Source organism: Treponema porcinum (assembly GCF_900167145.1).
Taxonomy (GTDB): Bacteria; Spirochaetota; Spirochaetia; order Treponematales; family Treponemataceae; genus Treponema_D; species Treponema_D porcinum.
The window spans coordinates 1-53218 of sequence record NZ_FUWG01000018.1 but is presented as its reverse complement, the minus strand read 5'-3'; the positions used below and the strand labels follow the sequence as shown (position 1 = coordinate 53218).

Genomic DNA, 53218 nt, shown 5'->3' with positions numbered 1-53218 from the left:
TTCATCCTTCTTTTGAAGTTTTGCTTCAAGTTCATCGATTTTCTTCTGCTGGGCTTTTTCTGTAATGTCCGGTCTGGTACGGTTGAATATCATTGCCGCATTTTCCAAGAATTCTTTCTTCCAGTTCAGGATCATGTTTGGATGAATGTTGTTTTCCTTTGCAACATCGCTGACCGCTTTTCCATCCTGAATAACAGCCATCACAACTTTCAATTTTTCTTCTGCCGTAAAAGTTCTTCGCGTTCTTCCCATAAGGTGTCCTTCCTTTGTATTATACACCTTATTAGCTTTGCTGTTTTAGTCCAAGTTGCGGTTAGGCATTACAGTTGGTCCGGTCGATCAATTAAAAAAATTGCGCGAGGAACATCTTAAAATTCAGTTGACAATATCTTTACACGCAGCAACACAATCTGCAAGAAATCGTATTATTCCTCACATGCGCATATATGCTATTGAAGATGTTGTTAAGCAAGCCTTATCCTATTCTGAAAGGCATAATCGCAAAATTGTCTTTGCGTATTTGCTTTTACCGGGTATAAATGACCGGCCCTCAGATGTAAGACAACTTGCAAAATGGTTTCGGGGCAAAAAAGTTATGATTAACGTGTTACAATACAACCCAACAAGCAATTCAAGAATTAAAGCACCACAGAAACGGGAAATAGTTGCATTCAAACATCAATTAGAGCAAGCAGGACTTGAAGTTACTATGAGAGTTTCTCATGGCAGAGAGATTAACGCGGCTTGTGGACAGTTAGCTAACACATATAATAAATTCAAAAAAAAATGATTAAAAGTGCCAGACGCATAGACGCAGAGCCGATAACGCATTAGGTCAAAAAACCTATGTGTTATCGGCTTTTTTATTTAATATTGCGCAAAAGCCGCTGTTCCCTATTATAGAATGGATTGCGGGTAGTGTATTAAAGTCGCCCTTTTTTAAGGATACGGCGGTATCGGGGAGGTATCGCCGTGTCCATTTTTATTTACTGTAACCCGCCTAATGCTTTGCGGTCAAAAAAAGCTATGCTCCGCAAGCGGGATATTCCGGCTATGAATGTGAACTGTCAATACATTTAGCTACTGCTTACATTTCCTTTGCGCCCGTCCGCGTCTTGCGGACGGGCGCATTTTGCTTTTTTCAACTTTTTTCTGAAAAGCGCACTCAAGAGCCATCTCCCGAACGGGTACGGAGCGAAAGGGGCAGAGAGGACAAGCCCTTAACTCCCGTCCTCTACTCCACGCGGGAAGGAGGTGAACTCTATGGAGCTATCTTCTTCCGACAAGGAAAGAATACAACATCAGTACGACGCATTCGTCACCCATTGCATTATCCCAAAATTGTGCGTTCTCCTCCCAGATTTTTTTACTTTCCTCTGTTCCCATGTTCTCTCCCACTCCCCAAATTTGCTTTTTTGCTTCCATTAAATCTTCCTTACTATATTCCATTGTTACCCTCCATAACTTCTGATTGTTGCCGTCTTGACGATTATGTATCTTTACATTACCTTCTGAAACATATGGCGCACCTTGTCCAGGCGGCTGTTTGGACGGCGGGGCTGGATGACCGGCTGACCGACAGCGGCCTGATATCCTTTCAGCTCTGTAAGGCATACGCTCCGCCCGTTGGTGTAAAAGGCCAGATCAGTACGGTATGCCTGTATACAGCGGGCGGGAATCTCGCCAGTAAAGACAACTTCATCCTTTTTTACCTGGGCCGTTTCGATGGTGGCACAGTATTTCGGTGCATCATGATAAGCCCTGGAAAGGTATTCCTGGGGCGCATAGAGGATGAAGGAGAGATAAGGTTCCAGCAGCTGCGTCCCCGATTCCTTCAATGCCTGTTCCAATACAATCGGGGCCAATGAGCGGAAGTCCGCCGGCGTGCTGACCGGACTGTAATAAAGCCCGTATTCAAAGCAAATCTTACAGTCCGTTACGTTCCAGCCGAACAAGCCCTGCTCCAGCCCGTAACGGATACCATCCCTGACAGCGTTTTGAAAACTCTGGTTCAAGTATCCCAGCGAAACCCGGCTCTCGTATTGTACACCGGAGCCAAGCGGGAGTGGTGTAACAGACAGTCCTATGGATGCCCAAAACGGGTTGGGCGGCACCTCGATATGGATGGTGTGGCTGGCTGCTTTGAGCGGCCGCTCCATATAAATGACGGAGGGTTCCTTTACCACTGTTTCAAGCTTGTATTTTTCCGACAGCAAAGCGGAAACAACCTCCAACTGCACCCGGCCCAAAAAAGAAAGAATGATCTCATGGGTGATGGAATCCACTTCGCAACGCAAAAGCGGGTCAGTATCCGCAAGTTGCGTAAGAGCGTCCAGCAGCCGTTCTCTTTGCGCTGCCGTTTTCGGCGCAATCGTCGTCCGCAGCATGGGGAGGGGGTCCTCGCGCCACCTTTTACGAGGGAGCCGGGTTTGGTCCCCTAATACATCGTTTAACCTCACGCTGTCGCTGGGAAGGATAACAATTTCACCCGGATAAGCGGTGTCTGTCCGAACAATTTCCCCTTTGGATGGAATACGCATCTCTGTGATTTTCAGCTTTTCTCTCCCGGCCAGGGCCACCGTATCCCGCAGGCGCAGCGTTCCGCTGTATAGCCGTAGATAGACACGCCGCTGGCCGCAATCTGTATACTCCACCTTGAAAACGCTGCCGCATAGGGCGGCGCTCCCCTGTTCCCCAATCGGTTGGAACAGCCCTGTCACCGCATCCATCAACGGTTGAATGCCAAGGCCCTTTTTGGCGCTGCCATAATAGACCGGGAACAGGGAGGCGTCTTGAACCCGCCGCTGTTCCTCCCGCACAAGTTTTTCCCGGCTGATTGGTTCTCCTGCGATATACTTTTCCAATAATTTATCGTTATTTTCGATGACCGCATCCCATGCTTCTATGTCGGTATTTTCCTCCAGGACTATTTCCGGGGACAGCGACACCGTCTGCTTGATGATAATATCGGCGGAGAGCTTATCCCGAACAGACTGAACCACGCTCTGCAAATCAACGCCAGCCTGGTCGATCTTGTTGATAAAGATAACGGTGGGAATGTTCATTTTCCGCAGGGCATGGAACAGAATACGGGTCTGGGCCTGCACGCCATCTTTAGCGGAGATCACCAAGATGGCCCCATCTAAAACAGCCAAAGAGCGGTACACCTCCGCCAAAAAATCCATGTGGCCGGGCGTATCCACAATGTTAACTTTACATCTGTGCCACTGGAAGGAAGTGACTGCCGCTTGAATGGTAATCCCACGCTGCCGCTCCAAAAACATGGTGTCCGTCCTCGTTGTCCCTTTTTCGACGCTCCCCGGTTCTGAAATGGCTCCGCTGGCATATAGCAGGCTCTCCGTCAAGGTCGTCTTTCCAGCGTCTACATGGCCAAGAATTCCAATATTGATTATTTTCATGTGATTGTCCTCCCTTTACAGCCCCAAAGGGCATAAAAATCCCCAGCAGTAAAATACTTTTACCACTGGGGATTATAAGTTGCGGACATACACATATACAGCATACACCTGTTTGTGATTGCTGTTTTTTGAATATGTCAAAATTGATAAGGCAAAAGTATTCTTAAATTGGGTACAAAAAACCAAGCCCCTACAAAAGGGACTATCATAATCCTTTGTTCCCACTATTTGATTATAGTTTTATTTAAGAATACCTTGCCGCATATTTTTTACTCCTTTTCTGGAATGAAGCTATTATATCACATCAGTTTTAGGAAAGCAAGTACCTAAAAGAAATTTTTCTTCCCCTTATATGTAACAATCATACCGGCTTCCTAGCGTTCAGAATGTTTTCTGCTGTCTGCTGTGGTGTTTGGTTGGAATTGTCCAACCAAAAGCCGATCCGTGGTGTTGTCTGCATTTTACTAAATACAAATTCAATGTATACAGAAAGAAATATATAAGGAGTGGGAGGGATTCCGCCGTAGTCGGCATTGTAGGAAAATCCAAAAGTTTAGATTTTCTCAAAATGCTTATCTTTTGGTCTTTGGTTCGGAATAGTGTAGTGCTGGCGGTCTATCTATTGTTTTCGGTTGCTTGCTTCTTTACCGTACATGAGCATTCTGAAACGGACAAAAGGAAAACACTCCTGTTTCTGACTGAGAAAGCACATGCCTTAAAGGGCGAGTACGATTCTGTATCTGATGAGATGGGCAGTATTTACTACAAAGGTTTTTCAGAGGAAGAAATTACCCGGTTTGAGGAATGTCTCGACCGCATCAGAAAGAATCTTGAGGAGTGGCAGAAGTCATGAGTATTTGTATCAAAGATCAGATTCAGAACATGAATATCGTCATTGGCTGCACAGTGGGGTGTACATATTGCTATGCCCGCAACAACGTGAAACGCTGGCATATGATTGATGACTTCACTGACCCTGAATTCTTTCCGAGTAAGCTCAAGATGATGGAAAAGAAACGTCCGCAGAACTTTCTTCTTACCGGGATGAGTGATCTCTCCGGATGGAAGCCGGAATGGAGAGACGAGGTATTTGCAAAGATCCGTGAAAATCCACAGCATCAGTTCCTGTTCCTTACCAAGCGACCTGATTTGCTGGATTTTGATACCGATCTGGAAAACGCATGGTTTGGCGTTACGGTGACGAGGAAAGCAGAACTGTGGCGTATTGACGCCCTTCGGAAAAACGTCAGAGCAAAACATTACCATGTTACCTTTGAGCCGTTATTCGACGATCCCGGCACAGTTGACCTTTCCGGAATCAATTGGATCGTTGTCGGCACCATGACCGGAGCTCAGAGCAGGAAGATTCATACGGAGCCGGAATGGGCATGGTCTCTGGCGGACCAGGCACATAAGCTCGGCATTCCGGTGTTTATGAAGGAAGACCTTGTCCCTATCATAGGGGATGAAAATATGATTCAGGAAATGCCGGAGGAATTCAATAAAGTGTTAGAGGTACAGAGATCATGGCAGAAGTAATCGATGGAATTCTCATTCGTGAGGTGGAAACAAAGAACATCATGACCAAGTCCAGTCTGCCGGTAGGCGGTTACTCGGTCAATCCCTATGTGGGCTGTACACATGCCTGCAAGTATTGCTATGCTTCTTTTATGAAGCGCTTTACCGGACACACAGAGGAATGGGGCACTTTCCTTGATGTGAAGCATTGGCCGGAAATTAAAAATCCGAAGAAATATGCCGGACAGCGGGTGGTCATCGGTTCTGTGACAGATGGCTACAATCCACAGGAGGAGCAATTTGGAAATACCAGAAAACTTCTGGAGCAGCTGATCGGCAGTGACGCAGATATTCTGATCTGCACAAAGTCGGATCTTGTGGTACGGGATATTGATCTGCTGAAGAAGCTTGGACGTGTAACCGTTTCATGGTCGATCAACACACTAGATGAAAATTTCAAGAACGATATGGACTCTGCTTCGAGCATTGAGCGCCGTATCTCTGCTATGAAGCAGGTATATGAAGCCGGTATCCGTACAGTCTGTTTCGTATCCCCGGTATTCCCCGGTATCACGGATTTTGAAGCAATCTTTGAGCGGGTAAAGGATCAGTGCGATCTGTTCTGGCTCGAAAATCTCAATCTTCGAGGCGGTTTCAAAAAGACAATTATGGATTATATCGCTGGAAAATATCCTGATCTTGTACCACTTTACGACGAGATCTATAACAGGCATAACCGCAGCTACTTTGAAGCACTTGAAGTAAAAGCTGAGAAAATGGCTAAGAAGTATGATTGTGCCTTTGTGGATAATGAAATGCCTTATGGCAGAGTCCCGCAGGGACATCCGGTGATCGTAGATTATTTCTATCATGAGGAAATCCGTGGGACAGAGAATACCGGAAAAAGAAATCGCTAACTTTCAGTTTGCAAAGCTGGCGTAAGAAATTGGAAGTTATCGTTGAATCAGCTTTGTAGAGGATAAACAGATTGACAAGATAGAGATTTTCTACTAGAACATTGTTTAAAAATAAATAAAAGTCCGTCAGACTATAATAAGACTATATGGTTTACACTGTTTCTGATATAAACAGCAAATCCGTATAGTCTTTTTTTTTATGGAGGAATCGAATGAATCAGCAATTTATGAAAGAGAAAAAAATTGTTCCGCTTGTATTACAAATGTCCGTACCTATGATTTTATCTATGGCAGTGAACGCACTTTATAATATTGTAGATAGTTACTTTGTAGCAAAAATCAGTCAAAATGCAATGACAGCTTTGTCTATTGTATTTCCGGTACAAAATATGATCAATGCTATTGCAGTTGGCTTTGGAATTGGCTTGAACGCTATGATTGCATATTCGATAGGTGCAAATAAGGAGAAAAAAGCAAACCATATCGCATCAACAGGTGTATTTTTGAGTATGATACATGGAATCATACTTACTATATGTTTTTTCATTGGAATGCCGGCATTTATGCAACATTTTACTAAAGAACAGGAAATTATAAATTTAGGATTAGAATATGCAAATTGGGTTTTGTTATTTACAGTTATTATTCAGGTTTCTGTAGCTTATGAAAAAATTTTTCAATCGGTAGGCAGGATGAAAGTATCGATGTGCAGCATGATGGTGGGATTTATTGTAAATATTGTATTAGATCCAATCATGATCTTTGGTTTTGGGAAGTTTCCTGCAATGGGCATGAAGGGTGCTGCAATTGCAACGGGAATTGGACAGGTATGCACACTAATTGCATATTTATCCTTTTATTTTATGACTCCGATTCCTGTAAAAACCAGCTGGAAATACATACGATTTGAAACAAATGAACTCAAGCGTGTTTATGGTATCGGCATCCCGGCAACTTTAAATCTGGCATTGCCTTCTGTGCTGATTTCTGCATTAAATACAATTTTAACTGCTTTTGGAGATACCTATATCTTGATTTTAGGAATCTATTATAAGCTACAGACATTTATTTATCTGTCAGCCAATGGAATCATTCAGGGAATCCGACCTTTAATCAGTTATAACTATGGTGCAGGGCAGTGGGAGAGAGTGAAAAAAATCTCGGGAACAGCAGAAGTTTTTATTTTAGGAATTATGTTGTTTGGAACTGCAGTTTGTCAGCTTTTTCCGGAACAACTGATATCTATCTACTTTGAAGATGCTGCCATTGTGCAATATGGTGTAACTGCATTATCGATCATCAGTCTTGGATTTGCCATATCTTCATTGTCAGTTGTAGCATCGGGAGTGTGTGAAGCTCTTGGAAAGGGACTTCTTTCCTTGAGCATTTCCTTAATACGATATATCGTAGTGATTATTCCGGCTTCCGTCATTTTCAGTAAGATGTGGGATGCGAATGGCGTGTATGTAGCATTTGTATTTACAGAATTTACAGCAGCTTTGATTTCAGCATTGCTAATGAAAAAAGTATTAAAGAAGGGATAGAATATGAATATCATCAAGAAAATAATCTGGGTTGTAATCGGTTCTGTGATTGCTGCATTTGGAATAGATCTGGCAATCTATGCCGGATTTGGAGGAGCTACTCTGGCTGTTTTATGGCAAGGAGTTTCTCATGTGTTACATATTACATTGGGACAGGCATCCTTTGTGGTTTCAGTAGTAATGATTGTCTTTTGTCTGTTCTATGATCGCAGCCAGATTTATCTGGGTACTATTTTATATCAAATCATCTATAGTGTATGTACAGATTTGTTTCAGCCGTTGATGCACTACACAGAAAGTAAAATCTTGAATTTCTTTATAATGCTGATGGGGATTGTTCTGTTTGCAGTAGGAACAGCTATCTATTCTTATGCTGATTGGGGAAGAGGCTCCTATGAAGCGGTAACATTTGCTTTGGCAAAAAAGCATTCCTGGCAGATTAAATATGTGCGTATAGCACTTGATACCATGGTGGTGCTAGTCGGTATGTTCTTAGGCGGAAAGTTTGGAATGTGTACTATTTGTACAATACTTCTATCCGGTGTGATGATTCAAAAAACATTGCAATTATTGCATGCTATGATAGAGAATAAAGCATTTTACTAAAGAACAGGAAATTATAAATTTAGGGTTAGAATATGCAAATTGGGTTTTGTTATTTACAGTTATTATTCAGATTTCTGTAGCTTATGAAAAAATTTTGCAATCGGTAGGCAGGATGAAAGTATCGATGTGCAGAATGATGCCCTCTATGCCAATATAGTTGTCGTCTAGTGAGGTGGCAAAATGAAATATACAACAAGTTTTAGGAACTCGGTGTTGAAGAAGATTCTTCCGCCGTCGAAAGTATTTTTAACCGTCACGTTGAACTTATAAAAGAATTACAGGCGGCTGAATATCAGGTTTCTGAATTTAAAAAAACTTCAAACCCGCTGAATTTTTTTGAAAAAAATGATACAGTTCTTCCCGGAATGAATTTTTTGAGAGGTAAAATATGAAAGCTGCTATTTTTTTTGGTTCTAAGTCTGATACGGACAAAATGAAAAAGGCGGCCGAAGTTCTTTCGGAATTCGGCGTTGAGTATAAAGCGTACGTGATTTCTGCACACAGGGCAGGGGAGCTTCTCCGCCGTACGGTAGCGCAGGTTGAAAGCGACGGCTGTGAGGTAATTATTGCCGGCGCCGGTCTTGCCGCTGCACTTCCGGGTGTAATTGCAGGTATGACAGTTCTTCCGGTTATAGGCGTTCCGCTTGAATGTCTTTCTGCCGGTTCTAACGGTCTTGGCGGAATTGATGCGCTTCTTTCTATTGTACAGATGCCGCCGCAGATTCCTGTTGCAACAGTCGGAATAGGAAACTCAAAAAATGCCGGCTATCTTGCAGTTCAGATTCTTGCGTTAAAATATCCGGAACTTAAGGAAAAACTTCTTGCGTTCAGAAAAAAACTTGCCGACGATGCGGCAGGCGCAATGAACGCAGATATATAATAAATACAGAGGCAGTATATTTTCTGTGCAATCCCGTTTTCAAAAGACAATAAACAGTATATAATGCCTGTATGCAAAGCGATTTTCCGCGGAATTTTCAGTTCTTCGGAAAATCCATAAAACAACATTTTTAAGGAAATTCAAATGGCAAGTTACAAAGAAGCTGGTGTTGATGTTGAAGAAGGGTACAGAGCAGTAAACAAGTACAAGGAACAGGCTGCACGCACCCGAATTCCGGGACTGCTTACTGATTTGGGAAGTTTTAACGGTATGTTTGCAATCCCTAAAGGCTTGAAAGAGCCTGTTATGGTCAGCGGAACAGACGGCGTAGGCACAAAGCTTGATATTGCGTTCAAGATGAAAAAATACGATACGGTCGGAATTGACTGCGTTGCTATGAGCGTAAACGACATTCTTTGTTCAGGAACAAAAAGCCTGTTCTTCCTTGATTATGTTGCGTGCGGACGGCTTGATGCCGATGTTGCCGCCGATCTTGTAAAAGGCGTTGCCGACGGCTGTGTAGATGCCGGATGTGCGCTCCTTGGCGGAGAAACGGCAGAAATGCCTGATTTTTATGATGAGGGAAAATACGACCTTGCAGGATTTGCCGTAGGCGTAGGTGAAAAAAAGGAAATGATCACCGGAAAGGATATTTCTGAGGGTGACGTTCTTATCGGACTCAGCTCAACTGGCGTTCATTCAAACGGTTTCAGCCTTGTCCGCAAGCTTGTTACTGATTTCAACGAGCCGTTCCTTATGGACGGAAAACCGACTGGAAAGACAATCGGTGAAGTTCTGCTTACACCGACGCGCATTTACGTACGCCCTGTTATGGAAGTTCTTTCAAAATACAAAAAATCCGTACACGGTATGGTTCACGTTACTGGCGGCGGATTTTATGAGAATATTCCGCGTATGTTCCCTAAGGCAAAAGAGGGAAAAAAGCAGCTGATTTCCGTAATCAGACGCTCAAGCTGGGATATTCCGCCGGTATTCGGCGAACTTATACGGCGTGGTGCAGACGTTAACAGCGTGTACAATACGTTCAATATGGGAATAGGTTTCGTTCTTGCCGTAAAGGAAAAGGACGCGGACGCTGTTATAGAAATGTTCAATAAAAACGCATCAAAATACAGCCGCCCGGACACACCAGATATGAAAGCGTATAAAATCGGACGCGTTGCATATTCTGAAGGTGCGGTTCAGAGCCAGAAAGATGCCGTCCTGTTTGAGGACTAGCCGTTTATGATGAATACAGCGGTTTTGGTCAGCGGCGGCGGTACGAATCTTCAGGCACTCATTGATTACGAAATGGCGCATAAGGCGGACGGCTGTCCGTATACAATAAAAGTCGTAATGAGCGACCACAAGGATGCGTATGCCGTAGAGCGCGCAAAAAACGCCGGCATTCCGGCAGAAATCGTAAGTCCGTATGCAGTTATGGGCGCTGATGTTGCAAAAGCCGCTTCTCGCGAAGAAAAGCGCGAGGCGGTGAGCAATGCAGTCCTTTCGCTCTGCAATGATTACAACATAGATGCGATTGTTCTTGCCGGATGGCTTACGGTTAATTCCGGAAAACTCATAAAAGCTTTTGAAAACCGTATGATAAACCTGCATCCTGCGCTTCTTCCAAAATTCGGCGGCGTCGGAATGTGGGGGCATCACGTGCACGAGGCTGTTCTTGCCGCAAAAGAAACGGAAAGCGGCTGTACCGTTCATCTTGTAGACGGCGGCTGCGATACCGGAAAAATTCTCGTACAGAAAAAAGTACCTGTTCTTCCGGATGATACTCCTGAAACTCTTTACGCGCGCATAGCTCCTCAGGAACATATTGCGATAGTGGAAGGTACGATAATGCTTTCCGGGCTTCTTGGAAAAAATCAGTAAAAACAATCTTTTTTCATTTTATCCGCAGGAAATCTGCATACAGATTGCATATAGAAAAGCTGCCTGTTTTATGGTATGCTTTTCTATATGTCTGAATTATTAGCTCCTGCGGGAAATATCGAATCTCTTGATGCTGCAATCGGTGAAGGCGCGGATGCAGTCTATCTTGGCTTGAAAAGTTTTAATGCGCGCCTTCGCACGTCTAATTTTGCCTGGAATCAGTTTGAAGCTGCCGTTCAGGCCGTTCACCGTCAGGGGAAAAAAATATACGTCACTCTGAATACAGTCTGTGAAGAGCGTGAAACCGAACGTCTTTACCGTCTGCTTTCTTATCTTGATAAAATCGGGCCGGACGGTCTTATCGTGCAGGATTTTGCTGTCATCAGAATGTGCCAGCAGTTTTTTCCGAATATGGAACTTCACGCATCAACGCAAATGAATGTTGAAAGCGCAGCTGCGGCTAACTTTCTTTCAAAGGAAGGCTTGAAGCGCGTTGTTCTTGCACGCGAGCTTGGTCTTGAGGAAATCAAGCAGATAAAGCAGGGAACTAATGCCGAGATTGAAATGTTCGTCCATGGTGCGCTGTGTGTAAGTGAGTCCGGTCTGTGCCTTTTTTCCAGTTTTCTGGGCGGAAAGTCTGCAAACCGCGGTATGTGTACTCAGGCGTGCCGCCGTTTCTACACGGCAGAATATCCTGAGGGAGTAGAGCAGGGGTACTATTTTTCTCCGTGCGATATGCAGCTGATTGACCATATACCGGACTTAATGGAAATCGGCGTTGATTCCTTTAAGATTGAAGGACGTATGAAAAGTGCCGAATACGTTGGAAGCGTTGTTGCAGCATACCGTTACGTTATGGATCACTGGAAAGAGGACAAAAAAGGCGCGATTGCTGCAGGAAAGCGTATGCTTGCTTCAGATTTTGCCCGATCAAAGACTGATTACTGGTACGGATTTAAGGAAATCGGCGAAGGCGTAAACAATGCCGGCGCAAAAATCTTAAATCCTAATCAGGCGGGCGGAACCGGCATTTATCTTGGAAAAATTGCAAAAGTCAGAAAAGCGCCGGACGGACTTATCGAAGAAATCAACAGGAACATTCCTGAAGGTGCAGATCCGCGTGACTATTATATACAGATGGCACAGCTGTCCGGCGGTTCTTACGACCCTGATCCGGGTGACTCCATCCGCGTTCATTCCAAAAATGATGACGGACGTAAAAGCCACAAAGTGCGGAGTGTAGAGGTTGAAGATGACGGCTCGCGATGGATTGACGTTCCAAAATCGTTCGGAATCGGAGACAGCGTATATCTTCTTCAGATAAAATCAATGTCTAAACGTTATGCGCGCGTTCTTCCGCCTGATTTAGGAAAATTCCGTCGTCAGCCGGGCGATGAGCTTCTTCCTGTCCTTGACTTGACACCAGTAGAAAAGAAGGAACTTTCTTATTTTCCTGACGGAATTTATGTTCAGGTTTCTTCTATTGCTGATGTATTTCTTGCACAGGCGCTTCATCCAGTGCGCATTATCATTGAATATAACAGCGACACAAAGGATGACTTTCTTCATTCAAGGACGGTGCTGCCGTTCAGCAAAAAGACAGTTTTCATTTCCCTTGACCCGTTCTGCCCGGCGGCAACAGAAAATCAGCTTAAGACAGAACTTGATTTGCTTATAGAAAACGGATGGTGCAATTTTGTCGTGAATAATATTGCGCACATACAAATGTTAAAAGGAAAGAAAGTGAACGTTATTGCAGGTCCTTATCTGTATACGTTTAACCGCTGGGCAGTTTCCTGGCTTGAAAACCAGAATATCGGCGCTTTTGTTATGCCTTATGAGAATTCACGGCGCAATCTTGAAGCAACTTTTGATCCGGAAGTCCGCCAGCGCGTACTCGTTCCTGTTTTTGCCTATCCGGCACTGTTCAGAATCCGCTTTAAGCTTCCTAAAGAATACGGATTTACGTATTTTTCAGACAAAGAAAACGAAGAATTCAAGGTCGTTTCCTCTGACGACGGCTCGTTCGTTATGCCGGAACTTCCGTTCTCCTTGCTTGATAAAACCGAAAATCTTGCTGCATCCGGCTTTAAGAAAATGCTTATAGATTTTTCAAAGACAAAGCTTTCAAAAGGGCAGATTAAGGCAATTACGTCGTCGCTGTTTAAAAAACAGATTCTTCCTGACGTTTCACGGTTCAACTGGAAGGACGGCTTTTATTCTCCGCAGCAGATAGAAGAATTCAAGGCAAGCAACGAGCGTGCCGCCGCAGCAAGGCTTGCAATGCAGAAAGACGCCTCTGCCAAAGGCAAAGACCGTTCCGTTCCGCAGAAAAATGCGGCCTCCGGGCGCGGCGGCACTGTCCGCACCTCAAAAAAAACGTACGGCAAGAAGAAAAAGCCGTTTTAAGGGGTTGTTTTAAACCCTTAATGCAGCTAATTGTCCGTAAGTCAATGACTTACGGCAATTTGACGGGCTGTGCTGAGTAATCGCTTCAAAGTGTTAATCAGCACTTCCCTAAGCCTTGTCCTCCTAGAAAACAGCTGCTTCTTCTTCAAACTGCTCCTCCGTTTCAAGGTCAGTCTGCGTTTCAAGTACTATTTCGTCCTCTACGGAAGCGCAGTTTGCTTCGGCTATTGCGTTTAAATCAGTTTCGCTGTCTTCGCTTTTTGTAACGCGTTTTTTAAACTCAATATGTTCTGCAATAATTGAAATTCTGCTGCTTGTCTTTCCGTCGGCAGATTTCCACCTGTTCTGCTTAAGCCTTCCTACAACACGCAGTCCTCTTCCCTTGTCACAGTTTTTCATGCATACTTCTGCCATTTTTCCGTAAGTTTCTACGTCAAAGTAAGAAACTTCGTTTACACCTTCGCCTTTTGCATTTTTGTAAAAGCGGTTTACTGCAAGCGGAATTGTACAGACTTTAAATCCTTCTGCAGGTTCTCGGAATACTGGTGAGCGGGTTACATTTCCTTCAATAATCAATGAATTAAGCTGGTTCATAAAAATACCTCAAAAAACAGATTTTCGTTCTTGAAATTATGTGCTAAGAACGAACTTTATCCGGCCGGAATAAAGTGTTGCAGCATTTTTTGCCGCTACCTTATAATCGAATTGAAGTTGAAAAAAAGGCAAAAAATGCACGTAAAAAATTAATTTTTTTGAGAATTTTCATTTTTTTTTAATGCTGTGTATAACTAGCCGTTACTTACAAGGCGCAGGATGTAAAGCTGCGTGTACATATAAAGCGCATCTTCTTCCTTGATTTTCTGCATGTTCGGAGTTTTTACAAGCGTTGATGCAAGACTCTGTACGCGTTCAAGGTTGAACGTACTTGTTGAGATTGTCTTTATGACTTTGCGCATATAGTCGCGGATAAGTGCATTTACGTCTTCCGTCAGCTGTGTGCGCGCTTCATTTGTAATCATTTTGTTCCATATATTGTGGTAGGAATCAAGTTCGCGGTCGATCGTAGAACCGGAAGGAATGAGCTGTTCGCTAATTTCCTTTGCCGTTGCCGCAAGAATTTCTTTTTTAGACCCGGTTTTTCCCGTACGCTTCTGCGGCGTATCGTCCGGAATGTCATCGCTTGTAAGTTCCGGGGCGGCAGACTGTTTCCGCGCTACAGGCTGTTTTTTCTTAAGGAAAAGCCCTGCAATCCAGGAGATGATAGGAATTGTATACCAGAACGGCAGCATCATCCGCGCACGAGCAAGAATGGAAGTGTTCTTGAGCATAAGAAGTTCGCTGTACGGAAGAAGTTTGTTTCCGGTGAAGATGTTGAAGTTGTTTCCTTCCGGGCTGTTGTTCAGTTCAAAATTCAGGACAGGTAGAAAATTCGCCGTCAAAAGCGTATGTAGTACCGGCGAAAATTCCTGCACGCATTTATGAAGTTCAAGTTCAAATGCCTTGTCTTCTTTCATTTCAGGGAGTTTTCCGTAATTTGAAAGGACTGCATACCATTTGTCCGTAAGATGTTTTTCTATAGTATTGTGCGCTTCATTTGCAAGCCGTACGATAAGCGGAAGGACTTTTGACTTGTAGATGAAATACCGTTTTCCCGACTCGATTTTGAATACGAGAAGTTTAGGAAGGTCATTGTTTTCTGTTTCAGAAGTAAGCTGCTGAAGGCTTGCCTTTAAGTCTTCTTCGCTGAACTGCCCGTACAGAAGAGCACCTTTTGAATCCCTGAATTTAAGGATTGAGTCCATTTCAAAAAAATACGGTGGTTTTGCAAGGCACGCTTCAAGTTCATTAAGTGCTTCCTGTTTTTTTTGGGCTGCATTTTCTTTGTCCTTAAGGAACATAAGCCATATTTCTGCGATTGAAATTGCCTGAAGGATGTTCGTGTCTTCAATCGTCCTGTCCTTTACTTTTTCAAAGTCCTGCCGGATAAAGTAGCACAGCTGGTTCCAGAAATAGAAAGAATCCGTGTCGCCGTCAAAAGTCTGGTCTGTGTTGTCCGGATGCTGAAGAAATCTTGAAAAAAAGTTCCTTGCTCCAATTTCCTTGTTCGGATTGGAATTCCTGAGTTTTTTCAGGAAGTAGTCGTGATATTCGTCTTTTTTTAGAATGTGACGCATTTTTGCCATTGCGCACCGCACAAGAAAAATTACAGGCACGCACGCCGGATACAGGATTGCCGGAACGTCTTTTGGCAGCATAAGGCAGTAAAGAAGCGGTGACTTTACGTCCTGCTCAGAAAGAAGATACGGAATGAACTCCGCACCGTCCCTTTTTTCAAATGCGCTCATAGGAAGCTGTTTTGGCAAGTCAGTGACAGAAGGAAACGGAACCATAGGACTGTTCAGAATTTCCTTGTATCTGTTTGCAAAATAGACGGAATAATATGTAAGGACAACGACTGTTACTTTTCCGGTATTCTGATTAAGAATATATGCTTCGTGTTTTGAAACGAGTTCCTCAATCTCCTTGTACAATGTGGAGTCCGGCACTTCAAGATACTGGACAAGTTCCGGCTGTTCTTCAATATGCTTTGCAGAATAGCGGCGGAGATAATCACAAAAATCTTTGAAATTAACGAAGGCAGACTCCTGCTTCGTTGCGTAATGTCGAAGCAATGATTCAAGTTTTACAGACTTAGCCATAGCCATAATTGTAACAGTTTTACGCTGTTTTCACAAGTTTTTAAAACATCTTTCTATTATAGAATTATAAAAGTCTGTGAAAGAAGTCTGACCGGACTGTCTGACTGGACTTTGAAACTGATGATTCATCTGATATACTTATGCAATGAAACTAATATGTGCTCCTATGGCTACGCTTTGTCATCCGGCCTTCAGGATTATGATTGAAAAATTCGGCGGGTGTGATGAATATTATACAGAGATGATAAATGCTCCGTCTCTTTTAAATAACGGTCAGTTTGAAAAATATTACACCGACCCTGCGCCTGTTCCTGAAAAAATCGTATGGCAGCTTACAGGAAAAGCTGCTTCGCCGCTGATTGATGCCGCAGCACTTTTGTGCCGTCTTCCTGGAATCGGCATTGACCTTAATATGGGCTGCTGTGCGCCTGAAATTTTCAGAAGCGGTGCCGGAATTGCATGGATGATGAAACCTGTTTCGGAAATTCAAGAACTTGTGTGCGGCGTAAAAAACGTTCTTGTCCGTTACGAAGCTGAATCAGGAATACACAGGCGGCTAAGCGTAAAATGCCGGCTTGGAGACGATTCTTTTACGGACGAAAGTTTTTTTTCCTTTATAGAACTTCTTGTTTCCTGCGGCGTTGAACAGATTGCAGTTCATCCCCGTACGCGAAAGGAAAAATACCGGGAAAAGCCGCGCTATGAGTATGCGGAAAAAGCCGCATTGAAATGCATCGGAAAAGCCGGCGTTGTCGTAAACGGCGATGTATCTGACCGCCAGTCTTTTGAAAGGGTGACGGCGCTGTGTCCTGACTGTACGGGCGTTATGATAGGACGCGCCGCAGTTCAGAAACCGTGGATTTTTGCGGAACTGCGCGGACGACTTACCGGCGGAAAAACCGTTGATTTGGAAGAAGCAGCGCTTTCGTTCATTGAGGACGTTCAGCGCTATCAGCCGCCGGAATTCTGGCGTACGCGCCTTCAGCGTTTTTTTGCATATTATTCGCAGAATTTTTCGTTTGCGCATTATGCCGGAACAAAACTTATGAACGCGAAAAGTCCTTCGGAAACGGCAGAGGCACTCCGTTTATATTTTTCTGAAGTTCCTGCGGACAGGACGATTTTGTTTCCTTGAAAAGGCTTTCCGGAAAAACTCCTTGAAAAAAAAACTGTTGACTTATAAAAATTATGGTTTAGCATATTTATAATATCACTGTTTATAAAAAATGAGGATAAAATGAACTTTAGAAAATTATTGTGTTCTGCAGCCGCTCTTTTTGCGGCATTTGCTTTGTCTGCATCTGATTCCGGCGTTCCCGGTTCTTTTGACAATGCATCACCGGCAGGAATGAAAGACGTTCTTGCCCTTGATGCAAAGCTTAATCCGTCTGATGACGAATTTGTTGTCTATTATGTCCGCCCGGATAAGAATTACGAAAAATGGGCGCTCTGGATGTGGGCTGTACCTGGCGGCGACGGCGGTGCAAACTGGAACTATACCCAGAACTGGTCGGTTCAGGATGGAATCGGCTATATGCGCTTTAAGACGGACGGTTCTTCTACCGGCGGAGAAAAAATCTTTTCTTCGGAAGGAACTGTCGGGCTTATCGTCCGCCAGAAAGACGAATGGGTAAAGGACTGTCCCGATGACAGAATCTGGAATTCTTCCGTTTCAAAAAAAGCTGTAATTTTTTCAAACGACCAGACAACTTATGCTGTTGCTGACTACAGGCCGTCTGTAAAATCGGCAGAACTTTCTTCCCTTACGGAAATTCGTGCCGTGCTTTCCGGCAGGTACGGACTTGATACTGACGGCGGTTCATCTGGTTTTTCTGTCGTAACGGAAGGCGGAAAGGAATACGCAATTTCAAAAGTGTACAACACTAATCAGCCTAAAAACCTTGCTGCCAATATGACTGCGGACGTTACTATCGTTCTTTCAGAACCTGCTGACATAGCAGATTCTCTTATACTGAAAAACAGTGCGTTCTTAGGTGATGCGGCGGTTAATTCGTCAAAACTTGCCGTCCGCATTGCAGAATCTAAAATTCCATCGGCGGATACAGTTCTTGGATGTGAATTTGACGGAACTTCTGCTTCATTTAAGTTGTGGGCACCTACGTCATCATCTGCTGTTCTTAATCTTTACAGAAAGGCAGACGCCGCTTCGCCTGATTTTACCGTTTCAATGTCATTCAATGATAAAACCGGCGTGTGGTCAGCTGTTTTTGACAAAGAAAATCCGGACGGCTATTTCTACGACTATACTCTTCAAAATTCAAAGGGAACAGTTACGGTACTTGACCCGTATGCTCGTTCTATGAGTGCAAACCGCGGAAAGGGCGGTGCCGGTCGTGCTGCCGTTGTTGATTTGAAAAGCCATAAAGCCGGCGTTCAGGAATCTTCTTACGTAAATCTTACAAAGCGCGAGGATGCTGTTATTTATGAAGTTTCCGTACGTGATTTTACTGTAAGTCCTGATTCAGGAGTTTCTTCCATGCCGGGAACGTATACGGCGTTCATAGAAAAAATTCCGTATTTAAAGCAGCTTGGAATTACGCACGTTCAGCTTATGCCTGTGCTTAATTTCTACTTCAATGACGAAACTGACAAATCTTATGAATCTTCCGGTACTGTAAGCGGTAATAACTACAACTGGGGCTACGATCCGCACAATTATTTTACGCCGGAAGGCTGGTATGCAACAGATGCGGAAGATCCGTACTGCCGCATTCGTGAGCTTCGTGCGCTGATTGATGAATGTCACAAAGCCGGACTCGGCGTACTTCTTGACGTTGTGTACAATCACATGGCAGGAACTCAGTTCCTTGATGACATCGTTCCGGGTTATTATTTCCGCCTTGACGAAAGGGGCAGGTTCAAGTCTAATTCCGGATGCGGAAACGACACTGCTACCGAGCGTACGATGATGAAGCGTCTTGTTGTCGATTCAACTTCTCATTGGGTGAAAAACTATATGGCGGACGGCTTCCGATTTGACCTTATGGGACTGATGGAGGCTTCTTCTGTCCTTGATTCCTATGCTGCGTGTGTAAAACTTAATGCAAGTACGCTTTTTGAGGGCGAAGGCTGGAAAATGTACAATGGAGCGCCGGGAACTGTAGGACTTGACCAGAACTATATGCTTAAAACTGATAAAGTTGCCGTTTTTAACGATGAATTCCGCGATTTGATTAAGGCCGGCGGTTTTAATGAAACTGGACGCGGACTTATTACAAAAAAATATACGGACAATACCCGCTTTTTCAGAAATGTAACAGGAAGTCCTATGTCGAACTATCGTGCAGACCAGCCTGGCGACAATCTGAATTATCTTGTCTGTCATGACGGACTTACGCTGCACGACGGAATTGTTCATAACCTTCACCTTGACGAGAAAAAAGACAGGAAAGAAATTATCAGCCGTCTGAAACTCGGAAACTTTATAGAACTTACTTCACAGGGAATTGCTTTCCTTCATGCAGGACAGGAACGCGGAAGGACAAAGCCGAATGTGAAGGGAGCAAAAAATGAAACAATTGGAAACTTCGTGCGCAACAGCTATGACTCTTCTGATAATATAAATCAGATTGTCTGGACGCTTGATGAGGACTATCAGGGGCTTCTTGACTACACGAAGGGGCTTATTGATATAAGAAAAGAGTTTGATGCGTTCCGTCTGGGGAATGCAAAGAAGGTTTCAAAGAATATAAGCGAACTTGAGCTTGAGGATGAGTCCGGTCTTGCCTTTGGATATGTAATAAAAGACGGAAAAAGCAGATGGTTTGTATTAATTAATGCAAATTCAGAAACATTGAAATTTAATGCTGGCGTTTCTTTGAATAATGGTGTAGTATATGTAGATAGCGAAGCTGCTGATAAAAATGGAATTCAGGCTCCTGTTGGAGTCAGTATTTCAGGGGCGCTCGTTGAGCTTGCTCCTCTTACGGCAACTGTTATCCGCTTAAAATAAGCTAACTTTTTATTTTCAAATATGGAGGAAAAAATGAAAAGAGTTATTTTTGCTGCTGCTGCAATCGCAATGGCTGCATCTACCGCTTTTGCTGCTCCAAAAAGAGCTGAACTGAAGGTATGGGAATCTGCTGGTCCGGAAAAAACATTCGTACAGCATGTAATCAAGGCTTACAAAAAGGTTAATCCAAAAGTAAAGGTTACTTATGAACCTGTAGAAGCTACTGATGCACGTGCAAAGATTGAGCTTGACGGACCTGCTGGAGTAGGTGCTGATATTTTCGTTACGCCGCATGACCATATCGGTGCTCTTGTTCAGGGCGGACACGTTCTTCCTGTAGACGATGCTGATGCATATATGGCAGACTTCCTTGACATGGCACGCGTTGGTGCTACTTATGACGGAGTTGTATACGGTTATCCGCTCGGCTCTGAAACTTATGCTTTGTTCTACAACAAGGACATCTTGCCAGAAGCTCCTAAGACTTGGGATGAAGTTGTTGCTTATGCAAAAAAATTCAACAACAAGGCAGAAAACAAATATGCTCTTGTATGGCCGGTTGCTGACGGTTACTATGGATATATGTTCATGGAATCATTCGGCGCTCCTCTGTTTGGACCAAAAGGAAATGACCGCAAGCAGCACAACCTGAACAGCCCTGCTGCTATCAAAGGTCTTACTTATTTCCAGAATCTCCGCAAGCAGATTCTTGACATTCCTGCAGCAGATGCTTCTGGTGACTTCTGTAACGCTGAATTCACAGAAGGAAAAGCAGCTATGATTATCACAGGTCCTTGGAAGATTAACGACTTCAAAAAAGCCGGAATCAACTTTGGTATCACTACAGTTCCTGCATTCCCGGGAACAAATCATCCTGCAAACACATTCGCAGGCGTTCGTCTTGCATTCGTAAGTTCATATTCAGAATTCCCAGAGGAAGCAAAAGAATTTGCTAAGTTCATGACTTCAAAAGAAATGCTCCAGATGCGCTTTGAAGATACAGATCAGATTCCTCCAAGAAAGGATATCGTTACAGACAACGAACTCAGCAATGGTATTAAAGAGCAGCTTAAATATGCTACTCCAATGCCTACAATTCCACAGCTTGGTACATACTGGAATGCTATGGGTTCTGCTTACTCAGGAATCTGGGACGGCGACAACGTAAAGACTTCACTTGACGCTGCTGCTGCTTCTATGGAAGCTGCAAAATAAGTGAACCTTTAAATCGGTTCTTATAGGGACAATACACAGCGCATATTTTATGCGCTGTGTATTTGATATTTAAACGAGGAGTATGGAATGAATAATACTGTAGACCCTAATAAACTGAAGAAAGCTCCTTTTGCTTCTTCCTGTTTTATGGGATTGGGTCAGATTCTGTACCTGAAACAGTATGTGCGCGGAGCGTTGTTTGCACTTGTAGAAGTGGTAATGCTTTGCTCTATTATTTTTGGTACAAAAAAAATTATTCCTGCAAATAATTCTGAATACGATTATTTAAAGCAGGTTCCCGAAACAGCAGAACTTGTTGAATACCTGGAAGATGCTGAATATTCAAAATTAGATTCAATAATGGCTTCACGAGCCAAGTCAATGGAAAAATTTTTTAAAAATGCAGCTGTAAAAGGTTTAGGTGATGCTGCATACAAAGAAATTGTTGACGAAGCTCAGGATTACAAAAAAGAAGATAAAGATGCATATAAAGAGGCTTTGGCCGAGGCAAAGCAGGCAAAAGCCGATGCCATAGAAGAATATACTGCCGTATTTGCAGATTATGATTATTCATCTTTGGATGAGGTAGAAGAAGCATCTTATGAAATCATTGACTATGATGATATTTACGATAAGTATACTTCTATATCTTCAAAGTATGATCATAAACTTGCAAAAGTAATGGCTAAGATGGAAGCAAAGAAATTTGACGGTGCAAAAAAAGAACTGCTTCCTGAATATAAAGAGCTTGTTGCAGAGGCAAAACAAAATTATAAAGACAGTCTGGCAGCAATAGCAGAAAAGAATAAACAGACAGTTGCAGAACTGAAGAACGGATATACAGAAGTTCTTAATCTTGCAAAAGAAGGCGGTGCTGAAAAAGAAGACCTTAGAAAACTGTCTGTTCAGTATAGAAAAGATCTTGACGCTGCTGAGGAGCAGTTCTCTTCTGATAAGGTAAAGGCACGCTTTGCTTTTGAGAAAGAACTGAAAGATGCCTTTGCAGTTTTTGACGGCAATAATGAATTTGACGAGCATTACGATGGTTGTACTCTTTGTAAACGCGCTGCTTCAAACGGAAAAAGAACTGTTATGCACAGGGCGTGGTTCAAAGGTCCTCTTGTAACTTCTATTATAGGTTTGTTTACTCTTGGTGACAGACAGAATACTACAGTAACAAAATTCATGGATCATTCAATCTTTATGATGATTAATGGTATTTTTGCTCTTGTTATAATTCTGTTCTTTATTTTCCTGTATCAGCTCAACATCAACAGTGCACGGACAGCGGCGAATAAAATCATAAAGAATAACAAATTCCCTTCATTGAAAGAATCTCAGAATGATTTGTCACAGAATTCATTTGCGACAATCGGTATTGCTCCGAGCGTTGTAATGATTGCAATCTTCTCTTTGATTCCGCTTTTGTTCTCTGCATTGGTTGCATTCACCAACTATTCTTCACCTGATCATGTTCCGCCGAACAATCTTGTAGACTGGGTTGGTCTTTCAAACTTCGTTACGATGTTCTCTACAAAAGTAGGTGGCGGCGAATGGGCAAAGGCATTTGGAAATGCTGCTGTCTGGACTATCGTCTGGGCTATCTTTGCAACATTTACCTGTTTCTTTGTAGGATTTTTCTATGCGTTCGTTCTTCAGGACAAGCGCGTTGCAATTCCTTCATTCTACAGAACCGTATACATTCTTCCGTATGCCATTCCGACAATGCTTTCTCTCTTTGTCTGGGCAAACCTTCTGAACGGTACTATCGGTCCTATCAATAGAACGCTTCAGCTTATTGGTCTGATTGAGCAGCCTATACCGTGGCTTTCAAATCCTAATGTTGCGAAATTTTCATTGATTTTCGTAAATATATGGATTGGATTCCCGTACAGTATGATTCTTACGACTTCCAGTATGACGGCTATCTCAAACTCATTGTACGAGGCGGCAGTTATTGACGGTGCTACAAAATGGCAGCAGTTCAAGAGCATTACATATCCGCTTGTTATGTTCCAGCTTAAACCTACATTAATCATGCAGTTTGCTTCAAACATTAACAACTTCGGTGCTGTATTCTTCCTTACTGGCGGTGGTCCTAATATGCCTCAGGCAGGTCTTACTACTACAACTACATGCGGTGCAACAGACCTCTTGATTTCATGGATCTATAAGTTGACAATGAATACTCCTTCGCGCTATCAGCTTGCTTCTGTTCTTTCTTTGCTTGTATTCGTTGTACTCGTTCCTTTTGCTTTGTATAACTTTACGCGAACTAAGTCATTCAAAGAGGGAGAATTGTAATTATGAAAAAATTTGTAAGTCGTGCTACTCCGCTAAGTATTATTTTGAATATTATACTGGTTATAAACGTTATTGTTGTTTTGTATCCGGTATTGTTCACAATCAGTTCTTCATTCTCTGTTTCAAGTTCTCTTGCAGCAACTTCTGTAATTCCGTTTACAGACGAAAAAGACGTTTCGACAAATGTCTGCGTTGTCTGTAACGGTACTGCAAAAAAAGCAGATTCTTCAGTTGTGTTTAAGTTGAAGGATTTGAAAGAATATGTTGCGGATGAGGCAGAAAGGCAGGCAGTTCTTGATGCGCTTAAATCAGGCGATCCATATAGAGGAATCGTAGTTTCTTCTGCTGATGGAAGGCTTGTCACTGTAAGACCGAAAAGTTCTTTCCTGCAGGACGATTTGAAAAAAGGCGTTGATAAATGCCAGAATAAGAAACTTGTATACACTGTTTATACAGATGAAGACTGTGTTTCCTGTAATAAAACGGGTTTAAGAGCCTGCGCAACTTGCGGTGGTTCAGGTATCATTCATACTGTAGAAAAAGTTACTATCGGCAATAAGTCGTGGGAACAGGATGTTATGACTTTGTGTGAAACTTGTGATGGTACAGGTAAACAGACAAAACTGATGACCCAGTTTAAGTTTAAGAAGCCGTCGTTCTATCAGTTCAAGCGTCTTCTTACTTCTGCTGATAAATTTGTTGATCCTGTCGGACCGGGAACAAAAAAAGTTCTTGGTACTAACTACAAGCACTGGTATCTTAACACATTGAAGGTTGCATGTATGAATACAATTCTTACTGTATTTATTTGTACTACAGCCGGATATATTTTCTCTCGCTTTAAGTTTACCGGACGCAAGCAGATTATGGCAGGTATGATTGTCCTTCAGATGTTCCCTAGCTTCATCGGTATGGTTGCAACATACGTTATCCTGTGGAAATTCAATGCGCTGAATACGCTGTGGGGACTTGTGCTTGTCTATGCCGCAGGAAGTATTCCGTTCAACTCTCAGTTGATGAAGGGATACTTTGATACAATGCCTAAGGATATTGCGGAAGCTGCATACATCGACGGTGCTTCGCCGCTTGTTGCATATCTTAGGGTTATTCTTCCTGCTGCAAAACCGCAGATTGTATTCCTTACCTTGACAAGTTTTACAGGTCCTTGGATGGACTATATCTTCCCGCGTATGATTTTGCGCAGTGATGATAAGAAAACTCTTGCCGTAGGTTTGTATGAGATGATCAGCGGCCGCTCAAACGATAACTTTACTATGTTTGCTGCGGGTGCTATTCTTGTTGCAGTTCCTTTCGCTATCTTGTTTATGGCAGGTCAGAAGTCATTGCTTCTTTCTCTTGCCGGTACAAGCGGTAAGGAATAACAGACATTCTATTCCGTACTTTCAGGCAGCCTGCAGTTCTTCTGCAGGCTGCTTTTTTTTTTCGTTATGCAGAAGGTGGTTATTGTTTGAAACTAAAAGAAAATCCTTTTTTGTAACGATAAAAAAAATTCTTGTTTTTTTATAATATATGGTATAATTTTTATATTCATTTTGTGTGGAGGAAATTATGTTAAATAAAAAATCAATGGTAAAAAAATCCATTGCTGCTGTCTGTCTGCTTGGTTGTGCAGGGGTGTTGTCTGCAAAGCCTAAAAAATATAAGACTGTACAGCCGGAACTTGCGGTTACCGAACTTGCTCCGGTTGAACGGAAGGCTTCAAAGCCGGGTGAAGGTGTTTACTATAGTCTTTTTGTGCGTTCCTTTGCTGACGGAAACGGCGACGGAATCGGTGATTTTAAGGGGCTTACAAAGAAACTTGACTATCTGAATGACGGAAATGATTTAACTGTAACCGACCTTGGAATTACCGGTATATGGCTTCTGCCGATTTTTCCGTCACAGTCATATCACGGATATGATGTTGATGATTATTATGCCGTAAATCCTGACTACGGAACGATGGAAGATTTTGAAACTTTCCTTGCGGAGGCAAAAAAGCGCGGAATAAGCGTCATCATTGATATGACGTGCAATCATTCGTCTGCCTATAATAAGTGGTTTATTGAGTCTAAAAAGCCGGATAGTCCGTATCATACCTGGTACCGCTGGATAACGGATTTGGATTTTACGGAAAATGGCGGCGTATATAACAGAAAGCAGAAAGGTCTTGCCGGAAATATCTGGACTATAGACCTTTCAAATCCTGTTGTAGATGCAAACGGAAAAACTGTCCTGGACAAATCCGGACAGCCGGTTATGAACTACTATGCCGGTCTTTTCAGTACAAATATGCCTGATTTTAATATGGATGAACCTGCCGTCCGTGCAGAATTCAAGAAAGTGTTTAAATTCTGGCTTGACAAGGGTGTGTCGGGCTTCCGTTTTGATGCAGCCGGACACGTTTATAATGTAGCAGAGGTAAAGCCTGGCTCAGAAACGTTGACAAAGGCTGTTGAATTCTGGAAGGAAATGAATGCTTACGTTTGGGAAGAAAAGCCTGAGGCTTATAATGTAGCAGAGGTATGGGAACCGACTGCAACTCGTGCGCGCTATATGGGCGGAATGCAGTCTAATTTCCACTTTGATCTTGGAACTTTAATTCCGAATATCATCAATAATCAGGAAATTAACGACAAGAAAAATCAGCCGGAAGATATGGATAAATCATCTTACAATGGTTTTGCACGCAGTCTTGCTGGTGAATATGCAATGTATGCACGGAATAACCCTGATTATATAGATGCTCCGTTCCTTTCAAATCACGATCAGCCTAGAAGCAGTGCGGCATTGCGCAATAATCCTGCAAAAATCAAGCTTGCCGCTGATATGTATATTCTTGCTGAAGGTGTTCCTTTTATCTATTATGGCGAAGAAATTGCAATGAAGAGTGGTGCAGACGATCCTACTAAGCGTACTCCGATGGTGTGGAAACCGGCTGGAAAAGATAAGCTTACTCCAACGTGGTGCGATTCCGGTGCATACGGCAACGTATCTGTATACAACAAGAAAACAGTTCCTGTTTCCGAGCAGGAAAATGACCCGGATTCAATTCTGAATCATTACAAGCGTGTTATTCGTGTAAAAACTGCTCATCCGGCTTTGTACAAGGGACGTCTTACTCCTGTTCCGTGCGACAGTGCAGTTCTTGAGTCCTGGGTGATGGAATGTGACGAGGAAAAGGCATTTGTCGTTCACAATGTTTCTTCCGTAAAGGACGTTACAGTTCCGCTTCCAGAAGGCTGCGATATGCCGATGGTGTATGCTGCAAATCCGGCGGCAAAAGTTGAGGATGGAAAAATTACTGTTCCTGCGATGAGTTCAGTTGTGCTTGCGCAGATGAAATAAAAAAATAAAACTGTCTGTATATGCAGACGGAATGCGGCACCTCGAAAACAGTTTCAGTTTTGCGGCTGTTTTTTCGGGGTGTTTTTTTAAGGCGGACAAAAAAGTCTATGAGAAAAAGACTGGCTGGAATTCTAGGCTGCATTTTTTGTGCTTTAGTCTGCACCAGCTGCAGAAAAACAATAGATATGTCACTGGCAGAAATTGCAGAGATTACGCAGTCCGGAAACGAAAGACTGCTTGAAAAAACTGTTTCAAAGCCGTGGCGCGGAGAAGCGTTTGTGCCGGGCAGAACCGGCGGTACGTGGTACGATACGATTCTTTCTGACCCGAAAACGTTTAATCAGCTTATTGCCGAACGCGATGCGGCTTCCAGCGGCATTATTTCAAATACACTTGATTATCTTGTTGACTATGATATGCATTCTAGGGAATGGAAGCCGCATTGTGCATTTTTTGAAATTGAAATTGATGAAAAAAACGGAACTTTAACCGTTCACTATACGCTGCGAGACGGCTTGTTCTGGACCTACTACGGCCGCGATGAGAAAATTCCTGTTACAAGCGATGATTTTGTTTTCTGGTATAATGAAGTTGCCGGCGATAAAGAAATCGGTTCAAGCGGCTATGCGCAGCAGTTTGTAGTAATGCCTGACGGAAGCGAGCGCCGGGTGGAATGCGTAAAAATTGACGACAGACACTTTGACTTTGTGTTTCCGCGTATTGTGGCCGATCCGCTTCTTGCTACGAATATGAGTTTGTGTCCGTCATTTCTTTTTAAGCCGGCGAAGGAGAAAGACGGGGTGGAGGGCATAAAAGCTCTTTTTTCTGCCGACGTTGACGTTCGCACGATTCCTTCCTGCGGAAAATGGTATATTACGGAATATACGCCGGCCCAGCGTCTTGTGTTTAAAAGAAATCCGTACTATTGGGAAAAAGATGACAACGGAACGTCCATTCCGTATATGGACGAAATGGTTTATCAGGTTGTTGGCGATATGAATACGGACTATCTTTTGTTCAAGCAGGGAAAGACAGAAGGTTTTTCACCTCGCCCGGAAGATGTAAGTGATGTAATTGAAAATCAGAAAGACTCATATACTGTGTTCAACGCAGAAGGAAGCATGAATGCTCAGTTCTGGAGTTTTAACCAAAATCCTAAGAACAGTAGCGAGGCTTATTACCGCTGGTTCTGCAATAAAAAATTCCGGCAGGCGATGAGCTGTCTTATAAACAGGGACAGAATTATCGACCAGACGTACCGCGGTCTTGCCTCTGCAAAATATTCGTTTTTCCCGGAAGCAAATCCTTTCTATAATCCTGAAATTACGCTGCAATACAGATATGACCCGGCACGTGCGGTGCAGCTTCTTGAATCAATCGGCTTTTACCGTGATTCTGACGGTTGCATGCGGGACAGCACCGGAGAAAAAGTTGAATTCGATTTGACGATTGCGTCCTCAAATACCGTTACAAACGATATGGCGCTTATTATTGCCGACGAATGTTCTAAGGTTGGAATTACGCTGAATATCCGTCAGATTGATTTTCAGAAACTGATTGAGATGCTCACTGCGACGTATGACTGGCAGAGCGTTATTCTTGCATTCGGAGCGATATTGTTTCCGTCGCAGGGAAGCAACGTCTGGCCAAGTTACGGAAACCTTCATTTGTGGTATCCGCTGCAGGAAGAACCGGCTACGGAATGGGAGGCGCGGCTTGATTATCTGTATAACGAAGGCTGTTACACCATAAACCATTCGGATGCACAGAAAATTTGGGATGAATATCAGCGTCTTGTGCTTGAAGAATGTCCGCTGATTTATCTTGTGCGCAGCCGGAGCGTTTACGCAATAAGAAATAAATGGGATTTGCAGAATGTCTATTACGACAACAGAAACGGTGCAATGACCGACTGGGTTTTTGTGAGGAATTAGCACGATGAAAGAAAAATTTGCTGCTGTCTGGAATACGTTTTGCCTTCCGTGGCGGGCGTTCCGGAAAAAATCTCCGCTTGCTTCATTTATTACAGGAAGAATTCTTACGATGATAGTGCTTCTGTTCCTTCTGGGACTTGCGCTTTTTGCCCTTATGGATTTAGCTCCCGGTGATATTGTTGACCAGATGATGAGCCAGCAGATTATGTCGAGTGCGGAAGGCGGAAAGGCTGCTTCGTCCGGAATAAACGGACAGGAAAACATACTTTCTGAGGAACGGCTCAGTGCACTTCGGGCGGAATTCGGGCTGGACAAGCCGTTCTATGTGCAGTATTTCAAGTGGCTGAACAGGATGATTGTTCATCACGATTTGGGAATAAGCCTTATTTCCCGTGCGCCGGTCAGTTTTCTTATAAAAAGCCGCATCTGGAATTCGGTGCTTTTAAATCTTATCTCGCTTGTGTTTATTACAATTGTTTCTTTTCTTCTGGGAGTATATTTTTCAAGCAAGGCAGGAACAAAGATTGATACGGCGGTAACGTTTTTTGCATTGTTTTTTCATGCGTTTCCGGGAATTCTTCTGCTTATTCTTCTTCAGCTTTTGGCAAGTGTTACAGGGCTTTTTCCGGTTACTGCTTATCCTGATTTTCCGTTCAGTGCGGCACCAGTGAAATTTGCTTTCAGTTATATGCATCACGTGTTCCTGCCGCTTCTTGCTTCGTTTTTGGGCGGAGCCGGCGGAACGATGCGTATGATTCGCGCGACGATGCTTGACCAGATGGGAATGCCGTATATTCTTGCACTGCGTGCGCGTGGAATAAGCGAAAAACGTGTGTACCTTGCGCACGCGTTCCGGAATACGCTTAATCCGTATATTACCGGCAGCGCAAACTTGCTTGCAAGCCTTTTCAGCGGTTCCCTCGTTCTTGAAATTATTTTTGCCTATCCGGGAATAGGCAGACTGATGTACGAAGCTGTCCTTCAGGAGGATATTAATCTTGTTCTTGCAAACAGTATGTTTATCAGCGCACTGGTTCTGGCCGGAATGGTAATCAGCGACATTCTGCTTGCTCTTGTTGACCCGCGAATCCGGTATAATTAGAGGTGCTGTATGAAAAAATTTCTTAAGTATCTGAAAACACGGCCGCTTGCGTTTTCAAGCGTAATAGTCCTGATTATTCTTTATGCAATGATGATTTTTGCACCGTTTTTTGCGCCGTATTCGCCGGCGCGTACGTTTGAAGCAAATACGTTTCACCCTGCGAATATACAGGTTACTGCGCACGGACTTAAAGTCCGGGAGTACCGCGCAATCAATAAGTCTACATGGCAGTATGCGCGCGTTACGGACAAGGAGTGCATTCACGACCTTCGCTTTTTTGTAAAAGGCGAGCCGTATAAGATTTTTGGGCTTATTCCCTGTTCAGTTCATCTTTTTGGGAGCAGTTCCGGCTATCCTGTATATCTTTTGGGTGCGGATAATCTTGGACGCGATCTTTTCAGCCGGATTGTCTACGGAAGCCGAATTTCCCTTACGATAGGTTTTGTAGCAACGGCAGTGTCGCTTTTTCTTGCGGTACTGTTCGGCGGAATTTCCGGCTATTTCGGCGGTGCTACCGACTGGACCATAATGCGCTTTGCAGAATTCTTTATGCTTATTCCGAGCCTGTATTTCATTCTGTTTCTGCGCTCTCTTTTGAACACGCGGATGAACAGCGGTACGTCATATATGGTCATTACGCTTATTCTTGCGCTTGTCGGCTGGCCAGGGAGCGCGCGCACAATCCGCGGTATGGTTCATTCAATTAAGCGCGAGGAATTTGTAATGGATGCAGACCTTGAGGGCGTTCCTCCTGTTGTTGTGATTTTCCGCCATATCATTCCGCAGATTTCAAGCCTTCTGATTGTAAGTACGGCACTGAGCGTTCCTGGCTTTATTATGAGCGAAACGACGCTGAGCTATCTTGGACTTGGAATAAATGACCCTGCCGTAAGCTGGGGTTCTCTTATAAACCGCGATGTTTCTACGCTGTCGAACCTGCGGAATTTCCCGTGGCTTTTATATCCTGTGGGAATGCTGCTTGTTGTCACGCTGGCGTTTAACTTTCTTGGCGATGCGCTCCGCGACTTTTACGATCCGTACAATGCGGTCTTTAAAAAGAAAAAACTTACTTTCCGACGGAATGACATTGCAGAAGAAAATGTTGCCCCTTCTTCCGGTGCGCTTTTAAGCGTGCGGAATTTGCACGTTACGTTTACCGTATTCCGCGGTGCAGAGCAGACTTTTATATACGGCGTTAGGGGCGTGAGTTTTGACGTAATGCCCGGTGAAATTCTTGGACTTGTAGGAGAATCTGGAAGCGGAAAGTCAGTTTCTACGGCAGCAATTCCGGGACTTCTTCCGGCAAATGCGGCGGCGGAAGGGCATATTTTTTATGACGGAGTTGATTTGTTTTCACTTTCGCAGGACGAACTCAGAAAGTACCGGGGCAGGGAGATTGCGCTGATTTTTCAGGAACCGGGGCGTTCGTTTGATCCGCTTCAGAATATCGGGAGCGTTTTTTTTGAAACGTTCCGTGTAATTGAGCCGGAAATATCAAAGGAGGAGGCTATGTGCAGGGCGGAAAAACTGCTTGAAGAAGTAGGGCTTCCTGATCCGCGCAGGCGGCTTTCTGCCTATCCTCACCAGTTTAGCGGAGGTCAGCTTCAGCGGATAGGAATTGCGCTTGCTCTTGCGCAGAACTGCCGCCTTTTGATTGCGGACGAACCGACGACTGCGCTTGATGTGACGGTACAGGCGCAGATTGTGTCGCTGCTTTTGCGGCTTAAAAAAGAGCGCAATCTTTCCATTATATTTATAAGCCACAACATACATCTCGTTGCGCAGATAAGCGACAGGATTCTGGTTATGTACGGCGGAAAGGTGATGGAAGAAGGAGAGGCGCAGCAGGTGATGAATGCACCGCGCCATCCGTATACAAAGGCTCTTGTGAAAGCATTGCCGGAATTCGGAAGTCATTATACGGACGGACGGATGATTTCCATTCCCGGAAAAGTCTGTGATCCGGCTGAACCGCCTGCCGGCTGTCCTTTTGCGCCGCGGTGCAGTTATGCAAAAGATGAATGCCGGAAAGATGGTGCTGACGGATGTCCGGGCGCAGACTGAAACAGTTTTTCATCCGGGCGTTGCGTGCGCTGTGTATGAATTTCTCAAAAAAAGCCCCGGATACTGTTCGTACAGTTCCGGGGCTTTTCTTTCTTTTTTACAAAACTACGTAAGTTCTTTGTTTATTTTTTGTCGATAAGCTTGTATTTCCAGGCGAGTGGAATTGAAAACTGTGCAAGTCCGACATTGTCGTTGAACTTCATTCTAAAACCAGCATTGAGCGTTCCGAACTTAGGAAGCTTTATGTTTACGTACGGATATACCACTGTTTCAGATGCATCTGCGCCAACAAGCGTGTTCACCTTTACAAAAGTATTCAGTGAAAGTGTATCTGTTGCGTCAAAAGAAACGCGTCCGCGAACCTGAAGAGGTACGTAGTCATCATTGTCTTTTTTGTATTCCAACGTTTCATAACCAGTGATGTTTTTATCAGCATCTTTTTCTGCTGCTATGTATTCGTTGTTCAGACCTGTTGCAAAGTCTGCAAAAAGACCGAGTTTTGCGTCCTTGATTTTATATCCGGCAGAAGCGCGGAGAACGTATTTTGATGCAGCAGGAAGGAATGATGTGTCCGTTGAATTGTAGACAAAACCTGCGTTGAGGGTAAGGTTTTCTACGCTTTCAAGAGCCGCAAAAATTCCTGTAGAGAAGTTTCCGTTCGTTACGCTTTTGAGCGTTGCACCGAATGAAGCAACGTCCTTTATGCGGTACTGTGCGCCAAAGTTCAGCTTGAACGCTTCGTTGTTATCGTAGAGGCTGTCTCCTGAAATGTTTGCTGCAAGTCTGAGTCCTGCTACATCTCCGATAACTGCAATGCCGTTTTCTGCCATTTTTCCGTAGCTTGCATAGTCGTCTGATGCTGCAAAATAGGAAGCTGCAACAGTGTATTTTGTGAAGAAGTCGTTTCCTGCAACAAAACCAAGCTGTTCAACCGGGCGGTAGCGCAGGTATCCTCTGAAACGTACGTCAGCTTCTTTTCCGTTCAGCTTGCTTGTGCTGAATTCAGTTCTGATTCTTCCGTCAAGTTTGGCTGTAGAAAAATCAAGCTGAAGGCGGTCGCTTACGGTTGTTACTGAATTTCCGTAGTTTGAATCGTCCTTTTCATCGTGCTGGGTGAATGTAATGAAATCACTTCCGCCTGTAGGAGCGTCTATGGAATCACTGTTTCCACCGAATGTGTTTGTAAGGGTGATTGACTGTGCAAAAACCGACGTGCAGAGTGAAAGACCTGCGGCTGCTGCTAATACGCGCTTTTTCATATAAAAAACCTCCAATGAATGTGCGTTTTCTTGTTTTATGTTGTACCAAGAAAATAGCGGAGCAATGTAAAATTGATTTTTTGCATTTGTTAAGAAAACGTAATGTTTTGTAAAATCCGGTAACCTTCACTACATTTTTTTTCTTTTACTTGAGAAGTACAGCCATATTCACTATACTAATGAACGTGGCGGACATTTTTAATAACGATAAAATCATCATTCGCGGTGCACGCGAACATAACTTAAAAAATATTGATGTTGAGATACCAAGAAATAAACTTGTTGTCATTTCGGGACTTTCAGGAAGCGGAAAAAGCTCCCTTGCGTTCGATACGCTTTTTGCGGAAGGACAGCGCCGGTATATGGAAAGCCTTTCTTCCTACGCGCGGCAGTTTCTTGGCAGTATGGACAAGCCTGACGTTGATTTAATAGAAGGTCTTAGTCCGGCTATTTCAATTGAACAGAAATCAACGAATAAAAATCCTCGTTCTACGGTGGGAACGATTACTGAAATTTACGATTACTACCGTCTGCTTTTTGCAAGAACCGGTCATCCTCACTGTCCTAACTGCGGACGCGAAATTCAGGAACAGACCGTAGACCAGATTATTGATACGATTATGAGCTGGGAGGACGGAACAAAAATCCAGCTGCTTGCGCCTGTTGTCCGCGGAAAAAAAGGTGAACATCAGAAAATTCTTGATGACGCGAAAAAAGCCGGTTTTGTCCGCGCGCGGATTGACGGCGTAATGGCAGATTTGGAAGAGACCGTAAAGCTCGACAAGCAGAAAAAGCATACGATTGAAATTATCGTTGACAGGATTGTAATTCACGAAGAGTCAAGAAAGCGCCTTGCAGGTTCGGTGGAAACGGCTCTCGCAAATTCAAACGGCATTATCGTTGTTCTGCGCCGCACGGAGTCCGGGGATGAAGAAATTTTCTTCAGCCAGAAAAATGCCTGTCCTGACTGCGGAATTTCCATTCCTGAACTTCAGCCGCGGCTTTTTTCTTTTAACAATCCGTTCGGCGCGTGTCCGGAATGTACAGGGCTTGGCGAAAAAATGGAATATGACCTTTCGCTTATGATTCCTGACGAGTCAAAAAGTTTCAACGAACACGGAATTCTTCCGTACAATCCGACCAGCGCATGGAATTCCTGCCGTTTTCAGGCACTTGCCGATGCGTACGGCTTTACACTTGATACCCCGTTCTGCGATTTGACGCCGGAGCAAAAGGACGTTCTTATAAATGGTTCGGAAAAAGTCCTGCACTGGGTGTACCACAAGCAGAGCGGAACCGGTATGTCCGAGTACAATCAGCCGTGGCAGGGCATTCTTTCTGATATGCGCCGCCGCTATGTTGAAGCGTGGGGCGACCAGATGAAGACGAGCCTTGAAAAATATATGTCGCACAATACGTGTTCCTGCTGTCACGGAAAGCGGCTTCGTCCTGAGGCATTGGGCGTAACCGTCGGCGGAAAAAACATCTACGAACTTACGGAACTTTCTGTTTCACAGACGATAGATTTTTTCAACGGACTTAAACTTTCTGACTCCGAGATGAAAATTGCCGGGCAGGTGCTTAAAGAAATCCGTTCGCGCCTGAATTTCTTAAAGGACGTTGGGCTTGACTACCTTACACTTGAACGCGCTGCAGAAACTTTGAGCGGCGGTGAGGCGCAGAGAATCCGGCTTGCAACGCAGATTGGTTCTGCGCTGTGCGGCGTTATGTATATTCTTGATGAGCCTTCAATAGGTCTTCATCAGCGTGACAATCAAAAGCTTATAGATACGCTTGTCCATCTGCGCGACCAGGGAAACACTGTTATTGTAGTAGAACACGATGAACAGACGCTCCGCACTGCGGATTACCTTATAGATATAGGACCGGGTGCTGGAATTCACGGCGGAAAAGTTGTTGCTGCAGGAACGCCGGAAGAGGTGATGAAGATTGAGGAAAGTGCGACAGGCCGCTATCTTGCCGGAACTTTAAAAATGGACATTCCGTCATCGCGCCGGAGCGGAAACGGTAAATTCCTGAGGGTGTGCGGCGTTACGGAGCATAATCTTAAGAACGTAAGTGTTGATATTCCGCTTGGAACGTTTACCTGCATTACAGGCGTTTCTGGCAGCGGAAAGTCTACCCTTATGAGCGATGTTATTTATCCGGCGCTTTCGAATAAAATTATGCGCTCAAAACTTGCTGTGGGTGCGTACCAGTCAATCGAGGGTGCGGACGCCATCGACAAGGTAATTAACATTGACCAGAGTCCTATCGGACGTACGCCGCGCAGTAATCCTGCTACATACGTAGGCGTTTTTGACGCAATCCGCGATTTGTTTGCAAGCCTTCCGGAATCAAAGGCGAACGGTTTTTCAAAAGGCCGGTTCAGCTTTAACGTAAAGGGCGGACGGTGCGAAAACTGTCAGGGGTCGGGTACTATTACAATTGAAATGAATTTTCTTCCGGACGTTTTCATTCAGTGTGATGTGTGTAACGGAAAGCGCTTCAACAAGGAAACTCTTGACGTCCTTTACAAGGGAAAGAGCATTAACGATGTTCTGAATATGTCTATAGAAGAAGCCTGCTCATTCTTTGCGTCCATTCCGCATATTGCGCGAAAACTTGAAACGCTCAAATCTGTAGGATTGGGGTATATTGAACTTGGACAGAATGCACTTACGCTTTCCGGCGGAGAAGCGCAGCGCGTAAAGCTTGCAAACGAACTTGCCCGCGTTTCCACCGGAAAAACGCTTTATATTATGGACGAGCCTACGACAGGCCTTCACTTTGCAGACGTAAAAATGCTTATGGAAGTCATACAGCGGCTTGTAAATCAGGGAAACAGCGTCCTTATGATAGAGCATAATCTTGATGTCATCTGTCAGGCGGATTATATTATAGACTTGGGTCCGGAAGGCGGTTTCCGCGGCGGAACGATTGTTGCTTCCGGTACGCCTGAAGAGGTCGCCGGGTGCGAAAAATCGTATACCGGTAAGTTCATAAAGGATATGCTTAAGTCAAAAAAGATATAAAACATAATGAAAGAAAAACGTAATGTCCCTGCTCTTATTTTCTCTTTTTGTGCGCTTGCGTTTGCGCTGTTTTCTCAGCCTGCGTATGTGCAGGAGTCGGAAAGGACTGTCATAAATATAGAAAATGCACAGAATACCCGCTATGAGAAAGACAAACAGACTGGAAACGACATTATCATTCTTTCCGGAAACGTAAAGGTTTCCGTTTCAAAAGGCTCGAACAAAAACGTCATCACCGCAGACGTCATCCGCTATGACCGCGTTACGGAAATGATTTATGCGGACGGCTCTGTTTCTCTTGAACAGAATACTGCAAATTCAGGAAGCCAGAATGTAACGGCGAATGCGCTTATGTTCAATACTTCTACGCTTGAGGGCGTATTTGATGACGGACGCGTCGTTCAGACAAAATCGGATGCGATAAACCTGCCTTCCGGTTCTACGCTTATCGTTGCTTCGGACATTTTCGGGCGCAGCGAGTCAAATACTATTGCTTTCAAGGACGGCGTACTTACTTTCTGCGATGACGAAGATCCGCACTGGAACATCAAGGCGTCGCGAATATGGCTTTTGCCGGGCGGCGAGTTTGCATTTTTAAATGCGCTTCTTTTCGTAGGGCCTGTTCCTGTCTTTTATTTTCCGGCATTCTATTATCCTAAGGACGAGCTTATTTTTAATCCTGTATTCGGTTACCGGAAAAGGGAAGGCTATTTTATCCAGACGACGGCGTACATCTACGGACGAAAGCCGCTTGATACAACTTCATCGTCTTCGTCAAGTTCTTCTACGGAAAGTGACGGCTCGGAAAAACTCAAGGCTCTGTTCAATTTTGTAAAGCCGTCTTCCCTCAAAGAACAGCGCATTGAAGGGCTTATGCTCCACAATCTTGACGCGGACTACAAGGGAAATACGACGAACTACGTCAAGATTATGGGTGACTATTACTCAAATATGGGCGTTATGGTCGGTCTTGACGGTGTAATAAAGCCTCCTAAATATGTAACGAATCTTGAACTCGGACTTCAGCTGGGATTTTCAAATACGATTTTCAGGGAAGGCACGGACTATCTGCCGTACGGAAAATCAGGCGAAAAGTATTACGACAAATCAAATCTGTTCGGTTTTTCGCTTCCGTTCCGGTATTCAACTAATTTCAAGATGTCGGTGTCAAAGCCGTTTTCGCTTTCACTTTCGCTTCCGATTTATTCAGACCCGTTTTTCAAGGATGATTTTTCTGACCGTACGGAAACAATGGACTGGATAAGCTACTTGATTGATTCTGCAAATGATACTGACGAAGATGATACAATCAATGAAGTTTCGTCGTTCTCCTGGACTCTCACAAGTTCTTATTCCGTTCCTATTCCGGATTTCATAAAGCCTGTAATTTCGTCTTTTTCGCTCAGCCTGAATTCGTCGATTGCGTTTTCTACTATGACTACGACTGATTTTTCTACGAGCGGCATAGAGGACGCAGACCTTTCTTCCTGGAAAAGCTATTCGCCGCAGCGCAAATTTTACTATCCTTCGCAGATTACGCCGGCGACGTTGTCGGGAACTCTCAGCGGAACGATTGTAAACTATTCTTCTACAAAGACAAAAACGGCAAAGTCTGTGCAGACGCCGGCTTATGCCGTTCCCCTTGCGCTGCCGGAAGAATTCCTTTCTGACAAGGAAAAAGCGGATTCAGAAACTGCTTCTGAAAGTTCAGATTCTGCGGAGGATGGGGAAAATCAATCTTCTTCTGCACTTGCTTTTGACGAGACTTCCCGTCAGGAAGAAAAAAACATCTTTTTGAATTCCGAGCCGCTTCCTAAGCTGAGTGCAGTAAGCGATTCTTCATCGTCTGTTCCGGGAATTGACTTTTCTATGAAATATTCTGTAAAGCCGTCAATTTCAACGCAGCTTGCCTATTCGTCTTCAAATTTAAAGAAAGCCGATGATTTTGAGTGGGATAACTTGAAGTCTTCTATGTATACGATAAAAGTTCCTGTTACGCTTGACAACAGTTTCAGCTATGCAGGCTCTTTTTTCAATGTGAGCAATTCCTATACGTTCAATCCTGTTTTCCAGAAACACCCGTACATTTCGGACAACACGGATAAAGGCGGCTACACCGCTTCTCAGATTACGTCCCTGAAAAAGACTGACTATTCTGCAGAAAAGCGCGATTTGACAAATACAAATTCAATTTCGCTAAAGCCGTTCTGCTATATTCCTTCGATAAAAGATACGGGAATTACCTGGCGTTCTACAATCAAGCTTGTGCGCACGGAATTTCTTGCGGACGAATATGATGCAGAAGAAGATAATCCTGAATGGAAATATCATTGGGTTGACTGGGATGACGAAAATGCCGTAACGACAAACGCAATCGACCTGACGTTTGCCGCTAATCAGATGGACAGCAAATTTTCCCAGAGCCTTACGCTTTCAACAACGCTTAAGCCGCAGGCAGAGGCGTATTACGGCACTCTGAAATTCGGTTTTCCGTACACGTCGCTTGCATTTGAAGCAGGAATAAAAAAAAGCAGCACTGCGGACGATGCCGACTGGGTGAAGCAGCCGTTCAAGCAGAGCCTTACGCTTAGCCTGTTCAGCAATACGCTTAAGTTTTCCGAAAGCTACAATTACAATATGGAAGAAAGCTATCACGACTCGATGAAACTTTCTTTAGGGTGGAAAAGCCTTTCTGCCGCCTACACGATGTCCTACACCTACGGCTATGATTTTTCAGACGGCTCTAAGGAAGGTGAAAAACGCGGATGGACTCAGCGGGCGGAAAAAGAATTCCTGCCGTACTCGCTTTCGCTTAGCTATTCTCCGTCTACCAAAACTGTGTACACCTGGAAAAACAGAATCAGTATGGGACTGGGACTTTCAACAAGCGTCGTTGCAGATTTGCTTAAGCCTACGAGCAGCTATTTTACGTTCTCTCCGTCTGTTTCATTTAAAATACACGAATTCCTTACGGTTACGTTCTCCTCTACGTCAAGAAATTCCGTCATTTACCGCTATTTCGGCAATGACATAGGACTTGCCGGCGAAGAAAATATATTTGTCGACCTGTTTAATTCTTTCCGCTTTGATGACGAAAGCCTGCGTCAGGCATCGGGCTTTAAGCTTAAGTCGCTGAAATTCGACGTTACGCACGAACTTCACGACTGGGATTTCAAGATGTCATTCAAAATGGAACCGCGTCTTGTTACCGAAGACGGTAAAAAATCTTATGATTTCAGTCCGTACATAACGATTTCAATTCTGTGGCGCCCGATGTCCGCAATGAAGACGGAGATTATCGACGACTACGGCGAATGGAAACTTCAGTAGTGCGGCAGACCCTGGCGGTTCTGCACCCGGCGGGAATAATTGACAATAAGGCTGTTGAACTTTACAATTACATAAATAACGTGAACGAGTATACGATAGTCGTGCCTGATGCAGATGTACTTTCCTGTGTATGCGGCACGAATGACAACAATTTAAAACTCATTGAAAACCATCTGGGAACGCCGGTTTTTACGCGCGGAAACGAACTGTCCGTAGATACCGATGATAGTTCTGTGCGTCAGGAATTCCAGTATATTATAGACCGCATTGTAGATGAAATAAATGACGGAAGCCGTAATACAGGCGATATAATAGCTTCTGTCCTTAATATTGAGCGACGTGCAGATGTGGAGCAGACATCAATTCTTGTTCCCGGGGCACTCAGGAAAATCTATCCGCGTACGCAAAATCAGGCGGACTACATTATGTCTATGCGCAGGCACGATATGGTTTTCTGTTACGGAGCGGCCGGCAGCGGAAAAACGTTCCTTGCTGTGGCAGAGGCGCTCAGGCTTCTTCTTTCACGTCAAAAATCAAAAATGATTATTTCGCGTCCTGTTGTTGAAGCAGGGGAAAGTCTGGGTTTTCTGCCAGGTGATTTACAGGATAAACTTAATCCTTATTTACGGCCGTTTTATGATGCAATGGAAATGATTATTCCCCGTGAAACTGTAAAGCGGCTTGTTGAAGCTGGTGCAATTGAAATTGCGCCGCTTGCATATATGCGCGGACGCACGCTGAACAACAGCGTCATAATTCTTGACGAGGCTCAGAACACAACGGTTGAGCAGATGAAAATGTTTCTTACGCGTATGGGAGAGGGCGCGAAAGTGTTTGTTGCAGGAGATATTACGCAGACAGATCTTCCTAAGCGGGTACAGTCAGGGTTGGTTCACGCGGCTAATCTTTTGTCTTCCATAAAAGAGATTGGAATGAACAGGCTTACTGCAGAAGATGTAGTCCGCAATCCATTGGTAAAAAAAATAGTAAAGGCGTATGAGAATGAACAGAATGAAAGCGAATAATACAAAAAGTTCAGCATCAGTTTTTTTTGCGGAAATGAGTGCGTTCATAAAAACGCATTATAAGGTAATTGTCCTTATGCTTACCGGTTTTGCCGCGGCTACGATATTGAATTTTTTTAATGTTGCAACCAGCCAGACAATAGCTTCGTTCAGAATGGAAGATTTTGAAGTAGGACAGATTGCAGACAGGACAATTTATGCTTCAAAATCAATTCCGGCTGACGAGATGAATCCTGTTTTTATTGAAGAAGGCGAAAAGATAATAAGAAAGGGCTTTCCGATTACGGAAGAGGCGTATTCAAAGCTTCTAAAAATGTCCGAATCACCTATTTATCTTGACCTTCGGGCGTTTGCAAATTCGGAACTGTACCTTCTTCTTTTGATGGTGATGTGGTATCTGTTCTTTGCGTTTATTCCGCGAAAAAGAAATGTGCTTCTGCGTGAATTTGTTTTTCAGGTAATATGCTTTCTTATTGTGTACGGAGCGGCGGCGTTTGGTGCAAAGACACAGGCTTTTGCATCTCCGTTTGCGCTTAACATAATTATTCCGTCGTCGCTCTTCGTCCTTATAGAGGCGATTTTGTACGGTCAGCTGAACGCGGCGTTTTTCTCCGTAGTTCTTGCATTCGGCGTATTCGATGCAAGTTCCTGCCAGGCCGTACCGTTTCTGTTTACGCTTGCTTCCTGCCTTGCGGCTTCAACTGTCGTGCGAAAAATCGAGCGCCGTATTGATATGGTATTTGTTTCCCTCATTCTTGCGTTCATGGATTCCGTAATGGTTGTTCTGATTGCAGTTATTTTTAACGAAAAATTTGCCCATATGCCGATTATTATCGGCGGTGTTGCGGCAAACGGTTTTCTTTCCGGAATTCTTGCGCTCGGCTTTATAACGCCTGTTGAATTCCTCTTGAATACGGCAAGTGTATTCCGTCTTATGGATTTAAGCGATCTTAATAATTCTGTAATGAGAAAAATGCTTGTTACGGCAAGCGGAACGTATCAGCATTCGCAGATGGTTGCGCAGCTTGCGGAAAATGCGTGCCGCGACATCGGGGCGAATGCGCTTGTTGCAAGGGTAGGTGCGTATTATCACGACATCGGAAAAATGGATCAGAGCGAGTATTTTGTAGAAAATCAAACGAACGGAATAAACAAGCACAATGCCATGAAGCCAAGCCTTTCTGTTTCCGTTATCAGAAGCCACGTGCGTAAGGGTGTTGAAAAGGCACACCAGCTGCATCTTCCGCAGCAGATTATCGACATAATCGAAGAGCACCACGGAAACAACATAATTGCCTATTTCTATGAAGAAGCAAAAAAAGAAAATCCGAACGTAAATCCGGCAGACTATTCCTATACCGGAAATCCGCCGTCCACAAAGGAAAGTGCCGTTGTAATGCTTGCAGATACTGTAGAAGCAGCCTGCCGCACGCTTGAAAATCCGACGGAAGAACGTCTTGATAAATTCATACAGATGCTCATAAACGGAAAGGCAGAGCATCACCAGCTTGATAAATGCGACTTGACGTTCAGCGACATTACGACGATAAAAGATGCGTTCGTAAAGCTTCTTGTCGGCTACTACCACAACAGGATTGAATATCCTGATCAGAAAGACCCTGCGGAAGATGCATCAAAGAATGCGGACGGCACTAAGGGTGAAAAAACTGAAAAAGCAGAAAAAAATGAAAAGAATGCAGAAAAGAAGAGTTCAAGACAGTCTGTTTCGCTTGGCGACAAAACTTTAACAGAGGTAAAACTCAATGGCTAACCGCATATTGATTTCCGTTCAGGACGGAATTGAAAAGCCTGAGTGGCTTGACGGGGTAGAGCCGTTCGTTCAGACTGTAATGGAAAAACTTTCCTATGACAAAGAGGAGATTTCCGTTCTTTTTTGCAGTAATGAATTTATACAGGAACTGAATAAAAATTACCGTCAGATTGACAGCGCAACAGACGTGCTGTCGTTCGAGAACGGCGAAGAATACGAAGATGAGGAAGGAGTATGGTTTTGTGCCGGAGATATAGCCGTCAGCCTTGATATGCTGCCGGAAAATGCAGAATATTTTGAAACTGATGCAAATACAGAATTGAAACGGCTTTTGATTCACGGAATTCTTCATTTGAACGGAATGGATCACGAGCCGGAGCATATAGAAAAAGGCGTTGAGCCTGAATGCGAAATGCTTGTCCTTCAGGAAAAAACACTGAAGGCGCTTGAAACAGAGAAAATTATAAGTATATAGAAAATACAGGAACAGTATATATGTTTTTTAATAAAAAAAAGAAAGCTGCATATTCATTGGAAGACATTACGCCTGAGCAGCAGGAAATTCTTAACGAAGAAAAGCGTGATATGATTCAGGGAATTGAGGAGCTGAGCGAAACGGCTGTAAAAGAGGTGATGATTCCGCGAATTGACGTTGATTTTATCGCCGTAGATACTCCTCTTGACGAACTTATGACAAAAATCCGGGAGAGCGGTCATTCGCGTTTTCCTGTGTATTCAGAGTCAATTGATAACGTTATCGGTGTTTTGTACGTAAAGGACTTGATTTATTCGCTTGGAAAAAAAGAAATTCCGCAGCTTGATAAAATTATCCGCAAGGCATATTTTGTTCCGGAATCCAAGCGGATTGATACGCTGCTTCGTGAATTCAAGCGCCGTCACCTTCATATTGCCATTGCCATTGACGAATACGGCGGAATTGCCGGAATAATTACGATGGAAGACATTATCGAAGAGATTGTAGGCGACATTCAGGACGAATTTGACAACGAGCGTGAAGACATTATATCAGTCGGTACGGATATGTGGCTTTGTGATGCCCGCGTTGACCTTGACGATTTGAACGAAATGATTGAAGCACAGTTCCCGGCGGCAGATTTTGATTCTCTGGGTGGATTTGTGTTTGATCTTTTCGGAAAAATTCCTGTCCGCTTTGAAAAAGTTTCCTGGGGTGGATTTGATTTTATCGTTCAGGATATGGAAGGACACCGCATAAACCTTATAAAAGTCATCAAGAAAACTGAGGAAAAAAGCGATGAAGAGAAAAAAGACTAGCATCCGCATCCTGCTTTTCTGTGCGTTCTGCATTTGTTTTGCAGGCGCGCCGTCATTCTGTGCAGAAAAAACTGCTTCTTCTTTTTTTGACGAGGGGCTTTCGGCGCAGAATGATGAAAACTGGTACGCCGCATCACAGCATTTTCTGGAGGCGGTGCAGACAAATCCTGTCTATGCGGATGCCTGGTTTCACCTTGCGCAGTGCTCCTACCAGCTCGGAGAATTTGAACTTGTCCTTACGCAGCTTGATGAAGCAGAAAAATATGCAAAAGATGATACGGCACTGCAAAATCTTCGCGGAATGACGTATATTGCTCTTGGAAAATTCAGTGAGGCGCGCACGATTTTTGAGCATATTCTTAAAAAAATGCCGAATAATGTTGATGCGCGCTTTGGGCTTGCAGAACTTGATTTGTTTGACGGCAGGATTTCCGGGGCGGAAAAACAGTACGGCGAGGCGCTTAAGCGTCAGAACGAGAACAGAAAGGCGCTTTTAAGCCTTGCAGTAGTTTCGGCGCAGCTTGGCAAAGCAGAGAATGCAAGGCATTATATTTCTCAGGCAATCGGCTATTATTCAGGAGAAGCAGAAGTTCATTATCTTGCCGCAGTTGTAAGCGCAATGCAGGGTAACTTAACCGGCGCAGAAAAGCAGTGTCGCGTTGCAGTCGAACTGAACGGAAATTATGACAGGGCATACGAGCTTCTTTCAAAGGTGCGCTTTGCCCAGAACGAATACGAAGAAGTTATTTCTATCTGTGATTTCAGGATTGCGCGGGATCGTAACCGGGGAAGCGCGTGGTATTTAAAAGGCGCGGCAGAAAAGGAACTTGGGCGTACGGCACAGGCAGTTAATACCTGGTCATCAGGGCTTTCCGTTGTTCCTGACGACGAAATAATGCGCGCCGCTCTTGAAGTAGAGGTAAATAAATCTGTGCCGCTGGAAGATTCGCGCCGTACTGAATGGGCGCAGTATCATATACAGCAGGCACGTGAATGTACGCGCCGTTATGACAAAACGGGTGCATTGTATGAATATCAGCGTGCCCTAAAAATTGAGCCTTCCAATGAAGAAGCGCGCCTTGCGTATGCAGATATGCTTGAACTGAACGGAATGCACGAACTGTATCTTGAGCAGCTTCTGTTTATCCGCCAGACGCGTGACTCGGCGGACGTGCAGGACGAAAACCGGAACGTTTCTCGCCGTGAAGTGCAGATGAACGACACTATAGAAGCGTATGATAATCTTCTGCAGGATTCCCTTTCGCATAAATGGAACGTTCAGCCGTTCTACCTTGATAAAACGCGCTGGAACATCGGAATTTACTATGTGCCGTCTGCTGTAAACCAGATTCATATACAGAATAATACGGTTGCCGCAGAATTTGCTTCTGATATTTTTACCGGTATTGCAAGTGCATCCGTTCTGGCGCACCCTGAACAGGTTGAAGGTTTCGGTGATGCGTATCAGAAGGCGCGCACCCGCGGAATGGACTATTTTGTCATACTTTCGCTTGATGAAGGCTCGCGTGACGTAACGCTTTCCTACACGATGTATTCCGGTCGCACAGGAAATAAAATTACGCAGAATGATTTGTACGGAACGGCGAATGCGCGCTATGCGTCTGTGTTCCGCCGTTTCCGCCAGGAAATTCTTGAGCACCTTCCTGTCCGCGCAAAAATCATCGGTCGTGAAGGAAAAACGCTTCTTGCTGATATTGGACGTTCTGAAAACTGTACGGAAGGGGCTGTTTTTGACGTCGTGCGTAAAAATGCCGTTCAGACTTCAAGTACCGGCGGAGGCGTTTCGTATAAAGACGATGACATTTTGGGTTCGTTTACAGTTACCGTTGCCGGCGAAGAAATTTCAGAAGGTCTGCTTGAATACCGAGGATTTTATGACCGCGTGAACGTAGGTGATGAACTTGTCCTTATAAAAATGCCGGTTCGTGATGAAGACAATGCGCTTCTGCCGGGCGAAACGATGCAGGGAAGTCCGGCTGTTGATACTGCACCGCTTGCCGATGCAAACGGCGAATCTGTTTCTCGAAAAAAAATGAGCCTTACTGCCGAAGATTTAGGAATCCGCCGTACGCCGTCGTTCATCGACCTTATACGTAGTATTTACTGAATTAAAGAAACCTCGAAAAATTCGTCTTTGCCGATTTTTTTTTTGCTTCTTTAAAGAATTCTACGAAAGTTCAAGCGTACTCCCTACTCAGGAATCGTATATAAATCAAGCGTGGAATCAAGCCAGCGTTTTGCCGCCGCAGGATACACGTCATATACTTTAAGAAAAGTCTGAGCCGCATTTTTATAGTCTGCGGAAAAATAATAAGTTTCCGCAAGATAGAAAGTTGCGCGGTTCGTAATGTCTTTTGTTCGGTTTGTTCCGATAAGCCTTTCGAGTGCGGCTTCTGCTTCCTTGTATTTTTTTTGAATGAATGTTGTCCTTAATATTTCAAAAAGAAGAAAAGCATCGCCACCGTCTGGAGAAACAAGATCTTCTTCAAAAATATACGGTTCAGAAATTATGTTCTTTCGTATTTCTGAATCATTTCCAAGTTCACGGGCAATCATATACGTTGAATCGCTCATTTTAAGGCTTTTCTTGTTCTGGCTTTCGATAAGGTCAAGGAACGGAAGGGGCGTTTCCCTTAATCCGTTTGGCGAATAAAGTTTTTCTTTTGCAGAAGCCGTAGAAGCAGCACCTGTTTTCTGCGGCACCGGTACTTTCAGGTGTGTTCCGCTTACGGTAGCGTTGATTGACGGCAGAATAATATCGTAAGGTCCGGAAGAAGTGTCCGCAATTACAGCATAGTAATAATCCTTAAAATCACCGGCAGTATCAGAATATGATATGGACGACGGCGGAAGTTCCGCTAACGGTGTTTTTTCCGAAAGGTCATAGAAAGAGCAGATCGGCTTTATGTCCCGGTAGACAAGAAGTTTTGTAATTGCAGGAGAAGCAGACTCTGGAAGTTCCCAGGAAAGGTTTATTGCTGTTCCCTTTATGCTTGAAGCAAACAAATCCCGTATGATAGGACGTTCCGCCGAAAAAGTAGGCGCAGAAAGCAGGGCAGCTGCAAGCAGGGCAAAAAATCGTGATTTCATCATTCTTCTATAATAAACGCATACCGTTGAAAATTCAATTATGACGCAGATGTTTTTCCTTGTGAAAATAAACTCTTTGTTCTATAATCACCGGGTATGAATAATTTTGCACGAGTCTTTTTAAAGGCAAAGGAAGAACAGGAAATTCAGCAGGGATTTCCGTGGGTTTTTGACAATGAGATTTCACGCGTTAAGTATCGCAGGAATGAAACGGACGAATGGCAGCAGACTTCTCTGGAAGAAACTTTAGTGCCGGACGGAAGCGGCGTTGAAGTATATACAAAAGCAGGCGGTTTTTTGGGAACTGGAATAATTAACCGCAAGTCAAAGATTACAATACGTATTATTTCTGCAGAACACGCGGACAAAGTTTTTGAGGACACGTATGCGTTCTGGGAAAAGCGCGTTTTTGACGCAGTGAATATCCGCCGTACTCATTATGCGGAAAATGATTCGTATCGCCTGATTTTCGGCGAGGCTGATTTTATTCCCGGCTTGATTTGCGAACGATACTGCGACGAGGGCGGAACGGTTTATCTTGTCGTGCAGTTTCTTTCGCTTTCCTGCGAGGTTTTTAAAAAAGAAATTATTGCCGCCCTTGAAAAAGCGTGCAGACCGTTCGGAATTTATGAGCGGAGCGATGCCGGCGTGCGCGAAAAGGAAGGTCTTTCTGAAACAGCCGGCTGGATTGGAAAAGCACACGGCACGGTGATTACGATTGTTGAAAACGGAATAAAAATCGCCGTCGACATTGCGCAGGGGCAGAAAACAGGCTATTTTCTTGACCAGAAAGATAACCGCCGCGTTGCATCTGCCTTCTGTCACGGAAAAAAAGTCCTTGATACGTTTACCCACACCGGTGCGTTCGGACTTAACGCATTTAAGGCAGGTGCAAAAGAAGTAGTTTCCGTTGATATTTCGGAGGAAGCCGTTTCGATGGTAAAAAAGAACATTACGTTAAACGGCGCATCTAAAGTAGTAAAAGCTGTCTGCGCAGATGTTTTTGACCTTCTTAAAAAATATGAAGCTGACGGTGAAAAGTTTGACGTCATTATCCTTGATCCGCCGGCATTTACAAAAAGTGCAAAAATGATTCAGAAAGCGTACGGCGGCTACAAGGAAATAAATCTTCGTGCAATGCGGCTTTTGAACGAGGGCGGAATTCTTATTACATGTTCCTGCTCTCATTTCTTTGAGCCGGAAATGTTCTACGATATGCTTATGCACGCCGCAGCAGACAGCCACCGGCGCGTACAGATTCTTGAAAAGCGCGGCGCAGGTCCTGACCATCCTGTGCTTCTGGGCTATCCAAAATCCGAATACTTAAAATGCGCTGTGTGCAGGGTGATGTAGCGTGGGAAAATATAATTGCATCGTTCTTTTAGGACCTACTGCTGTCGGAAAAACTTCAATCGGAGTGCAGCTGGCATATCAGTTTAACGGTGAAATTATTTCGGCGGACTCGCGGCAGACGTATCGTGGACTTGACATAGGTTCCGGCAAGGACTTGTGCGAGTATACGGTAAACGGAACTCCTGTTCCATATCATCTTATTGACATTGCCTATCTGTCGCAGGAATACAACGTTTTTCATTACCAGCAGGATTTTTACCGCATTTTTCCGCAGGTTATTTCACGCGGAAAACTTCCTGTCGTCGTAGGCGGAACGGGAATGTATCTTGATGCGGTAATACGGAATTATGACCTTGTGGACGTTCCGGAAAACAAGGAACTTCGGAAATCGCTTGAAGGAAAAAGCCTTGAAGAACTGGGCAGAATGTATCTTGAACTTAAGCCCGATTTGCACACAAAAAACGACCTTCTTGAGCGCGAACGCGTTATCCGCGGAATAGAAATTGCGCTCTGTCAGGGTGAAGAAGCGCAGGAAATCCGAAACAGAATGATTGTGCGCCCTGATATACGTCCCCTTATTATCGGAACGACGTTTGAACGTGAAAAAATCCGGCAGAATATCTACCGGAGGCTTGTTGAACGCATTGATGAAGGAATGATAGAAGAGGTGAAGCATCTTCATTCAGACGGATGCAGCTGGGAGCGTCTTGAAAAACTTGGTCTTGAATACCGTTACTGCTCGCTTTTTCTACAGGGAAAAATTGCGTCCGTAGAAGAATTGACGCAGCAGCTTTTTATTGCAATCCGTCAGTTTGCAAAACGGCAGGAAACCTGGTTCCGCTTTATGGAAAAGAACGGCGTAAAAATCAACTGGCTTCCTGCTGTTCCTGACAAAAAAATCAGGATTGATGCGGCGGTGCAGCTTGTAAAAACGAATTTTTAGGCGTTTACCGCGATTTTCATTTCTTCTTTTATTTCCGTAAGGTAGCCTGTGCGGATGCAGCAGTCGAACAGTTCTTTGCTCAAAAAATCTGTCTGTACATCGTCGTAGCCGTCAAGGTCGCGCACGATTCTGATGACATATCCCTCGTCTGTTTCGCGAAGTATTGTCATATAGTCATTCTTGTTTCCCAAACTCTTAAGTGAATAACTTTTCATTCTTAGCCTCCGTAATAGTGGATGTATCAAAACTGATTTGAACTACATTATTATTTTCGGTAATATAAAATTAAATGTTAGAAGAAAAATCATTATGTACGTTTTGTGATGCACATTTTCATCTTGTTCAGTGCAGCAGATTTTTTGATGTACATAATATCTATCCTTCCTCCGAAAACGAAAGTTTTTTCGGCTGTACCTGCTCGCATGAAAGGGAAGAGTATTTTCTGCATAAAGAACAGTCGGCAGTGCTTTCTGAAAAATTTAAGAATGTACATCTTTTTACGTCGTTCGGTATTCATCCGCAGCTTCCTCTTACGGAAAATGCCGTTTTTCTGGAAGATTTACTTAGGTGTGGAGAAATTGATGCTGTAGGAGAAGCCGGTTTTGATTTGTATACGCCGGAGTTTAAGAAAACGATTTTGGAACAGGAGGGTGCCTGGCGCACTCAGGTAGAACTTGCGGCACAATACAATAAGCCGATTGTCGTGCATTGCCGAAAAGCCCTGCACCTTATTTTCCTGGACAGCGCGCTTTTAAGAAAAATATGCGCCGTTGTGTTTCATTCGTTCTGCGGCGGAATGCATGAAGCAGAAGGAATTTTAGGAAAAGGAATAAACGCATATTTTTCGTTTGGAAAACAGATTTTAAACGGAAACAAAAAATCAATCGAATGTGTGCGCTTTCTTCCTTCGGAGAGGCTGCTTCTGGAAACTGACGCACCTTTTCAGACGCTTAAAAACGAAAATATGACTTCGCCTCTGGAGATACGGCGCGTATATCAGGCGGCTCTTGAAATCCGCCGCAGGGAAAATCCGCTTTTGTCTATGGATGAACTTCAGCGCGCGCTTTCCTGTAATTTTCTGCGCGTTTTTGACATGGTGGAAAAATAAAAGCCACTTTTGCAGCGGCTTTTATTTTTTTATCTGTAATTTTTACGCCCGTGCCGCGCCGTCTACGTGAAGTATGTCGCCTGTTATGTAGGATGCCATATCGCTTGCAAGGAATACAAATGCGTTTGCTATGTCAACCGGCTTTCCTATTCTTCCCAGCGGAATTGACTTTATAAGCGGATCAATCATTTCTTTAGGGAGCGCACTTACCATATCTGTTTCTGTAATTCCAGGTGCTACGGCATTTACACGTATTCCAAGCGGTGCAAGTTCCCTTGAAAGTGATTTTGTAATTCCGTTTACGGCGAATTTGCTTGCCGGGTACATAAAACCTGAAGGCTGACCGTAAACGCTTACCATTGAACTTGTATTAAGGATAACTCCTTTCGTTTCCTTTAAATACGGAACTGCTGCTTTTGAGCAGACGAATACGGATTTTATGTTAAGATCTGCGATTTTATCGTATTCTTCTTCTGAAAATTTAAGAAGCGGCGTACTTGATGAAATTCCTGCATTGTTTATCAAGACGTCAATTTTGCCAAAATCTGCACAGATTTTTTCCAGAGTGCGTTTTACTTCTTCTTCGCAGCTGAGTTTTGGTGCATAGCCACGCACTTCAAACGATTTATTCTCAGCTTTGAGTTTTTCTACGGCTTTTTCTGCTGTTTCTGTGCGGCTTCCAAGAAGCGCGACCTTTGCTCCGTTCAGCAGGAACTGACGTACAGTTTCATAGCCAATGCCCCTTGTTCCGCCTGTGATGACGGCTGTTTTTCCTTTTAAAAGCATAATTCCTCCAAAAAATATAGTATACAATATAACATAATTATACCATAGAAACAGCTTGATTCAAAGTACAGTTTATCCCAGCGGAGAACAGCAGTAAATAATAAGTTTGCAACGCAAACTTTAGGTAAGATAAAGCCGCGCTATTTTAGCGGTTTTATCTTACACTCTTTTTAATGATTCTGTGCAATACGGAAACCAGCGTATTTCTCTCTGACTAGCTGACCGCCTTGGTTGCCTGATGAGTGAAATTGACCTAGCGCATCGCTTTGGTTTGCTGTATCTCCACCTCTGCATGCACGCATTGTATGGAATTTGTTTGTTGAACCATAAGTTACATTGTAATCAAAACACCATTCAGGAACATTTCCGCTCATATCATAGAACCCCAAGTGGTTCGGGAGTTTTCCGCCAGAAAGGTGTGTTCTATAAGTACCGATGGAATTATTTCTTGTAAGTGTTTTTAAGTTTGCCGTTGTATCATCCAAACCTGATGCTGTTAATTTTGCTTCTCCTGCAGAATTTAATTTCCACCAGATATAATTTTGATAAATCTTAGAAACCGGAAATTTAATTCCATTCATTTCTTCTATTGCCGTCGGAGAAAACATTGCACCGGAATCATCTCCAGAAACATTTCTTCCAGAAATTGCAGTTGCATCAGGGCGTTTTCGGGCAGCGTATTCCCATTCTTTTGCATAAGGAAGCCTAAAACCGTTTGCATTTTCGTCTACATAAGGATTGTCAACTTGACCTGGTTTTATAAGATAATCTTTTAATAGTGTGGAAGACGGACCTGTTGAATTTTTTATAGGATTTTCTAATTCAGGATCTGTGTAGTAAACAGGTTTAAGGTTTTGCATTTCGCTTAATGCATTACACCATACCATTACATCGCGCCATGTAAGTAATGTGACCGGCATTTCAACAAGTTTTGGTTCTGCTCCTTCACCGTTTGGATTCATACACGCTTCAGCACCCGGACCTCCATACATTCCTTCAGCACCTTTGTTTACAATCTTGTAGCCGTGCTTTTCTGCCCATTTTAAAACTTCATACCAGGTGTTGTAACTTGTTTCGTACATTGCAAGGCGGAACGGTTTTACTGTCGTCGGGTAGGGAATTTCAAGTAAATCTTCGCCTAAAATAATTGAATCGTCTGTTCTTTCGTCGGTAAAGGAAATGTCTATCATCGTAAAATTGGCATTTGTGTTGCTGAAAGTTACGGTTTGTTTTTCTGTTTTGATGATTTGGTTTAATTTTGTTGTGGCAGTAATTTCTTCAGATTCGCTTTTGTTGAAAGAATTGTCCACTGAGCACAGTGTAAATTTGTATTTGGTGTTTTCTTCTAAATCTGTAAATGTGTAAGAAACGCTTTGCGATGGTGAGCCTTGAATTGTAATCGGTTCTTTATCGTCGATTTTTATTTCCGTGTTGAAAAAGTCTTTGTCTGAAGGATTTATCCATGAAATTGTGATGCTTGTAGCTTCTGCTTCTGCTTTGATTTCCTGAGGTTTTGCAGGCGCCGTTGTATCTGGTTCAGACGGAATTTTTACAATGTATTTTTTTTCTGTGGGATTGCTTGAGTTTCCTGAAGAATCTTGTGCTGTTAAAGTGAATGTGTATTCGCCAGCTCTTGGTTTTGGTAATTGAAGTGAAGAATCGGAACCTGGTTCTCCTTGAACCGGAAATTTTAATTCTTCTGGGATTTCCGGGTATTTTACGCTTACAACAGTCTGAACAAAATCTTCGTCCGTAGGATTTTTCCATGAAACCGTGATTTTTAAATCGTCTTCTGAAATTGTGACTGACGAAACCTCTTGCGGAGGAATTATGTCTTTTCCGTAAGTTTTTATGATTCCTGAACTTTTGTTTCCGTAGATGTCGACAGATGAGATTGTAAATTTGTGTAAAATTTCTTTGTTGACCTGTTCGATTAGGATAGCCTGTTTTGTGTTTCTTTCAGAAGAAAGTTTGACTTTTGACGATGATGTATTTGTTTCGTGAATAACTTCTACACCGTCAAAATCGTAATCGCCCGGCGTTACCCATGAAATTATAAGATTGTTTGCATTCGGCGTAAGTGAAACTCTAAAATGAGTGCGTAAAACAGCACAGAAAAAGGAACAGATTTAAGGTGCAAACAGCCGATAAATTAAGCAAGGCGGTTAGCACATGGCAAAGAAACGACAGACATTCAGCAAGGAATTCAAGGCAAAGGTTGCTCTTGAAGCTTTACGAGAAGAATCTACGATTCAGGAAATTGCAGTAAAATATGGCGTTCATCCGAATCAGATTTCGCAGTGGAAGGCACAGGCAATTGCAGGTATGGCAGATCTTTTTGAGCGTCCGAACAAGAAATCTGAAGAAGTCCGCCGGCAGGAAGAA

At 43.7% G+C, this 53218-nt stretch carries 41 protein-coding genes; 31 read left to right on the top strand and 10 right to left on the bottom strand.

Annotated features, from left to right (window positions below; genetic code table 11):
* Nucleotides 1-252 (bottom strand): transposase (locus B5D55_RS10930; protein ID WP_143593102.1); only part of this gene is annotated, 252 nt, incomplete at its 3' end.
* Nucleotides 253-307: 55 nt separating this feature from the next.
* Between B5D55_RS10930 and B5D55_RS10925 the strand changes: the two genes are divergently transcribed.
* Nucleotides 308-790 (top strand): hypothetical protein, encoded by a 483-nt coding sequence (locus tag B5D55_RS10925; RefSeq protein ID WP_456154920.1) that lies wholly within the window; start codon nucleotides 308-310, stop codon nucleotides 788-790.
* Nucleotides 791-1269: 479 nt separating this feature from the next.
* Here the strand turns inward: B5D55_RS10925 and B5D55_RS10920 are convergent, their stop codons facing one another.
* Nucleotides 1270-1449 carry a hypothetical protein gene (locus B5D55_RS10920; RefSeq protein ID WP_003525195.1) on the bottom strand — a complete coding sequence of 60 codons (180 nt, stop codon included), beginning with the start codon at nucleotides 1447-1449 and terminating at the stop codon, nucleotides 1270-1272.
* 50 nt (nucleotides 1450-1499) lie between these two features.
* Nucleotides 1500-3419 carry a tetracycline resistance ribosomal protection protein Tet(W) gene (gene tet(W), locus B5D55_RS10915; RefSeq protein WP_078934043.1) on the bottom strand — a complete coding sequence of 640 codons (1920 nt, stop codon included), beginning with the start codon at nucleotides 3417-3419 and terminating at the stop codon, nucleotides 1500-1502.
* A 412-nt stretch (nucleotides 3420-3831) separates the two neighbouring features.
* Between tet(W) and B5D55_RS12010 the strand changes: the two genes are divergently transcribed.
* From B5D55_RS12010 to B5D55_RS10865, 10 genes are all read left to right on the top strand, one after another.
* On the top strand, nucleotides 3832-4272 hold the full coding sequence (locus B5D55_RS12010; RefSeq protein WP_078934042.1) for a MarR family winged helix-turn-helix transcriptional regulator: 441 nt from the start codon (nucleotides 3832-3834) through the stop codon (nucleotides 4270-4272).
* Nucleotides 4269-4958: a radical SAM mobile pair protein A gene (locus B5D55_RS10905; RefSeq protein ID WP_078934041.1), complete on the top strand. Its 690-nt coding sequence runs from the start codon at nucleotides 4269-4271 to the stop codon at nucleotides 4956-4958. The genes B5D55_RS12010 and B5D55_RS10905 overlap by 4 nt, the downstream gene beginning before the upstream one ends.
* Complete coding sequence (locus B5D55_RS10900; protein ID WP_078934040.1) at nucleotides 4946-5854, top strand: radical SAM mobile pair protein B; 909 nt, start codon at nucleotides 4946-4948, stop codon at nucleotides 5852-5854. Before B5D55_RS10905 ends, B5D55_RS10900 begins: the two co-directional genes overlap by 13 nt.
* Nucleotides 5855-6066: 212 nt before the next feature.
* The gene (locus tag B5D55_RS10895) at nucleotides 6067-7398 is read left to right on the top strand and encodes an MATE family efflux transporter (RefSeq protein ID WP_078934039.1); all 1332 of its coding nucleotides are present in this window, start codon (nucleotides 6067-6069) and stop codon (nucleotides 7396-7398) included.
* A gap of 3 nt (nucleotides 7399-7401) precedes the next feature.
* Nucleotides 7402-8004 (top strand): YczE/YyaS/YitT family protein, encoded by a 603-nt coding sequence (locus B5D55_RS10890; protein ID WP_078934038.1) that lies wholly within the window; start codon nucleotides 7402-7404, stop codon nucleotides 8002-8004.
* Between the two features lie 46 nt (nucleotides 8005-8050).
* Nucleotides 8051-8161, top strand: coding sequence for a hypothetical protein (locus B5D55_RS12075; protein ID WP_407701175.1), 111 nt, complete (start codon nucleotides 8051-8053; stop codon nucleotides 8159-8161).
* A gap of 231 nt (nucleotides 8162-8392) precedes the next feature.
* Nucleotides 8393-8884, top strand: a complete 492-nt coding sequence (gene purE, locus B5D55_RS10880) for a 5-(carboxyamino)imidazole ribonucleotide mutase (protein ID WP_078934036.1) — start codon at nucleotides 8393-8395, stop codon at nucleotides 8882-8884.
* A 144-nt stretch (nucleotides 8885-9028) separates the two neighbouring features.
* A complete protein-coding gene (gene purM, locus B5D55_RS10875; protein WP_078934035.1) occupies nucleotides 9029-10123 on the top strand; it encodes a phosphoribosylformylglycinamidine cyclo-ligase in 1095 nt (364 codons plus the stop codon).
* A 6-nt stretch (nucleotides 10124-10129) separates the two neighbouring features.
* Nucleotides 10130-10771 carry a phosphoribosylglycinamide formyltransferase gene (purN, locus tag B5D55_RS10870; RefSeq protein ID WP_078934034.1) on the top strand — a complete coding sequence of 214 codons (642 nt, stop codon included), beginning with the start codon at nucleotides 10130-10132 and terminating at the stop codon, nucleotides 10769-10771.
* Between the two features lie 87 nt (nucleotides 10772-10858).
* On the top strand, nucleotides 10859-13180 hold the full coding sequence (locus tag B5D55_RS10865) for a U32 family peptidase (protein WP_078934047.1): 2322 nt from the start codon (nucleotides 10859-10861) through the stop codon (nucleotides 13178-13180).
* A 123-nt stretch (nucleotides 13181-13303) separates the two neighbouring features.
* Here the strand turns inward: B5D55_RS10865 and B5D55_RS10860 are convergent, their stop codons facing one another.
* Both B5D55_RS10860 and B5D55_RS10855 read right to left on the bottom strand, forming a co-directional pair.
* A complete protein-coding gene (locus tag B5D55_RS10860) occupies nucleotides 13304-13774 on the bottom strand; it encodes a single-stranded DNA-binding protein (RefSeq protein ID WP_078934033.1) in 471 nt (156 codons plus the stop codon).
* 194 nt (nucleotides 13775-13968) lie between these two features.
* Nucleotides 13969-15879, bottom strand: a complete 1911-nt coding sequence (locus tag B5D55_RS10855) for a hypothetical protein (protein ID WP_078934032.1) — start codon at nucleotides 15877-15879, stop codon at nucleotides 13969-13971.
* A gap of 145 nt (nucleotides 15880-16024) precedes the next feature.
* Between B5D55_RS10855 and B5D55_RS10850 the strand changes: the two genes are divergently transcribed.
* From B5D55_RS10850 to B5D55_RS10810, 9 genes are all read left to right on the top strand, one after another.
* On the top strand, nucleotides 16025-17014 hold the full coding sequence (locus B5D55_RS10850; RefSeq protein ID WP_078934031.1) for a tRNA-dihydrouridine synthase family protein: 990 nt from the start codon (nucleotides 16025-16027) through the stop codon (nucleotides 17012-17014).
* 102 nt (nucleotides 17015-17116) lie between these two features.
* Complete coding sequence (locus tag B5D55_RS10845) at nucleotides 17117-19852, top strand: alpha-amylase family glycosyl hydrolase (protein ID WP_078934030.1); 2736 nt, start codon at nucleotides 17117-17119, stop codon at nucleotides 19850-19852.
* Nucleotides 19853-19885: 33 nt separating this feature from the next.
* Nucleotides 19886-21067 (top strand): sugar ABC transporter substrate-binding protein, encoded by a 1182-nt coding sequence (locus B5D55_RS10840; RefSeq protein ID WP_078934029.1) that lies wholly within the window; start codon nucleotides 19886-19888, stop codon nucleotides 21065-21067.
* Between the two features lie 87 nt (nucleotides 21068-21154).
* Nucleotides 21155-23371 carry a carbohydrate ABC transporter permease gene (locus B5D55_RS11925; protein ID WP_234975430.1) on the top strand — a complete coding sequence of 739 codons (2217 nt, stop codon included), beginning with the start codon at nucleotides 21155-21157 and terminating at the stop codon, nucleotides 23369-23371.
* 2 nt (nucleotides 23372-23373) lie between these two features.
* Nucleotides 23374-24753 (top strand): sugar ABC transporter permease, encoded by a 1380-nt coding sequence (locus B5D55_RS11920; RefSeq protein ID WP_234975429.1) that lies wholly within the window; start codon nucleotides 23374-23376, stop codon nucleotides 24751-24753.
* 187 nt (nucleotides 24754-24940) lie between these two features.
* Nucleotides 24941-26719: an alpha-amylase family glycosyl hydrolase gene (locus B5D55_RS10825; RefSeq protein ID WP_078934028.1), complete on the top strand. Its 1779-nt coding sequence runs from the start codon at nucleotides 24941-24943 to the stop codon at nucleotides 26717-26719.
* A gap of 107 nt (nucleotides 26720-26826) precedes the next feature.
* Complete coding sequence (locus B5D55_RS10820) at nucleotides 26827-28653, top strand: ABC transporter substrate-binding protein (RefSeq protein WP_078934044.1); 1827 nt, start codon at nucleotides 26827-26829, stop codon at nucleotides 28651-28653.
* Between the two features lie 4 nt (nucleotides 28654-28657).
* Nucleotides 28658-29755 (top strand): ABC transporter permease, encoded by a 1098-nt coding sequence (locus tag B5D55_RS10815; RefSeq protein ID WP_078934027.1) that lies wholly within the window; start codon nucleotides 28658-28660, stop codon nucleotides 29753-29755.
* A 9-nt stretch (nucleotides 29756-29764) separates the two neighbouring features.
* Nucleotides 29765-31819, top strand: coding sequence for a dipeptide/oligopeptide/nickel ABC transporter permease/ATP-binding protein (locus tag B5D55_RS10810; protein ID WP_078934026.1), 2055 nt, complete (start codon nucleotides 29765-29767; stop codon nucleotides 31817-31819).
* 122 nt (nucleotides 31820-31941) lie between these two features.
* On the opposite strand, the gene B5D55_RS10805 is transcribed toward B5D55_RS10810, so the two are convergent.
* Nucleotides 31942-33078 (bottom strand): hypothetical protein, encoded by a 1137-nt coding sequence (locus B5D55_RS10805; protein ID WP_078934025.1) that lies wholly within the window; start codon nucleotides 33076-33078, stop codon nucleotides 31942-31944.
* A 185-nt stretch (nucleotides 33079-33263) separates the two neighbouring features.
* Between B5D55_RS10805 and uvrA the strand changes: the two genes are divergently transcribed.
* From uvrA to B5D55_RS10770, 7 genes are read left to right on the top strand one after another with little or no spacing between them, the layout of a single operon-like run.
* Nucleotides 33264-36113 (top strand): excinuclease ABC subunit UvrA, encoded by a 2850-nt coding sequence (uvrA, locus tag B5D55_RS10800; protein WP_407701174.1) that lies wholly within the window; start codon nucleotides 33264-33266, stop codon nucleotides 36111-36113.
* Nucleotides 36114-36119: 6 nt separating this feature from the next.
* Nucleotides 36120-39443, top strand: a complete 3324-nt coding sequence (locus B5D55_RS10795) for an LPS-assembly protein LptD (RefSeq protein ID WP_078934023.1) — start codon at nucleotides 36120-36122, stop codon at nucleotides 39441-39443.
* Nucleotides 39428-40468: a PhoH family protein gene (locus B5D55_RS10790; RefSeq protein ID WP_078934022.1), complete on the top strand. Its 1041-nt coding sequence runs from the start codon at nucleotides 39428-39430 to the stop codon at nucleotides 40466-40468. Before B5D55_RS10795 ends, B5D55_RS10790 begins: the two co-directional genes overlap by 16 nt.
* The gene (locus B5D55_RS10785) at nucleotides 40446-42239 is read left to right on the top strand and encodes an HDIG domain-containing metalloprotein (RefSeq protein WP_234975428.1); all 1794 of its coding nucleotides are present in this window, start codon (nucleotides 40446-40448) and stop codon (nucleotides 42237-42239) included. Before B5D55_RS10790 ends, B5D55_RS10785 begins: the two co-directional genes overlap by 23 nt.
* Nucleotides 42232-42714, top strand: a complete 483-nt coding sequence (gene ybeY / locus B5D55_RS10780) for an rRNA maturation RNase YbeY (protein ID WP_078934020.1) — start codon at nucleotides 42232-42234, stop codon at nucleotides 42712-42714. Before B5D55_RS10785 ends, ybeY begins: the two co-directional genes overlap by 8 nt.
* 20 nt (nucleotides 42715-42734) lie before the next feature.
* The gene (locus tag B5D55_RS10775) at nucleotides 42735-43532 is read left to right on the top strand and encodes a hemolysin family protein (protein ID WP_078934019.1); all 798 of its coding nucleotides are present in this window, start codon (nucleotides 42735-42737) and stop codon (nucleotides 43530-43532) included.
* Nucleotides 43513-45660 (top strand): tetratricopeptide repeat protein, encoded by a 2148-nt coding sequence (locus B5D55_RS10770; RefSeq protein ID WP_078934018.1) that lies wholly within the window; start codon nucleotides 43513-43515, stop codon nucleotides 45658-45660. Before B5D55_RS10775 ends, B5D55_RS10770 begins: the two co-directional genes overlap by 20 nt.
* Before the next feature lie 83 nt (nucleotides 45661-45743).
* Here B5D55_RS10770 and B5D55_RS10765 read toward each other — a convergent pair whose 3' ends face one another.
* Nucleotides 45744-46646 (bottom strand): tetratricopeptide repeat protein, encoded by a 903-nt coding sequence (locus tag B5D55_RS10765; protein ID WP_078934017.1) that lies wholly within the window; start codon nucleotides 46644-46646, stop codon nucleotides 45744-45746.
* Nucleotides 46647-46739: 93 nt separating this feature from the next.
* Here B5D55_RS10765 and B5D55_RS10760 point away from each other — a divergent pair, with 93 nt between their 5' ends.
* Together B5D55_RS10760 and miaA are read left to right on the top strand one after the other, a co-directional pair.
* On the top strand, nucleotides 46740-47996 hold the full coding sequence (locus tag B5D55_RS10760) for a class I SAM-dependent rRNA methyltransferase (RefSeq protein ID WP_078934016.1): 1257 nt from the start codon (nucleotides 46740-46742) through the stop codon (nucleotides 47994-47996).
* A 1-nt stretch (nucleotide 47997) separates the two neighbouring features.
* Nucleotides 47998-48939: a tRNA (adenosine(37)-N6)-dimethylallyltransferase MiaA gene (miaA, locus tag B5D55_RS10755; RefSeq protein WP_078934015.1), complete on the top strand. Its 942-nt coding sequence runs from the start codon at nucleotides 47998-48000 to the stop codon at nucleotides 48937-48939.
* On the opposite strand, the gene B5D55_RS10750 is transcribed toward miaA, so the two are convergent.
* Nucleotides 48936-49154: a hypothetical protein gene (locus B5D55_RS10750; RefSeq protein ID WP_078934014.1), complete on the bottom strand. Its 219-nt coding sequence runs from the start codon at nucleotides 49152-49154 to the stop codon at nucleotides 48936-48938. The two genes, miaA and B5D55_RS10750, sit on opposite strands and share 4 nt — an antisense overlap.
* A gap of 74 nt (nucleotides 49155-49228) precedes the next feature.
* On the opposite strand from B5D55_RS10750, the gene B5D55_RS10745 reads away from it, so the two are divergent.
* Nucleotides 49229-50047 (top strand): TatD family hydrolase, encoded by an 819-nt coding sequence (locus B5D55_RS10745; protein WP_078934013.1) that lies wholly within the window; start codon nucleotides 49229-49231, stop codon nucleotides 50045-50047.
* Nucleotides 50048-50089: 42 nt separating this feature from the next.
* Here the strand turns inward: B5D55_RS10745 and B5D55_RS10740 are convergent, their stop codons facing one another.
* Both B5D55_RS10740 and B5D55_RS10735 read right to left on the bottom strand, forming a co-directional pair.
* Nucleotides 50090-50833 (bottom strand): SDR family NAD(P)-dependent oxidoreductase, encoded by a 744-nt coding sequence (locus B5D55_RS10740; protein WP_078934012.1) that lies wholly within the window; start codon nucleotides 50831-50833, stop codon nucleotides 50090-50092.
* 170 nt (nucleotides 50834-51003) lie between these two features.
* The gene (locus B5D55_RS10735) at nucleotides 51004-52335 is read right to left on the bottom strand and encodes an SUMF1/EgtB/PvdO family nonheme iron enzyme (protein WP_327199518.1); all 1332 of its coding nucleotides are present in this window, start codon (nucleotides 52333-52335) and stop codon (nucleotides 51004-51006) included.
* A 670-nt stretch (nucleotides 52336-53005) separates the two neighbouring features.
* On the opposite strand from B5D55_RS10735, the gene B5D55_RS10730 reads away from it, so the two are divergent.
* On the top strand, nucleotides 53006-53218 hold a 213-nt coding region (locus tag B5D55_RS10730; RefSeq protein ID WP_078934010.1), incomplete at its 3' end, for a transposase.

Excerpts from the sequence above, each read along its gene's own strand:
- B5D55_RS10920 (WP_003525195.1), bottom strand. The coding sequence starts at position 1,449 with ATGGAATATAGTAAGGAAGATTTAATGGAAGCAAAAAAGCAAATTTGG.
- B5D55_RS10905 (WP_078934041.1), top strand. The coding sequence starts at position 4,269 with ATGAGTATTTGTATCAAAGATCAGATTCAGAACATGAATATCGTCATT.
- B5D55_RS10900 (WP_078934040.1), top strand. The coding sequence starts at position 4,946 with ATGGCAGAAGTAATCGATGGAATTCTCATTCGTGAGGTGGAAACAAAG.
- B5D55_RS10895 (WP_078934039.1), top strand. The coding sequence starts at position 6,067 with ATGAATCAGCAATTTATGAAAGAGAAAAAAATTGTTCCGCTTGTATTA.
- B5D55_RS10890 (WP_078934038.1), top strand. The coding sequence starts at position 7,402 with ATGAATATCATCAAGAAAATAATCTGGGTTGTAATCGGTTCTGTGATT.
- purE (WP_078934036.1), top strand. The coding sequence starts at position 8,393 with ATGAAAGCTGCTATTTTTTTTGGTTCTAAGTCTGATACGGACAAAATG.
- purM (WP_078934035.1), top strand. The coding sequence starts at position 9,029 with ATGGCAAGTTACAAAGAAGCTGGTGTTGATGTTGAAGAAGGGTACAGA.
- purN (WP_078934034.1), top strand. The coding sequence starts at position 10,130 with ATGATGAATACAGCGGTTTTGGTCAGCGGCGGCGGTACGAATCTTCAG.
- B5D55_RS10865 (WP_078934047.1), top strand. The coding sequence starts at position 10,859 with ATGTCTGAATTATTAGCTCCTGCGGGAAATATCGAATCTCTTGATGCT.
- B5D55_RS10860 (WP_078934033.1), bottom strand. The coding sequence starts at position 13,774 with ATGAACCAGCTTAATTCATTGATTATTGAAGGAAATGTAACCCGCTCA.
- B5D55_RS10855 (WP_078934032.1), bottom strand. The coding sequence starts at position 15,879 with ATGGCTAAGTCTGTAAAACTTGAATCATTGCTTCGACATTACGCAACG.
- B5D55_RS10850 (WP_078934031.1), top strand. The coding sequence starts at position 16,025 with ATGAAACTAATATGTGCTCCTATGGCTACGCTTTGTCATCCGGCCTTC.
- B5D55_RS10845 (WP_078934030.1), top strand. The coding sequence starts at position 17,117 with ATGAACTTTAGAAAATTATTGTGTTCTGCAGCCGCTCTTTTTGCGGCA.
- B5D55_RS10840 (WP_078934029.1), top strand. The coding sequence starts at position 19,886 with ATGAAAAGAGTTATTTTTGCTGCTGCTGCAATCGCAATGGCTGCATCT.
- B5D55_RS11925 (WP_234975430.1), top strand. The coding sequence starts at position 21,155 with ATGAATAATACTGTAGACCCTAATAAACTGAAGAAAGCTCCTTTTGCT.
- B5D55_RS11920 (WP_234975429.1), top strand. The coding sequence starts at position 23,374 with ATGAAAAAATTTGTAAGTCGTGCTACTCCGCTAAGTATTATTTTGAAT.
- B5D55_RS10825 (WP_078934028.1), top strand. The coding sequence starts at position 24,941 with ATGTTAAATAAAAAATCAATGGTAAAAAAATCCATTGCTGCTGTCTGT.
- B5D55_RS10820 (WP_078934044.1), top strand. The coding sequence starts at position 26,827 with ATGAGAAAAAGACTGGCTGGAATTCTAGGCTGCATTTTTTGTGCTTTA.
- B5D55_RS10815 (WP_078934027.1), top strand. The coding sequence starts at position 28,658 with ATGAAAGAAAAATTTGCTGCTGTCTGGAATACGTTTTGCCTTCCGTGG.
- B5D55_RS10810 (WP_078934026.1), top strand. The coding sequence starts at position 29,765 with ATGAAAAAATTTCTTAAGTATCTGAAAACACGGCCGCTTGCGTTTTCA.
- B5D55_RS10805 (WP_078934025.1), bottom strand. The coding sequence starts at position 33,078 with ATGAAAAAGCGCGTATTAGCAGCAGCCGCAGGTCTTTCACTCTGCACG.
- B5D55_RS10795 (WP_078934023.1), top strand. The coding sequence starts at position 36,120 with ATGAAAGAAAAACGTAATGTCCCTGCTCTTATTTTCTCTTTTTGTGCG.
- B5D55_RS10790 (WP_078934022.1), top strand. The coding sequence starts at position 39,428 with ATGGAAACTTCAGTAGTGCGGCAGACCCTGGCGGTTCTGCACCCGGCG.
- B5D55_RS10785 (WP_234975428.1), top strand. The coding sequence starts at position 40,446 with ATGAACAGAATGAAAGCGAATAATACAAAAAGTTCAGCATCAGTTTTT.
- ybeY (WP_078934020.1), top strand. The coding sequence starts at position 42,232 with ATGGCTAACCGCATATTGATTTCCGTTCAGGACGGAATTGAAAAGCCT.
- B5D55_RS10775 (WP_078934019.1), top strand. The coding sequence starts at position 42,735 with ATGTTTTTTAATAAAAAAAAGAAAGCTGCATATTCATTGGAAGACATT.
- B5D55_RS10770 (WP_078934018.1), top strand. The coding sequence starts at position 43,513 with ATGAAGAGAAAAAAGACTAGCATCCGCATCCTGCTTTTCTGTGCGTTC.
- B5D55_RS10765 (WP_078934017.1), bottom strand. The coding sequence starts at position 46,646 with ATGATGAAATCACGATTTTTTGCCCTGCTTGCAGCTGCCCTGCTTTCT.
- B5D55_RS10760 (WP_078934016.1), top strand. The coding sequence starts at position 46,740 with ATGAATAATTTTGCACGAGTCTTTTTAAAGGCAAAGGAAGAACAGGAA.
- B5D55_RS10750 (WP_078934014.1), bottom strand. The coding sequence starts at position 49,154 with ATGAAAAGTTATTCACTTAAGAGTTTGGGAAACAAGAATGACTATATG.
- B5D55_RS10745 (WP_078934013.1), top strand. The coding sequence starts at position 49,229 with ATGTTAGAAGAAAAATCATTATGTACGTTTTGTGATGCACATTTTCAT.
- B5D55_RS10740 (WP_078934012.1), bottom strand. The coding sequence starts at position 50,833 with ATGCTTTTAAAAGGAAAAACAGCCGTCATCACAGGCGGAACAAGGGGC.